This window comes from Burkholderia sp. F1 (genome assembly GCF_050813845.1).
In the GTDB taxonomy this organism is placed as follows: Bacteria; Pseudomonadota; Gammaproteobacteria; order Burkholderiales; family Burkholderiaceae; genus Burkholderia; species Burkholderia ubonensis.
The window spans coordinates 1926016-1983686 of sequence record NZ_CP172422.1; the positions used below are offsets into that span (position 1 = coordinate 1926016).

Sequence of the window (57671 nt, forward strand, 5' to 3'; positions counted from 1 at the left end):
CTCGGGGCCGCCCGCGGCCATGAACGTGTCGTAGATGTCCTTCTTCGCGATCACCGCCCCGAGCGGCTGCGCGCCGTTCGTCACCTGCTTCGCGATGTTCATGATGTCCGGCGTCACGCCGAACGCTTCCGCACCCGTCATCGCGCCGGCACGGCCGAAGCCCGTGATGACTTCGTCGAAGATCAGCAGGATGTCGTGCGCGGTGCAGATGTCGCGCAGGCGCTGCAGGTAGCCCTTCGGCGGCACGACCACGCCCGCCGAGCCCGAGAACGGCTCGACGATCACCGCCGCGATGTTCGACGCGTCGTGCAGCGCGATCAGGTCGAGCAGGCGGTCGGCGAGATCCGCGCCGTGCTCCGGCATCCCGCGCGAGAACCTGTTTTCCGGCAGTTGCGTGTGCGGCAGGAAGTCGGCGTCGAGGCCCTGGCCGAACAGCTTGCGGTTCGGCCCGATGCCGCCGACCGAGATGCCGCCGAAGTTCACGCCGTGGTAGCCCTTCTCGCGGCCGATCAGGCGCGTCTTCGTGCCCTTGCCCTTCGCGCGCCAGTACGCGCGGGCCAGCTTCAGCGACGTGTCGGCCGCCTCCGAGCCCGAGCCGGTGAAGAACACGTAGTCGAGGCCGGCCGGCGTCAGGTCCTTGATCCTGTTCGCAAGCTCGAACGACTTCGGATGGCCGAACTGGAACGCCGGCGCGTAGTCGAGCTGCGCGACCTGGCGGCTCACCGCCTCGGTGATCTCGGTGCGGCCGTGGCCGAGGCCCGTGCACCAGAGGCCCGACAGGCCGTCGAAGATCTTGCGGCCTTCGGCGTCCGTGTAATACGCGCCCTTGCCCGACACGATCATGCGCGGGTCGGACTTGAACTGGCGGTTGGCCGTGAACGGCATCCAGTGTGCGTCGAGCCACGCGGCGTCGGTGCGCAGCGACGTGTCTTCCTGTTGCGTGGCGGTAATGGCGTCGGTCATGTCGGTCGGCGCGGCGCGCCCCTCCTTCTTGGTAGATGTTGCGCATTGTCGGGACGACAATTAGTCTTTTGAATATCGCAATATCAATGTTCACTTGCGCAACTATGCAAGCAAAGAAACCGAAGAGCCGCGCGCTGCTCGGGCAGCTCAGCGACATGGACCTGCGCCTCTTGCGGGTCTTCAAGGGCGTCGTGCAGTGCGGCGGGATGGCGGCCGCCGAGCTGGAGCTGAACATCGGCATCTCGACGATCAGCCGCCACGTGAAGGACCTCGAGACCCGCCTCGGCCTCGTGCTGTGCCGGCGCGGCCGCGCGGGCTTCACGCTGACGCCGGAGGGGCAGACGGTGTACGAGGAGACGCTGCGCCTGCTGGCGTCGATGGAAGCGTTCCGCAGCCGGATCGACGGGATTCACGACCGGATGGGCGGCGAGTTGCACATCGCGGTGTTCGACAAGACGGCGACCAACCCGAACGCGCGCCTCGGCGACGCGATCCGGCAGTTCGCCGACGAGGCGCCGGACGTCGCGCTGAACCTGCATGTCGCGTCGATCAACGAGGTCGAGCGCGGGATCATCGACGGCAGTTACCAGGTCGGGATCATTCCGGCGCACCGCAGTTCCGGCAGCCTCGTCTATTCGGAGCTGTTCGACGAGCGGATGCTGCTCTACTGCGGCCGCCAGCATCCGCTGTTCGATGCGCCGCATGGGAAGCTGACGTGGACGACGATCCGCCATCATGCATTCGCGGGGCTGGGGTTCCATTCGCCGAACATGGAGCTGAGCCACCGCGCGAAGCTCACGCGGAGCGCGACCGCGTCGGACCAGGAATCGATCGCGACGCTGATCCTGTCAGGGCGGTATCTCGGTTTTTTGCCGGATCACTATGCGGAAAGCTTCGAAAGCAAGGGGCTGATGCAGGCGATCGCGCCGCATCGGTTTTATTACACGTGCCGGTTCGTGAGCCTGCTAAGGCGCTCGCCGCGGCCGTCACGGGCGGCGTTGCTGTTTCAGTCTTGTCTGGAGGCGGCGCATGCGCGCGGGCCGGAGGGGGCTGGTGGCGCGTAGGCGTTTTCGACCGGCAGGCAGATCAGCGCCGAATGGCACCCGTGCTTATTCAATAGTCGCGTCGGTTCCGAATGCGATCAACTGGCAGCCGCACGCGCACCAATGACCGTGCAGGGCGACAGGAACACCGTTGTCGAGAATCATGTCCGATCCTTCAACGATCGGGTCTCAATCAACGACTCCGGATGGGGCGGCCTGGAGCTCACCTCTCATCAAGCGTCAAGCCTTTGAGATTCACCAACAGATCGGTCAGTGAATCAGCCGATCTCTCCAAAAATTTTTGGTTCATTACTCCCATTCCCACTTCAAATATCTCTCCGGCGGGATTGATCAGAATTGCTTGGCCGCCGCCGTCATCCCCAATCATGAAATACCCTGGAATGCACTTCTGGACTTCATATTCGACGTTTCGCTCGGGCAAAATTTCTATCTCGTGTAGAGCCAAGCAGCCGGTCGAATTGAGTCCATTTGTGATTAGAAGAAAGTCAACGTATTCTTTGGGAAAAGACAGCCCGGCCTTCGCCTCAGCAACATGAATCTGGCTAAGCGTCGCGGGAATTCTCAGTTCAAAGTGTTGGCTAAGGTTTGCTTTATTTAGCATTGAAGGCTCCCAAACAGTCGAAATATTTGTATTTTTCCGCATCGCTCGCCTCACGACATCTTCTGGAACACCTGCGGCCCTCATCTGCCGAGTGACCTCATTAAACTCTGTTCGCACATCCGTATCGAAGCCGTATTGATTTCGGAATGCCCGCTGCATACCGGAGATTTGGGCATGGACGGAGCCCGAAGTGCTCGGCAGCAAAACCGCCGGCACTGCTCGTGAACTATAGGTCCCGTTAGGGAAAACCTGCTGCTTTGCCCATTCCTGCTGAATCGGATGATGCGATTGCACCAGCCCGTCGGCAACCGTATTCGTGTTACCCGGCGGCCGATTCGCTTGGGGGCTAAGGTTGCCGTGTTGATCTGCATCGTTCACGCGGTAGCCGCCCGGCCGGCGGCATGCCAGGCCAAGCGGGTCAATCCAGCTTATCGGGTTTGGCGCGTATTGATAGACGTTAATTCCACCCGCCAGTCCGATCGGGTCTTTCGAGATGAAGCGTCCACTGGTCGGATCGTAATACCGATACCGGTTATAGTGCAGCCCCGTCTATATGTCACGCTCCCTCAGACCAACATCACGAAGAGCAACGCCCGCGACGCAGAACGTAACCGTCGTCGTAACCGCATCGCGTCTCTGCCTAGTCCGTGGTGCGCCTTTATCAGTAAGGCGTTGCGCAATTCCCATAAGGTCGAAGGGCGCAACCATCGAACCAAGTCGTACTCATGGGGCCAGCCCATCCTCAACGATCCTTTGTGCCGCAGCCTCCATATGTGTCCTTGAAACACTCTCGACGATCACGACGCCTGTCATATAAAAGAATCCGTTGTTACGGACACTATCGGTCGCATCCTGAGCGAACCTAGTCATATCGTAAAAATTCAGTTGTACATCGCCCCCCTCTGATGTGACGAGAACACCTTCTAGAAATCCCTTTTCTTCATGTTCAAATTCTGCGAGCTCGTCGTACCAGTTGGGGTACTTGATTTCGAATTTTTGCATCTTCAATCTCTCACTTTGTCTTGATCTTCCCCAGAGCACCTTTGTAGTCGTCCTCGGCCATGGGACTGGCCGGTGTTATTTCAAAGTGTGCGGGATCCTTACCACGCTGAATTATCTGCAAATTGTCCGGGATAGACTCTGATTCGATCTCATGGGGAACGAAACTTCTGCACGAGCAACTCTCTGGGTTATCGAAAACAGACACGCCATGGGTAGGCTGGACCTTGCCGTCCCGAACCTTGTACTCGCCCGGCCGCGGTTCAAACGATGGCTTATTCCCGACTTTGGCTCCCCGATAGTATTTCGTCAAACCGAATGGATCGACCCACTGCACTGGGTTGGGCGCGTACTGGAACGCGTTCAACCCTCCCGCCAAGCCGATCGGATCTTTCGAGATGAAGCGTCCTGATTGGGGATCGTAGTACCGATACCGGTTATAGTGCAGCCCCGTCTCGTCATCATGGTACTGCCCCTGGAACCGGATCGGGTTCCCCGCTTCATTGCGTTCCGGCTGCGCCTGCCAAATGGTCTTCTCCGCCCCCCACGCGCGAGACCGGCCGAGCCACACCACCTTCCCCGACTCGTCCAGTAGCTCCTGCGGCGTCCCGAGATGATCGTTCTGATAAAACAGCGTCGCATGCCGCGTCTTCGCCGGCACCTGCACGAACCGGCCATCCGTCCCTGTCGCAATGAACGCCGCTTCCACCAGCGTCTCGTCCAGCCGCGCCAGCGGCACGAGCGTGCCGGGTTCATGCAGATAGATCGACGCCCCTTGCCACTGATGCCGCTCGCTGAGCGTATGCATCCGCTGCGCCACCGGCAGCGCGTACGCATCGTCCGGATCCTCGCGCGCGATCTGGACCGGGCGGAAGGTCAACGGCTCACGTTCGCCCGGCTGACGCGGCGGCAGGTGGAAGCGCTCTTCCATCAGCAGCACGTCGCCGTCCCACGTGAACACCGTCCGGTCGATGCGGCCGTCCGGCCGGCCCACCTCCTTCAGCGTGCGCCGCCCGAACGCGTCGTATTCGAAGCTCACCTGCAATGCCGGCCGCACCGTGCCCGGGATGAACGCGGTGCCGTCCTGCGTCCGCTCGATCCGGTCGATCTCGTTCGCCGCCGGCGGTTTCGCGTAGCGATCGGCCCGCTTCAGCCGGTTCGCCGCATCGTATGCGTACAGCCACGTCACGCCGCCCGGCTCGGTTTTGCGGATCAGGTTGCCGTGCGCGTCATGGTCGTAGCGGATACGGTTCAGCGCCTTCAGCACGTTGCCCATGCATTTCGGCAGCGCGCGCTCCCACTCGATCAGCCTCCAGTATTCCGCCGCCTCCTGTTTGCGTCGCTCGAAGTGGGCCCGTGGTTCGTCCTGGCCCGGGTGCGCGCGCCGCCATTCCACATCTCGCGCGGCGGCCCGGCCATGCCGCGCCGTCATCTCGTCCAACGTTTCCTCGGTCGGGCGCGGCGGAAGCTGCTCCGGATCAATCGGATTGCCGGCCGGATCGAACGCAAAGACTTCCTTCAGGTCTGGCGTCACCGCCTTCAGCAGCCGTCCCACCGGATCGTACGTGTAGTCCGTCGCCCCGCGCGTGCGATCCTCGATGCGCGTCAGCTGGCCCGCCGCGTCGTACCGGTACTGTCGCGCGGCGATCCAGTCCGTCGGCAGCGTGTGTGCATCGCGACGCACGATCACCCGCTGCAGCCGCCCCGCCGGGTCGTATTCACGTCTCTGCTCGAAACTGCGGTGACGGCGGGCGATCTCGCGATGCAACTTGTCGCGCTCGAAGTCGACCAGCGGCTGGCCGTCCAGCAGCACGCCGTGCACATGGCCCGAGCCGTAGCGCAGCCAGTCGATCGTGCGCGTATTCGGCAACTGCGTCCGGATCCGGTTGCCGAGCGCGTCGTATTCGTGCCGCGTCACCGCCGTGTAGGCGACACCCGTGTCCGGGCAGTGGGTCTGCTCTTCGGCAATCAGGTTGTCGGCATCGTCGTAATGCAGCCGGACCTTGCTGCCGTGGCTTTGCGCGGTCGTCAGCCGGCCGCGCGCGTCGTAATAGAAGTGCTCGGCAACCCGGCCGCGGCCATCCGGACCTTCGATCTCGCGCCGCGTGAGCCGCCTGAGCGGGTCGTGCGTGTAGACCGTTTCCAACTCGCCTTCGATCGAACCGGCCAACCGTCCCGCTTCATCCCACCGGTAGCGGGTCGTGCTGCCGTCGAAATCCGTCTGTTCGATCAGTTGCCCCAGCGCGTCGTAGCGGAACCGGGTCTGCTCCTGATTCTCGTTGGTCAGTGCGGTCAGCCGCCACTGCCGGTCGTACGCATACGTCAGTTGCCGGCCTGCGGCATCCTTGCGCCAGATCGGCCGCCGGCGGGCGTCGAACGCATATTCCGTCACCTGGCCCGCGCCGTCCCGGTAGGTGCGCAGGTTGCCTTCGCCGTCCCACGTGAAGCGCTCCTCGACGTCGTCCGGATACGTGACGCTGACGACCTGCCCCCGCGCGTCGCGTGGCCCTCGGCATCGGTGACGCGCGACAGGTGGCCGCGCTCGTCATAGCCGTAGCGCGTCGCGTGGCCGGAACAGTCGGTCGACTCGACGAGCCGCCCCGCGTTGTCGTGGCGGAAGCGCTTCACGCCGCCTGTCGGGTCGGTCAGCGACAGCAGGCGGCCGTTGCCGCTCCATGTGTAGCGCGTGGTCCGACCGGCGGCGTCGGTTGCCGATACCGGCCGGCCGAGCGAATCGTATTCGGTCTGCGTGAGACGGCCATCCGGCGCCGTGACCTGGATCGGCAAGCCGTCCGCGTTGTACTCGGTGCGCGTCGTGTTGCCGAGCGCATCCGTTTCGGCGATGAGGCGCCCCTGCGCGTCGTAGTCGAAGCGCTGCGTGTGCCCCAGTGCGTTTTTGGTGCCGACGAGGCGGTGGTGTGCGTCCCACTCGAATGCGTCCGTGGTCCCGTCCGCATATTCGACCAGCACGATCCGGTTGTGATAGTCGTAGCGATGGAGCGTCGCGTGGCCGTCCGCATCGGTGACTTTCGTGTACCAGTGCTCGCGGTGATACTCGAAATGCATCTCGTCCTGAATGTGCTGCCCGTCCTCACCGAGCCAGGTGCGCACGCACTTCGCATCGGCCGGCGCGGGCTCGCCTGCGCGCTTGCCCGGCCAGTCCCATTCCAGATTCGCGGCGTTGCCGTTGAAGTCCGAGTAGCGCGTGAGCAGGTGCTGCTGGTACGCGTACGTGCGCCGGAATCCCAGCATGTCGACGTGGCTGGCCAGGTCGCCTGCCGCGTCGTAGGAGTAGCGGGCGAGCGCTTCCCGGGCGAGACCCGCCACGCTGGTGCGGTAGATCCCCGACACCCGTCCGTTGACGTATTCGAGGCGGATCGTGTTCTCTGCACCGTCGCTGAGCGTGGCGAGTTCGCCGGCTTCGTTGTACGAGAAGGCCAGGCCAAGACCGTCGCGGCCCTGGCGGGTGACGAGGCGATAGCACACATGCATCACCGTGCCATGCCGTTCGTAATCCTCTCGACTGCCGTCGGGATAGGTCAGTTGAATGCGCCGATTATCCGGGCGCGTGATGACGAACTGCTCGGCCGGCACCTCGACCGATTCGCCGATCCCCACCGGCGGCAACGGCACCGCGCGGTTGTCGGGATCGAAGAACGTCAGGAGGCCGTCCCGTTCTTCCAGCGACAGGTGATACGGGCTGCTCCAGCGTGCGCCGAGCGGACTCGCGTCATACGCCGCGAGGCTCGACCGGTAGCGCCGTGTCCACACGATCGGCACGATCCCGTCGAGCATGAAGTCCGTCTGCTCGAGGTTCTCGTCGCCCATTGCGTAGTTGACCGGCTTCGCGCTCGCGGTGGGCGGGCACCCGCAGCCGTCCTTCGCCGGTAGCGGGCTCGGCTCCGCACCCTTCTGCGTCGAATCGCGATGCTCGCCGCGCTTCTTGTGCGGCGCCAGCATCGTGCCCGGTGCGGCCTGCGCGACATGCGACGGCACCTTGCGCGCGCGCCGCGCCTTGATCTCCGCGGTGATCTGCGCGGCCATGAACAGCAGGCTGCCGGCCTGCGCCACGTCGCCGAACGCCGCGTCGAGCATCGGCCCCGTGTTGCGGTCGAATTCGTCGAGCCACGCGACGATCGCGTCGCGCTGGCCGGACAGCTCGAGCAACTGATCGATGCCGTGCAGCGCGATTGCTTCGGTCGACGGCACCCAGGACAGGAATCCGCTGTTTTTTTGGATGCGCCCCATCTGCTCCGCAGCCGAGACCGGATTGATCACGAAGCGCCGCACCGTCCGCGACGCCTCGCGCACGCCCTTGACGATGTCGTCCTTACATTGCTTCAGGTGCGCATCCAGATCGGCCATGAACGCGATCACGTCGCCGCCGGCCGTTGCCCAGAACAGATCGACCAGCACCGCCGCGCCCGCGCCCTTCGCGAACGCGAGCAGCACCTCCTTGACGACCACGCGGGCCGGCCGGGTCGCATTGCCCGCCGCGGGCACGACCCCGATCGCGTCGATCGCGAGGATGCTCCAGCTGAGGACCTTCTTCGCGCCGCCCGGCTCGCTGCAGATCCGGTAGATGTCGACGCCGACGTCGTAGAGCGACATCGCATTGCCGACGACCGGAAGCATGTACAGGCACTGGATGAAAATCTCGAGGCCGTGGTTCGTGACCGATTCGGCGCGGGCTGCGACCACCTTCGGCGATGTCGCGGGAGCGGGAACCGGGCTGACGATCACGCGCCGGGCTTCGGCGTTCTGCTGGATGGCTTGGGGAATCGGGCGCTGCGGGGTGGGAAGGGTCTCGGTGCAGGCCATGAGTTTGTTCTTTGTCTGGAGGAATCGGATGCGGGTGCCAAAGCCAGGGTCAGTTCGACGCAATGGTCTTGGTCAGGCTCCGGGCGAGGACGGGCGTAGAAGTCGTCGCTTGGCTGGTCATTGAGCCTACGGCCCGCGGTTCGAGCACGTTGAGTGCAGCCTGACCGAATGCCGCGACATCGCCCTTGACAACACTTGCTGCAACGCTCGACGCCGTCGCCTTGATCGCAGTTGCCGACTCCACAATCCGCGCAATCGGCGCGGCCATCGCCGGCCCGACAAGACTGGGAACGGCATCCCCAGCGTTGCCTGCAGTCCTGTCCAGTTGCGTCGCGCCATTCGGATCGCGCCACTTGCGCGCCCTGTCCTGCAGATCGTGGTCTTCCTCGAGATACTCGACCGTGCCGCCGCCGCGCGGCACGGTCGCCAGCGTGCCGCGCCCGCTGGCGTCCAGCCGGCCTTCGCGCCACGAGCCGTCCGGGAACGTCACGCGGTATGGCGCGTGCCTCACCGGCTCGCCGTTCGGGTACGCGTGCCAGAGTTGCATGCCGGTCTGTTCCTGCTTCGGCATCAGCGGCAACGCCTGCCGCTGGGTACCGGACGGCTCGATGCGCAATGGCCCCTTCAGCCGGATGTGGCCCGCGCTGCCGATCTCTACCTGACCGCCCGACAGCTTGATGTACGCGCCCCCACACATCAGCGTCAGCGATTTGTTCGCGTTCAGCGTCACCGCGTCCGACGTGCTCGCAATCGTCACGCCCTTCAGGGCCGTAAGTTCCAGCGCATCCCCTTGCGCCTGAACGTCCACCTTGCCTGCCCCCGCGTATAGCTTCATGCCTTGCGCATTCGCATACATTGACACCGCATTGCCGGCCGCGACCGTGTAATTTCCGCCGACTGCCGCATCCGCATTGCCGCCGGTCGCCGTGAACAGATGTCCGCCGGTTGCCAGTTGCATGTGCTCGCCACTCGTAATCGCCACCCCGTGCGGCGCGGAGACGAGCAGCACTGCCGCCTGCAGATCCTTGATCCTCGCTTCCAGCAAGGCCTGTTGGGCTTCACATGCGGCAACGGTCGCTTTGGCTGTCGCGACCGCATCGGCCAGGCTCGTCATTCGCGATCGGGCTGCATCGAGTTGCTCCCGCGCAACCGTCATGTCGAACGCATGACCACCCGCGCTCGACTGAGCGTCGGCTGACACGAACAGCCCCTTGCCTGCGCGCAACACGCCACGCTCGTCGGTGCGGACTTCGAATCCCTCGCCGCGCGTTGCTTTACGGCTGTCGACCAGATGACCGAGATTGACCTGCGTCTTCCCGCCGTAGTCAGTCGACAGCTTGATCCCCTCGCGCCCCTTGAAATCTTCGAAACGAAGCTTGTTGTTCGCCTGCGTGCGTATCACGTTGCGTGAATTGAAACCATCGCGGCTCGTCACAAGGTCGACGGCCTCGCTGTGATGATGCGCATATGCGATATATGGCCGATTCGGATTCCCTCCGACGAATGCAACAGCCACCTCCGTATCGGCCAGCAACGGAAAATGAAACCCGGTCTGATTTCCACCCGCGAACGGCTTGGCGAGCCGCAGCGGCACGCATTCGCCGCCTGCCGGCCAGTCGTCGAAGTCGAAATCGAAGCGCACCGTATACAGGCCGGCGCTTGTCAGATTTGCGTACGGCGAAGCGTCCGGCGTCGTGATTCGCGCCGGCAACGTACCGGCGATCGTCGGGTAGCGACGCTCGTCGAGTTTTAGACGGAACGGCCGTCCTGACGGAATTGCCTCGAAAGTGTTGACATACGACGTATCACGGCCGCCCTCATGCCGGACCGATACGATCACGATCCCGTGTGGCGCGTCGGCCTGTTTCTCGTCGAGTTTGACGACGAGTCCAGGCGCAAAATCCACTACTGAGCTCTTGCCGGAATACACGACCTGCCACGCGACGGCGGCCTCATGGCGCAACTGCGCTTCGCGCTTGGCTTCGTCTCCATCCAGATGGTGCGAGCCGTATATGTAGCGCTGGCCCCATGTCGTCGGATCGTCGCGCGCGACATTGGCTTCAGCCTTGAAGCGATCGTAGGCATTCTCCGGGTTGTAGTCGGCGACCTTGATCGTCTGCGGGATCGTTTCGCTATGCGATTCGAGCGCCAGAACGGCTTGGTGGCAGGTTTCGAGGCCGCTTGCTTCGCGGTATGGAACGGTGACGTTCGGCCGGTACGTATAGGCATCGACGTCGTCGCCGAAATGCAGTTCGTCGCCGTGCTGTCCGGCGCGGAAGAAGCAGTACAAGCCCGTCTGCTCCATCAGCAGGTGAAGGTAATCCCAGTCGGACATCCGGTATTGCATGCGGAATGCGAGACGTGGATAGGCGCGCCGCAGCTTGAACGAAAACTGATGGGACCGGAATTCGTGTCGCCTCAGGATCGATTCGATGATCTCCGGCACGGATTGCTGCTGATAGATACGCGTTGCCTGAGCAAGGCGCAGACGCGCAACGAACGGCTCGACGACGATCCGGTACGACACGAAATCACGCGTCTTGCGTACCTGGCCGAACGCGGTGATGCAGCCCGCGAATTTGCGCGCCGCTTCGGTGGCCCCGCCCGTTCCCGGCGGTTCGATCGTGAAGGTGCCGGGGCGATTGAGGTAGTCGGTGCGCGAGAGCGCAATCGGGCTCGTCAGCATCACCTCGATCCGATAGGGCTCGCCAAGCCATTCGTCGAGCGCGAACGACATGATCGACAGATCTTGCGCCCGCGGGGCGCCCGGCACGTCCAGGAAATACGACTGGCGACCGGTTATCCACTGCGCCAGCGCGCCTTGTGCACCTCGTTCTCGGGCCATCGTGTTCTCTCAGCGTTGTGCTTTTTCTCGGAAGCTGAAGGAATAACGATTAGCCACGCATACGTCCAGCGAATGGAAATGATTTGCAACAATGTTCGCGACAGAACGGCCGTCACAACGCAACGACTCGATCGCAACGTTGGATCCCCCAAAACCATAAAGTCGAACCTTCCCTCTGCGATAATGCCGCCTTCCCTGTCATCTCCCGCCCCATTCCCGCCATGACACCCCCGTCCGTTCCGCTCCCGACCGACCTGCCGCCGATCTCGTGCCTGCCCGGCGACGCGCTGCCGTGGCTGCCGATGAGTCCGGACCTGCCCGGCCTCGCGATCAAGTACCTGCACATCAACGCGGCCGAGGACACGCTGACCGCGCTGCTGAAGATGCCCGCCGGCCGGACGCTGCCGCGCCACCGTCACGACGGGCAGGTGTTCGTCTATACCTTGCAGGGCGCGTGGCGCTACGTCGAATACGACTGGGTCGCGCACGCCGGCTCGACGGTGCTCGAACCGGCCGGCTCGGTCCATACGCCAGAAACGCTTGGCAACGACGGCGAAGACGTGATCACGTTCAACGTGATGCGCGGCGATCTCGTGCTGCTCGACGACGACGGCCGCGAGACCGCGCGGGAAAATTGCCGCGTCGCGCTGCTGCGGCAGCGCAAGCATGCGCGCACGGCGCCGGATGCCGCCGCGCCGTTCGTCACGCGCTGAGTTCGCGTGGCGTCGGATACGATGTGCGACACGGTTATCGAATTTGACCCACGCAAGCGCATCGGACCTTGAAGGCCGTCACATGAAACCAAGAGTCAGCGTACTGACAATCGGCGTCGACGATCTCGAAACGGCCATGCGGTTCTACCGCGACGGCCTGGGTCTGGAAACGGAAGGCATCGTCGGCACGGAGTTCGAACATGGCGCAGTCGCGTTCTTCGATCTCCAGAGCGGTCTGAAGCTGGCGCTCTTTCGCCGCGCCGACATTGCGCACGACGCAGGATTGCGCGTCTCCGGACACAGCGCAACCGAGTTCACGATCGGTCACAACGTCGGTAGCGCGCAGGAGGTCGACCACGTGATGCAGCAGGCGGTCGCCGCGGGGGCGCGGCTCGTGAAGCCGGCAGGCAAGACCTTCTGGGGCGGTTATTCCGGATACTTCCAGGATCCGGACGGCCATCTGTGGGAGGTGGTTTTCAATCCGGCCTTCGTCCCCGGGGATTGAGGATCATCGCGCCGGTTCCGTCGGCCGTAGCGCGCACCTGTACTTGCAGATGCGCGTCGGAGAATCCCCCACTCGCACCCGGCCTCGCCGGGCGCTTGCAGGTCCTGCCGTTGCGTGTCGTCCCCTACGTCAACGGCCTGCCTAGAACTGCGCGGTCACCTGGAATCCGACCGTCGCGCGAGCAGTCTGGAATCCGGATGGCTTGTAGACAGGCGTACCCGCAAACAGGTCATACGCGTATGCACCGAACCGCGTGCCGACGCTTCCCTTTACGCCGATCACCGCACCGGCCAGTTGCGTACCGACGAGCGCGATTGGTTGTGGTCCCCATACGCGACCGTAGTCCAGCCCGGCATAAACCGCCTGTCCGGTCTGTCCAATCGGCATCTGCAATTCGTTGCGCCAGTAAAAGCCGCGCGACGCCGCCAGCATTGTCTCTCCGTCGAACCCGCGCACCGTGTAGCGGCTTCCGATCGTCACGTCGTCGATGTAGTTCAGCATATTCCCGGTGTACTGGCCATGAAACGCTCCGACGTACCGGAACGGTTGTTTGCCGATCGCGAACGGCACCGACAGATTCGCGTCGAGCACGGCCATCTTGTAGCGATAGGTGGGCCCGCCGCCTGCCGCCAGCAAATCGTCCTGCGCGCCGAGCCCGCCGACGCCTTGACGGTATACGAGCGCGCCATCGAACTGCGCGCCGTCGAAGTAATGCCGGTCGGTCAGGCCGATTTCGATGAGCGTGTTGTTGCGGCGCTGCTGAGTGAGTTCGGTATCCTCGATGAAACTCTGGCCGAAACGTCGGGACAACCGGAAATACGCGCCGAACACGTCATTCTGGCTGCGTGCCAGCACACGAGCCAGCTTGAAATCGACCGTCTTCGAATTGCCGCTTGCGATGAACGTCTGGTTCACGCCGGCAATCCGCTGATAGTAGCTGTTCGTGTACGCGGACAGCGTGGCGGTCCAGTAGCCCCATGGGATCGAATAGAAACCGTTCCAGCCGTGCGAGCCCAGACGCTTGTCGCCGAACTCGAGATCCTGGCTCACGCCGACGTTAAAGACATCGTTCAGGCCGAGCGGATTGTCGATGCCGACTGACAGATTGCCTTGCAACTTGCCCGTGGCGCGCGTGCCGGAGTTGTCGATCGATGCGACGACCGTCCACGGCTTACCGCGCTTCACATCGAGCATCACGTCGCTTTCGCCGGGCAGATCGGCCGGGACGATTTGCATCGATACGTCCTGACTCGATACACGCTTCATTTGCTCCAGACCTTGTTCGAGGTCGCGCAGGTTCAGCAGTTCGCCGTCTCCAGTCGGGAATGCGGTCTTCCATGTGCCGCGCAGCTTTTCATCGGCGAAGCGCACATGACGGATCACGCCGGGAATCAGCGAGAGTTTGAGTGTGCCGCTCGACAGATCTTGCTCGGGGACGAGCACGCGCGTGGTGACGTAACCGCGCGCCAAAATCGCCTGAGACAGTCCCTTGACCAGCACGTCCACGCCTTGCTTGCCGACGCATTGCCCGGCGTAGTGGTTCAGCCATTCACGGGCAAACGCGAAGCGATCCATCGGCAGCGCGGATGCGCCTTGAGCCTTCGCTGTGTCGGGCAACGAACTCGGCACCTCGAGCGAGAAGCGGTCGATGCGGAAGCACGGCGTTTCGGTGGGAAGCGCCGGATACGCTTCGACGTGCGGCACTGCCGAGCGTACAGAAGGGGTGCGCACGGTCGCCTCGCGCTGTTGTGCGTCACGTTGCTGCTGTGTTTGCCGATCCTGTTCCGCGTTTGCTCTTGCGGCGGCGGCTTGGTCGGCAGGTGTCGGTGCCTGCTGGGCCTGTACGCCGAGCGATACCAAGGCTGTGATCGGCAGCGCCGCCAGCCGTTTAGTTATTTTCATTTTTATTAACTTCCCTGATTTTTCCTGCGCGTCGAACACCAATACTCCGGAGCACCTTTCGAAAATGTCTCCACGTCACCTACCACGATGACTTTTCGATAAGCCGAGCAACTGAACGTACATCGACACATCCTCATAGAGCAATTTTCGCGTTCTCAGATCGCGCACAATATTTGTGCCCCATACTTCACAACACATATCTGATCAGTCGAAAAATCCCCCCTAAATCCCCTCCTCTTGCTCACCGCACATGCCCCCCAACCTTCATTTCCGGGAACGCCCCCTAATTTTTGAAAAATATCCAACAATGATTCACCTAAAAATATACCCATCAGCCCTGAAAAATCATTATCATCATATACCAGCAAGCCCTAAGATGCCCTCCCCGGCAATTTTTCAAATACTTTACAAATTAATTAAGCCAACAAGCCCCCCAAAAAAACGAAACGAGGCACTCCCTCGCCGCATCATTATCAATTCGCGCCCCTCCCATCAAATTCATTCAGTCTTGCGGTGGGTTTCCCGCATTGCACTCACAATCCCGACAGTTCCATATCCACCATTTTCCCCTTTTCATCAAAGGTAAGCGAATTCCAATAAAAATGAGTTACATTGCTCAACTCTAGATCAACCACCTCGGCTGGATTGATTGATTCCCATGATGCTATCGCTTGACTTCCACACACTGGGCATGGCGGTGACGCTTCAATCGAAAAAATCGATCCACTCTCGTCCCTATCGCACGCCAACTTACCGTAGATTTTATGGAGAATCTTGGCGCGATCCAATGAATCCAGCGCCGACGTCTTTGAATGTAGACAAAGCAAATTGTCAACCTCCTTGAATGTCTGATCCTCAAATGCGTTCAAGTAGACGACTTTCCCATTTTCCGACCACAGCAAAAATTCACCGTAGGCGCCATCACCCAGCGATGGCGCCAAAAAATCATTTCCGCATGCGGAACACTTACACTTCATAAGCTCTAGCTTCATGGTGCCACCGGGGTAACCATAATAGGTTTCAAAATCTGATTAAAATCACCAATAATCGCCAAGTTTGTTCCTCCTACCGCTCGCTCCGAGAAATATCTAATAGTATTATAACCTTGCGCCATCGCATCCACCCCGATCTTCTGTGTCGCCCCGCTTATTGGTCCGCCGCTATACCCCCACTTGGCCGCAATGCCCGGGTTGGTCAGATCGAGGACTTTTACGGCTTCTTGATTTACAGAAAAGCGAATGCCCGTACTTGGATCGACTCCATAGTGCGCCATCTCAGCTAACGAAGTTCCTGGCTGTTCTGCGACGTAGAACGCAGAACCAAAGCGAGTTTTTGGATTTAGAAATGCGGGATCGATTCCTTTTTCCAATATTCCCTTAGCTGCCTCCGGCACTCTCGTAGAATGCCAGACATTGTCCGCTATCGCCGCATCGGTCGCACCTTGCGCCACGCCTCTGTTCAGAATGGCTCCAACCACGCCAGAGACAATCTTGCCGGCCGCCCCGCCCAGCGCTATTTCCTCCAACGGATAGGCAGGGCTGGCAGCGCCGTTCCGCGTCGCGGCCCGCTGGATCAGATCTCTGACAAACCCTGCGATTTGCTGATTCGTCGGCCCATTCGGTGCAATGTAGTAATCGGAATCGATGCCCGCAGACGCTGGCGTCTGGCCAAGTGCCAATCCCGACCTCGTTCCTCCCGGCGTACCAAACAATGCCGAATCGTTGAATTGCGAGCCGGTTGCCTGGAACGTCTTCAGCACGCCGTCATCCGCAACAATCGGGCCGCCGGCGCCAAAGATCGTCAGCCCCGACATCTGATTGATCGCGTTCTGTGCGATTTGCAGATTCGTGTTGAACGTATCCAGTTCCCGAGTGTTTCCTGATGCCTGCGCTGCTTGCGTCAGCTGAGTCTTGTACTGATCGAGTTTTTGGGATGCTTGCGCATCCACCTTCGCATCGGCCGCCAACGTCAACATTTCCGTCCAGTACGAAGTAATCGATTGCTGATCGGCCAACGTCTTGCCAATTGACTCAGCTATCTTTTTCGCGACCTTCGCGATCATCTCGCGTTCTTGCGGATGAAGCTGCTTGTTGTAGAGATCTGCACTCAATGCTCCGCCCGCACCGCTGATCGCGCCCGATGTTCCCCCCAGCGCCCCGCCAACCGCTGCGCCAGCAACACCGGCAGCCACGTTCGTCAGCAATGTGCCGCCCAGCGTGCCATCAGTGAGTTGTCCGACGGCCGAGCCCGCATAATCTCCCGCGATCGTGCCTCCAACTGCACCGACAACTTTGCCACCACCCAGCGCTGCCGCACCACCCGCCACGATAGCGTGTGCTGCCTTTCTGGACGCGCTGTCCTCATTCCACATCGCATACTGCTGATTGGCCGCATCGAGATCGGCCGTCGCCTTCGCGATCGCTGCCGGGTCGCCGGACTTTTCGGCTGCCTTCAACGCGTCATTCGCGTTCTTGGCGTCCTTGGACGCCTTATCCGTCAGGTACTTCCCAACAGCCCCCACGAACTGCATCCCGACCTGCCCCGCCGCCTGCTGCACCGCCAGATCGTTCTGCACCTTCCGCGCATCGAACGTGTTTTCGATCGCACCGTTCGCGATCGACATATCTCGATTCAGGCCCGCCGTGCTGTCGTGGCCAGTGCCTGCGTCGCCGCGAACGGTGAGCGTGCCGGGGCTCACGGTCGCGTAGGTCGTCCCGGTCGCCTCGCTGCTTGTGCCGGCCGCCGAGAAGCCGCTTGGCCCCAAACCGTTCGCCGTCACCGGTCCCGCACCTGCCGGCCCCGCCTGCACGACCGGCGTATTCAGGTTGATGCCCTTCGACGAACTGTTGCCGACACCGCCGCTCGCGCCAAAGCCCAACGAGTCACCCGAGTAGCTCAGCTTGTTCTCGAGATTCGTATGACCGAACGTCCCCGTCGACAGGCTGCTCTTGTCCGCGCCGGACGTGCTGCTCGCGATGGCGCCGCCGTCCAGCTGCGTATGCTTGCCGACCGTGACGTGATAACCTCCGTCGCCCGCAAAAATCCCGCTTTGCTGGTTCACCGACTGGAACGTCGCCGTGATGGTCTGCTGGCTGATGTTGCCGCTGCCGCTCACCATCTGGCCATAGCAGATCGGCGGCACGCAAACGCTCACCTGGAATCCGCCGCTCGTCTGCTTGCTTTCGTACGTCGCCGTATCCTGCTGGCTCTGGATGTTCAGGTCGCGACCAACATCGGCGTTGACCGTCTGGCCCGACGTCTCCGCGCCCCGCAGATTCGCGTCACGGCCGCTCTTCAACGTCAGCGTATCGCTTGCTGAAACCACCGAATCGCGGTTCGTCACGCTCTGGCCGTTCGCATGGCCGCGCGCAATGCTCGCGCCAAGCTCCACCGTGAGGCCGTTTTGTTGTCCGCCCAGCGCCACACCCACGCCAATACTGCCGCCGCTGCTGCTGTTGCGGCTCGACAGTTGAGTCGTGTCCTTTGCACTTTGCAGATTGACATCGCGCGCCGCGTCGAGCGTCACGTTCTTGCCCGAAATCCGCGTTCCCCGCGCATTGATATCACCGTCCGTCGCAAGACCGTCCTGATCCTTGGCCCCGCTGCCGGTCGCGATCAGTTTGGCGTTCTCGCCCGCCGTCAACTTACTGCCCGCGTTCGCGAGTGAACCGCTGTGCGATTCGCTCGAGCTGGTGCTGCCGCCGATACTCACGGTCGCCTTCACGAGCGCCACCTTCGACGGCGCGTCAAATTTGAAATCCTTGGCAACTTGATACGCGCTGTACGTCGTCAGCGCGGCTTGCGCCTTGTCCAGCGCGCCGAGTCGCGCATCGCCGCCACGCGCCGGATTCCGCATGCTCTGGTTCACGGCTGCCACCGCATTGCCAGCCGCCCCGCCGAGCGCCAGGCTCACGCCGAACTGGCTCGAATGCTGGCTCATGCTGGTTTGCGTCGTATCGGTACCCGGATCGAAGTTCAGGTTCTTGCCGGTCAGCGTCAGATCCTTGCCCGCCATGACATCCGAGCCGGTAACCGTCAGATCCTGCTTCGCGTCGAGCGTCACGTTGCCGCCGCTCGCGATCTGGCTGCGCATCCTGCTCTGCGTATCGCTCGCGCTATCCTGGACCGTGTGGCTGTTCGCCACGCCGACGCTGAAGCCCGTCGCCGTGCCGTTGCTGCCGAGACTGCCGATCTGGCGACTGCTCGATTCCTGATGGCTCTTGCTCGTTTCCAGGCCCGCGAGCACGTTGATTGCACCTTGCTTCGCGACCACATCGACGCTTTCCGTACCGCTGATGCCCGAGCCGATCACGTTCACGTCGCCCGTTTCGCTCCGAACCGTAACGGTATTGCCCGAAACTGTCGTCGGGGCCTGTGTCGTCGTCGTCGTCCAGCCGTTCGCGTTACTGCGGCTCGCGTTGTACGGCGACGGACTGTTGCCGCCATGATTTGCCGACCCGCCGATCCAGCGCGCCAGGTCGCCCAGGCTCGGCGACGACAGCAACGCAAGACTCGAACTCGAACTGCTCGACTCGCTGTTCTGCCGATACTGATCCGTCGACGCAGCGAGCGTGACGTTCCGATTCGCGTCGAGCAACGCGGCGCCGCCCGCACTGATCGCCGAGCCGACCACCGTGATATCACCATCCGTGGCGCGACCTTGGGCATCCTTCGTCGCTCCCCCGGTTGCGATCACCGATACGTTGCCGCCACCGCGAACCGTGCTGCCTGCATTCGTCAGGCTCGATGTGTCGAGCAAGCTTTTGCTTTGGCTACGGCCATACGTCACCGAAATCGACGGCATATCGGCCGCGCTGGCCCCGATCTCGTTCGCGACGCTCTGGGCACGCTGAAAGGCGTTGCCGGTCGACGCGTTGTCTTTCACATTGCGGACGGTATCGAACAGCGTACCCGTAGCCGCGACCGTGAAACCGCTCGACTTGAACTCCTGCTGGTCGTGCGTCCGTTCGTCGTCCTGGCCCGGATCGATCGTCACATTCCGGCCGACGATGCCGATGTTGCCTGTTGCGTTCTTCGTGTCGTCGGCGGCCTTGCCGGCCACGACGTCGCTGCCGCCGATGTGAACGTTTTCCCCGACCTTGATCGACACGTTGCCTTGCACGCTGCCTACGGTGCTGCGCGCCTGGCTTTGCAATACCGACTGGCTGTCGGACTTCGCCTTCTGCTCGCTCGAACCGACGGTGAAACCCAGGCCGGCCGAGCTCATCAGCCCCGATTTCTTCTTCCGGTAGTAGTTCGATTCCTGCGAACTGTCGTAATCGGCGGTGATATCGACGTTGCGCTTTGCGGAGAGATCGACGTCGTGCTGGCCGACCACGTTGCTCCCGCCGACGGCCAGATCGCGTCCGGCGCTGGCCGTCACCGAATCGCCCGACACGAGCGAACCGTTCGAGGCCACGCCCGAGTAGGTGCGCGACGTGTCGGTGGACGAACTGGACAGGAAACTGCTCGATTCAGTGTGTCCGGCATACGCGCCACTGCTACGCGTATGCGTTGCGCCGATCGTGATATCGCCGGTTGCGCCGAGATTGATCGCACCGCTGCCTTTGCCGTCGGTGCCCGCCACGACGCTCGAGCCAAGGATCGACAGATTCTTGTCCGGCGTACCCAGGCCCGCGATGACGGTCGCAGCACCACCCGCCGACAACTGGCTGCCGACGTTTGTATCGAGTTGATGATTGTAAGAGGACCAGTTTTTACCGCTGGCTCCCTTCGTGTCGTACGTCGTGCGGTTCGTCGCCCCCTGGATCGTCACGTTGCCGGCGCCGATCAATGCCATACCGCCGCCCGACTTCAGCGTACTGCCCGTCACATCGATATCACCAACGCTCGCCACGCCCAGATGGCGCCCCGCGTCCAGCGTGCTGCCGATCTGAGTCGCGCTTGTCCACCCGGTCGCATTGCCCGCGTCGATTCGCGTGTCGACGTCGGAGCCGGTCGCGACCGTGCCGATGCTGGTTGTCCGTCCCGCCGACGCGCCGAGATCACGGCCGGCGGAAACCTTGCCACCCGCAATCGTCAAATCACGTCCGGCCTGCATGATCAGATCCTGAGACGATTTGATCGTGGCCAGTGAACCGATCGACGTGTGCGTCGACGTTCCCTGAATGAAGTGCGCCGTTTCCGTATTCGTCGACGAACGGTTGACGATGTCGTTGCCCGCCACCATGGCTAGCCGGCCGGTTTCGATCACACCGCCCAGGTTCTGGATATCGTTGCTGGCGACGATGACGGCGTTGTGCTTCGACGCAAGCGTGCCCTCGTCGTTCACGACATCCGTGCCACTGATGCCAAGCGTATCGCCCGCGATCAAAGCGCCGGTCGGCAAAAGATCGACGTTGTTCGATTTCGCCAAATACACCTGCGGCACCAAGACGGTCTGCCGGGTTCCGTCAGCCAGCGTCACCGTCTGGTTGACCATCCATACGACGTCGGTCGTCAGCGCCGCCATTTGCGCGTCAGTCAGCGCCACACCCGGCACCAGACCGAGCGCCTTCCCGAACACCGCACCGTTCGTCATCAACTGACGATACTCGTCTTCGTTACTGGTGTAGCCGGCCAGGAAGCGTTTTCCGGTCAGGTTGGTGACCTGCTCCATCACGAGCCGCGACTCGTAATAGCCATCCCCGAGACGCTTGGCGGCCTTGGCCGGATCGAAGCCCAGCTGACCGAGCATGTAATCGCTCGAGACGAACTTCGTGTAGGACGTGAAACGGGGATCGGTTGCAACCAGATACGGCTGGTCCGGCGCTTTCTGAATCGAGAACAGACCGTTTGTCGGCAGCGTCAGGTTCGGGATCGCAATCCGCACGCCCGAAACCGTCTGCACGACGCCGGGTGCGATCGAAACGGCCCCCGTGACACCCGAAGCACCGGTTGCATTTCCGGTTACGCCGATCGCGCCCGCGCCCGAACCCGTTACCAGATTTGCCGCAGTCAACCCGAGCGACGCCGCGCTTGCGCCCTTCGGGCCGGACGTCGCTTGAACACTCGTGTTGCGGACGACACCGCCGTCGATGCTGACTGCCCTGTTGCTGGTAATCGTTCCGCCCACGACGCTCGTCGGGAGCGTGATCGACGGATTCGTCCACGTAATCCATTCCGCCGGCGTCCCCGGATAGGGATCACGCGGGTGGTTGTAGCCCGACTGGTTGACGAACGAATACGTCGTCGAGAACTGCGTCGCCTTGTTCACGATCGCGGCATTGGTGCCGCCGTTCGGCACATTCTGGCCGTTCACGGTCAGATCGCCGCCCGCCGCGATGGTCCCGTTGTCGTTCAACAACTGGCGGCCGACCGACATCGTCATGGCCCCGCCCGACGTCAGCACGGCCGGCGTACCGCTGTTCGGCACCAGCGCCGTCGTCGTCACGGTTTCCGTTGCGATCCGCTGCGTTTCGAGCGGCAGCCCGCCTTCGCGCCGCTTCTCCGTTCCCTTCAGCATTTGCGCATTCGGATCGGTCAAGTCGGGATACGCTTCGATTCGCACGCAATGTGTCGTGCAGTTCCCGTACTGATTCGAGTACGTCGCGTGACCCAACTGATTGACGACATTCGTCTTGACGTAATTCGGTGCCGTCCACGCCGTCCCGCCCATCTGATCCGGGTTGGGTTGCTCCGTCATGACGTTGTTCGCATACAGCACGACTTGCCCGGCACTCGGTGTCAGGCGCAGGTCCTGTTGATATTGCACCTGCGATCCGCCGTTGGCCTGCGAATAACTCGCCCCGCTCTGCCTCCACTGGAACACCGAAGCGTTCTCCGGCAGATTGACCACCATCTTGGTGACGCCATAGCCGTCCGGCGTGATGAACAGTTCGGACGACACGATATCCGACGGATTCACGTAGTAGGCGTTGGCAAAGCCGACATTGGCGTCCTGGAACGGCGCAAGCCTGCCCGGCGCCCCCGTCTTCCACCATGGCAACGGCCTCAGGGTGTAGGTTGCGCTCGTCGTGGTCGTCTGGGTCGCGACGTTCTCTCGAACGTTATTCAGCTGGTCGGCTGCAATATTCAGTTTCCCGTCAGCCTCAACCGACGACGACAGGTTATTCACCACACTCGTCCGGCTTACAAGGTTACCGCCGGCATTCCGTTGTCCGTCCCTGGCGATATTGACGTCGCCCAGACTGATGATCGACGCGCCGCCGCGGTTCGTCAGCTCGTCGGCGGCATACAGGTTCACGCCCTGCGTGCCCGCCATCACGGCACGGCTGCCGTCGTTCAGGATCGATCGCGCCGAGTTCGTGATCGTGCCGCCGATCATCGCGCCGGTATTCGTCAGACGCTGACTGGCGGTTGCAATCTCGTTTCCTTCAATCCGGCCGTTGTTCGAGATATCGCCGGCGCCCGCGTCGAGCGTCGTTGCGCCTGTCCCCGCCACGCCCGGCGTGCCGGACACGATTTCGCCGTTGTTGACGAGGCCATTCGAGTGCGTCGTCAGATTCCCGACTGCCGATAGCGTCCCGGTATTGGTGAGCTGCCCTGTGGTCGATAGCGTCAGGTTTCGGTTTGCCGTGATCTGGTTGCCGGCTGCGTTCGTATAGTCGCCTTGCAGGGAGACCGTTGCGTCCCGGTCGGCCACAATGCGTCCGCTACCGACCAGCGATGCGGCCTGGATCGAAAGATCCCGCGAACTGGCGATGCTTCCCGACGCGGTCGTCAACCTACCGGTCGTGATCGAGATTTGACCGAGACTCCCGTCCGGATTCGCAATCTGCCCACCTGTGTTGTCGAGGCTCGCCGTGACCAGATTCACGATTGCCGCGCTGATTGCGCCATTGGCATTCGAGACATGCGAGGTGGCTCGATCGACTGTCAGCTTGCCGCCCGCCGTCAATTGCCCCGCGTTGGTCAGCTGATCCGTGTTCGCGAAAGCCAAATTGGCGGTCGCGATGATCTGGCTATTCGGTCCGTTTTGAACATTTGCGCTGTCGATCACGACATCGCCGTTGCCGCCAATCACGCCGACGTTCGGCCGACCCGACGCATTCGCATTGGTAACCGACCCGGCCGCGATGTACGCCTGCCCGGTGCCGGCGTTGGCAACGCGCCCATTCGTGTTGTCCAGGCTTTGCGCGGAAACCCTGAGTGCGCTGGTCCGCCCGAGGCTCTCGAGTTTGCCCCCGTGGTTCGAGACCGCACCGGCAGCGGTGACGGTCAGGTCGCCCTCGCTCTGCACGATGCCCCGGTCGTTCGTCAGCGTCGAGGCCGATGACACCGAAGCCTTGCCGGTCTTCGCGCCGATGATGCCATCCGTGTTGTCGATCGATCCCGCGGCCGCATCAAGCGCTCCCGCCGAACCGATCGAGCCGCCACGGTTCGACAATGCGGCGGCATCCGTGATGGTCAGCGTCCCCGGTCCGGCGTGATAGATCGTTCCGCCGTCGTTCATCAGGCTCCCGACGCGCAAACCCAGATTCGAACCGTTGCTCCGGATCGTGCCCTGCGTATTGTCGATGGCTTGATCGACAGACAGGTTCATATCGGCATTGCCGGTCTGGCGGATAACGCCCCGCCGGTTCGTCAAGTGGCTCGTCGACAGATCAAGCACCGCGGCACTTAGCGTGCCGCTGCTGTTGTCGATGGTCTGCCCCGAAGCCGAGAGCGTCTGCCGCGCCGAAATGCGACCGCTGTTGACCAGGGTCTGCGTCGTCACGGTCGCGTCACCGTTGCCGCCGATGACTCCGCCTTCGTCGCCCGCGGCTGTCGTGCCTGCGGCGTTGCTAAGCTGTCCTGTCGTCGTGACATTCAGGCCACCATCATTCAGGGACACGATGCGCCCGGCGGTATTGTCGAGCGTGCTGGCGTCGACCTTCAGCAACCCACCGCTCTGCACCGAGCCCCGCTGATTTTCGAACGTCCCGGATTTCAGCGTGGCCGCCCCCAGCGATTCGATCCAGCCCCCCTGGTTCGACAACGCGCCGGACACCGTCAGATCGACCGTTTGCCCCGTCAGCGAACCGTGGTCGTTGTTGACGGTGTCGCCGGTCACCTTCAATGCAGCCTTCGCAGAGATGTCGCCGCTATCCACGAGCGAACCGGTTTTCAGCGTCACATCGCCGTTGCCGCCAATCACGCCGCCTTGCTCGCCGGCAGCCGTCGTGCCCGTGGCGTTGGCAAGCTGCCCGGTGGTCGTGACGTTCAAGCCCGCGTCGTTCAGCGACACGATGCGCCCGGCGGTATTGTCGAGCGTGCTGGCGTCGACCTTGAGCAACCCGCCTCCCTTCACCGTGCCCCGCTGATTTTCAAACGTCCCGGACTTCAGCGTGGCCGCCCCCAGCGACTCGATCCGGCCCCCCCGGTTCGACAACGCGCCGGACGTCGTCACATCGACCGTTGTCCCCGTCAGCGAACCGTGGTCATTATTGGCGGTGTCGCTGGTCACCTTCAACGCAGCCTTGGCAGAGATGCTCCCGCTATCCACGAGCGAACCGGTTTTCAGCGTCACATCGCCGTTGCCGCCGATCACGCCGCCTTCCTCGCCGGCAGCCGTCGTGCCCGCGGCGTTCGTCAGTTGGCCGCTCGCGGTGACCGTCAAGCCGTCTCCGTTCAGCGAAGCAATACGTCCCGCCGAATTGTCAATCGCGCCCCCGTCGACTTTCCCATGTCCGGCGCTATGGATCGTGCCTTGGTTGTTCGCGATGGTGCCGCCGCGCAGCGCCATCGTGCTTTTCGACACTAAGGAGCCGGACTGGTTGGCGAGTTGTCCGGTGGTCGTCACCGACAGCAGCCCTTGCGACGATACCGAGCCACTCTGGTTCGATACGCTGCCGGCTGTTACTGTCGTGCTGCCCTGGCTCGACAGTTTGCCGTGATCGTTGATAACCGCGCCCGCCGCGTTCGCCGTGAATGCACCTTGGGCACTGGTCGTCGCATTCGTGAGGTTCACGTCGCCGGCCGTGGCGGTCAGCGACAGGTTGCCGTTCGCGGCCGTCTCGCTGCCGACGAGATTCACCCCGTCGCCCTTCAGCGTCGCGTTGCCACCCGCGACGTTCTTGCCGGTTGCCCTGAACTGGCCCGTCGTCGTGACTTGCAGGTCACCGCCTTGTCCGGCAACGGTTTCGCTGTTCACGCCCGCGCCGAGTGTTCCCGTTGAATTCAGCGATCCGGCATTGACGACCACGTTCCGCTGCGCGGCGAGCGTGCCAGTGTTCACCACATCCGCGCCCGTATTCAGCGACACCGACTGCTGACTGTAGGTCGTGCCGCTGTTCTCGATCCCGTCTGCCGCCGACAGGGCGATGTTGCCGCGCGCCGTCGCCTTGTTCGACTGTACCAACCGACCTTGCGCCGTCAGCGTCAAGCCCATCGAACCCGCCTCGATCGCGCCGGCGTTGCGAACGCCGACACCACCTTCCGTTCCGACCAGGAAGATGCGATTTGCGTACATCCCGCCAAGCTGGCTGACGTCAATCGCGACGGCCGGTGCGGCACCTTCACCCTGAATCGGTGTTGCCTGGAGTGTGTCGTGATTGACCTGATTCGCGCCTGTGACGACGTTCAGGTTGTTTGCGTAAATCGCGGCATTCGTTTGTACGGCTCTGGCAATGAGGTCGACCTGGTCGACATTCGTTGCATTCAGGCCCGCGCCTTGTACCGTAATGAGGCCGCGTGTCGTATTGAATCCCGCCAGCGCCCCGTCCGCACTCAAGGTCGGCGTCCCGGTCGTCAGGATTGCGTGCGAGGTATTAATAAATCCGCCGCCATCAACGACCAATCCGGACGGATTCGAAATGATCACCTCGGCGCGTTGGCCCGCCACCTCGACGTAGCCTCTCAGTTGCGACGGGTTATTGCTGTTGACCTGGTTGACAATGATGCGCGCCGCATCATTCGGGCCGAAATTCGGGTTGCCGTTGATATAGCCCGCTTGCTGCGTGTTCGTGATAACTGGCGAGTTGTTCAAGATCACGCCAGGTTTCTGCACGTCGAACTGGGAATACGTATTCAACGAAACACCAGCCCCGCTGGGTTTGTTGATGTTCACTTGCGGCAAGCCACTCTGCGTCTGAACGACAGCCGGCGCATGCGGACCCGCGCCCACCACCTGCGCACCGGCCCACATCGGCACTACGCCTGCCATCGCCAGCGCGGCAAACGCCACGCGACGCAGCGCGCCCTGCGGCATCACGCTTTGCAAGGCACCCGCCACCTTGCGCACGGCTTCGCCGCTGCCCGCTTTCCCCGACGAGCTGACAGTCTCTTCGACTGCGATTAACATGCCGCGCACGCGACTGAACACGAGGCGATATTGATTTTTATTCACGACTGCAGCGAATCTTAAACTTGGAATGCGAATCAAATGGGGGTAACGACCAACCCCACGATCAAACCCATCGATTCGAAAATCCCTGGCCGAATTGTTTTAATAAGGTTGAAATTGCGTTCGACGCAAAATCGTGATACTTCTTGTAATTTTTTGTAATGGTATCACACGCTTTGAAAAAGCGGACAATGGCCATCGCCGTCGCACGAAGCAAGGCATCGTGCCGCGCGCATCGCATTTAAATACCAACATCACGCTCATATTGCTCGCCCAGTTGCCGCATTGTGTCGATTACCATGCGGCGATCTTGATCGCTCATATCGCGCCGAGCCGCGTAGCGAGCGATTTGCAATATCCTGGTCGCCGGTTCGCTTGACCCCAACCCTCCGACGCAGCTACTCGTTCAACTTCGAGCGGCGGCATACAAGGAGAACGGCCTTGATTCCGCGCGAAATCAAGGCGCCGAACCCATGAACTGAAATTGCCGATACGGCTGCCTCGGCCGATTCAGGGCTCGGCGAAACAACGGCTTTTACGAGGCGATGGGAACGATCCTTTCGATCGGCGGCGACCGTTCCGGTGACGTGCGGCTCGATGGCTTCACCATCGTGATGGTGTTTCAGCGGCCGGCGCCGATCCGCGAAGGCAGGGGTAAGGACACGCGCCGTGTCGCCATTGACGAACGAACCCGTCATTCACCACGAGCCTTGCCATCATGCGGGCCAAGCGGCCGCACTGGCCAATCCGTCCATCGATCGGCTCTCGTCAACTCGTACGTTTCGTTCAGCGGATAGCGAATGCGATTCTCGGGTTTCGGCGTCTCGCCGATCACGATCAGTCGCACTTCCTGACTGGTGTTGTTAAGAAAGCTGTGGCAAATACCGGTGCCTGCGGGAAATGCGACGGAGTCCCCCGGCTTCAGCTTGTGCAGGTTGCCGTCGATCCACACATCCGGCGTTCCCTCAAGCACATACACAAACTCTTCCTCTGCGCTTTCCGCGTGAGGGTATGAAGTCCGGCGCCCCGGCGACAGCCGAATGTGATGAATTCCAATCCGCTTGAGCCCGAGCTTGCGAGCCAATGGCGCACCGATGCCCATGAGCTCCGCGTCACCCGGGTAGTGTTCGTTGTCCGGATCCTCAAGTGCGGTCCAGTGCTCGATGAAGCTGGGACGTTGCATCACGGTCTACCTCCCGAAAGCCAGTAGGTTATGACAAAACGCAGGAATTCAGGTGCCCGATGACGAGAGCCTGCGAGCGCCCCCGGCCGGCGACGTGCTCACCGCCCGCTCCACGAACGCACATCCATTTCAACACCGCGCCACGCCCTCCTCTGCGCCCAATCGCTCCACCCGCGTCCCCACCAGCATCGCCGCCGCGCACGCCGCGAGCAACCCGGCGATCATCAGCATCGCCGGGTCCATGCTGCCCGTGCGGGTGCGAATCATCCCGACGATCCAGGGCGTGATCATCCCGCTCGACACGCCGATGCTGCTGATCAGCGCGATCCCGCCCGCGGCGCCCGCGCCCGAGAAGTACGCGGACGGCACCGCCCAGAACACCGGATGCGCGGCGAAGATCAGCATCGCCGCCAGCGACAGCAGCGCCATCATCGCGACAATGTTCGGCAGATGCAGCGTCAGCAGCGCAAGCGCCAATGCCCCGCCGAGCGCGCAGGCGGCAAAATGCCGGCGCCGCTCGCGCCTCCGGTCCGAGCGCCGCGCGATCGCGATCAGCCCCGCCGCGCCGATCGCGTTCGGCACGATCGACAGCAGGCTGATGTGCACGACGTCGCGGATGCCGAACTCGCGGATCATCAGCGGCATCCAGAACAGCAGCATCAGCAACGCGGTCGTCAGCGAGAAATAGATGAACGCGAACAGGTACGTGCGCGGCGCCGCAAGCGCCTCGCGCAGCGACGCCGCCGTGCGGGCAGGCGCCCGGGCGCGGTCCGCCGCGAGATCGTCGGCAAGCCGCCGCCTGTCATCCGGCGTCAGCCACGCGGCCTGTTCGGGACCGTCGCACAGCCAGAACCACGCGATCACGCCGAGCGCGATCGCAGGCGCCCCCTCGAGCGCGAACATCCACTGCCAGCCGTGCAGCCCGAGCACGCCCGACATGCCGCGCATGATCCAGCCGGACAGCAGCCCGCCGACCATCCCCGCGACCGCGACGCCCGCGTAGAAGATCGACAGCACCGATGCGCGCCGCCGCGCCGGATACCAGCAGGTCAGGTAGAACACCAGGCCCGGGAAGAAGCCGGCCTCGAACACGCCGAGCAGGAAGCGCAGCGCGTAGAACTGCCGCACGCTGTCGACGGTGATCATCGCGACCGACACCGCGCCCCACAGCACCAGGATCCGCGCAAACGTGCGGCGCGCGCCGATCCGGCGCAGCAGCGCATTGCTCGGCACCTCGAACAGCACGTAGCCGACGAAGAACAGCACCGCGCCGAGGCTGTACATCGCGTCCGTCAGGCCGAGATCCTGCCGCATCTGCAATTGCGCGAAGCCGATGTTGCTGCGGTCGAGGATCGACACGATGTAGCAGACGAACAGGAACGGCACGATTCGCGCGCCGATGCGGCGGTACAGCGCGGCGGCGTCGGGCGCATCATCGTCCGTGCCGGCGCTGGAGGCGACGCCGCGCGCCGCCTCCGCTTGAAGAGGAGCAGACATCGGTTGTCTCCTTGATGGCATTCGATCGGTTGCGCCGGGACGACATCTGACGTGGCGCGGCCGTCAACGGTCAGCGGACGGCCCCGGCGTGGCGCTCAGCTCAAGCCCAAACCCGCCGCTGCTGCTCGCCCTTCACACCGAGCAACAGCGCAACCCCGCTCGCAACCAGCAGCGCGGCCAGCAGATACACGGCGAGATCCATGCTGCCGGTGCGCGTGCGGATCAGGCCAATCACCCACGGGCTGACGATGCCGCTGGTGATGCCGATGCTGCTGATCAGCGCGATTCCGCCGGCGGCGGCCTTGCCGGACAGGTAGCCGGTCGGCACCGCCCAGAAGATCGGCAGCGCGGCGAAGATCAGCGTCGCGGCGATCGACAGGCATGCGAGCATCGCCGCGAAACTGTGCAGATGCAGCGTCAGCGCGGCGAGCGCGATCCCGCCGCCGATCGTGCAGCACGCAAAATGTCCGCGGCGCTCGCCGGTGCGATCCGAGCGGCGCGCGATCACGATCAGGCCGATCGCACCGATCGCGTTCGGCACGACCGTGTAGAGGCTCACGGCCACGACGTCGGTCACGCCGAAATCGCGGATCATCAGCGGCATCCAGAAGTTGAGCGTCAGCGACGCGCAGGTCAGCGAGAAATAGATGAACGCGAACAGGTAGACGCGCGGATTCAGCAGCGCGGCGGCGAAGCTGCGCGAACCGTGCGCGCCGTGTACTCCATCGCGGCCCTGCCCGTGCGCGCAGAGCGCCGCGACGCGCGCCTTCTCGTCCGGCGTGAGCCACGCCGCGTCTTGCGGGCGGTCGACGAGATACGCGAGCGCGACGAACGCGAGCACGATCGAGGGCGCGCCCTCGATCGCGAACATCCATTGCCAGCCATGGAGGCCGAGCACGCCGGCCATGTCTCGCATGATCCAGCCGGACATCAGCCCGCCGAGCACGCCCGCGACCGCCACGCCGGCGAAGAACACCGAGATCGCCGCCGCGCGCCGGTTCGCCGGGAACCACCAGGTCAGGTACAGCACGATGCCGGGAAAGAAGCCGGCCTCGAACACGCCGAGCAGGAAGCGCAGCACGTAGAAATGCGACGGCTTCGACACGAACATCATCCCGACCGACGCGATGCCCCACAGCAGCATGATCCGCGTGAACGTGCGGCGCGCGCCGAAGCGCGCGAGCAGCAGGTTGCTGGGCACTTCGCAGAATACGTAACCGACGTAGAACACGGCCGCGCCGAGGCCGTACATCGCATCGCTGAAACCGAGGTCGTGCTTCATCTGCAACTGCGCGAAGCCGATGTTGATGCGGTCGAGGAACGACACGACGTAGCAGAGGAACAGGAACGGGATGATTCGCCACGCGATCTTGCGAAACAGCAGCGAGTCGTCGGAAGCCGACGCGGACGCGGACGCGACCGCCGCTTCGGCGGGAAGGGATTGGGGCATGTCTCTCTCCAAACGCGCTGCGCGATTCGAGCGCGCAGCAGTCTCCGAGGGCGTGCGTGCGCCCTGCTTTCTTGTGAGATCGAGGAAACGCGGCGGAATCTGCGGGCGCCGCGCAAAGGCGGGACGTCCGCCCGGACGCCCCGCCGTCATGGGCCGCTCAGTCCTGCAGCGCGGCCCACATGTCCTTGTCGCGCTCGGCGGTCCAGATGCGCGGATGCGTGATGCCGCTCGCCTCGTCGAACGCGCGCGACACGTCGAACGGCAAACAGTGCTCGTAGATGAACACCTGGCCGAACTTCGGATCCATCGCTTCGCGCGTCAGCGCCATCGCGGCCTTGAGGTCGAGCTTCCGCTCGACGGCCTTGCGGCCTTGCGCGAGCAACGTCGACACGAAGTCCTTCGTGTAGTCGAGGCCCTGGTTCACTTCGGCCGGGTTCAGCAGCGCCGGGCCGCGGCCGGGCACGAGCTTCTCGGCGCCGAGCGCGCGCAGCGCCTCGAGCGTCGCCGGCCACTGTTCGAGCTGCGCGTCGCCGCAGTAGCACGCGGCGTCGTATTCGACGAGGTCGCCCGAGAACAGCACCTTCTGCGACGGCAGCCACACGATCGTGTCGCCCTTCGTGTGGCCCGAGCCGACATGCATGATCTTCACTTCGAGCTTGCCGAGGAACAGCGTGATCTCGCGCTCGAACACGAGCGTCGGCCAGGTCAGGCCCGGCACCGTCTCGACGCCCGCGAACAGGCGCGGGAAGCGCTCGATCTCCGACTTCATGTCGGCCTCGCCGCGCTCGACGATCATCTCGTAGGTGCCGCGGCTCGCGATCACGTGCTGCGCGCCTTCGGCGAAATACGCGGACGCGCCGAGCACGCGCACCGCGTGGTAGTGCGACAGCACGACGTGCTTGATCGGCTTGTCGGTGACGCCGCGGATCTTCGCGATCAGGTCCTGCGCCATCGCGGGCGTCGCCGTGGTGTCGACGATCAGCACGCTGTCGTCGCCGATGATCACGCCCGAGTTCGGGTCGCCTTCGGCGGTGTACGCGTACGCGTTTTCGGAGAGCCGGGTCCAGGTGATCTTCTTCTCTTCCAGGTCGGCTTGAGAGGCAAATGCTTTGGCCATGTGGGGTTCCGTGGCTGCGAGCCATGTGTTGAGGGGTTGAGCGGATCATCATCCCGCATCGATTATTTGTCAATGGCAAATCTGCTTGCTATTGTTTAATGCGGGTAAACGTGTGGACGGGCGCGGGAAATGGCGTCGGATACCATGCGGGATGTTTCGATTTCAGGTGAATGCAGTGCAGAACGATGAAGATCGCGCGGACGATGCGCCGCAGAAGGCGCAGCGCGGCATCCAGAGCGTCGAGGTGGGCGGCCGGCTGCTCGACGCGCTCGCGCGGCGGCGCAAGCCGCTCGGGCTGTCCGAGCTGGCGGCGGCCGCGGAGCTGTCGACCGCGCAGGCGCATACCTATCTGGTGAGCCTGACGCGCCTTGCGCTCGTGAAGCGCGACGCGATCACCGGCAATTACGAGCCGGGGCCGCTGTCGCTGCGGCTCGGCCTGATGTCGATCGAGCGGCAGCCGGCCTATCGCGCGGCCTTGCCGCACGCGGCGCGGCTCGCGGAAGACGTCGGGCTGAGCGTCGCGCTGTCGGTGCCGGGCGCGCTCGGGCCGACGATCGTGCGCATCGAGCACGGTGGCTATCCGCTGCATGTGAACCTGCACGTGGGATCGGTGATGTCGCTCGACACGACGGCGACCGGCCGCGTATTCCGCGCGTTCGGCGACCCCGCGCAGCTCGATGCGATGGCGGCCAGCCAGGCCGGCGCGGGCAACACGCTCGCGGGCGCCGAAAGCGCGCAGCCGGCGCCGGACGCCGACGCGCGGCGGGCCCAACTCGACGCGATCCGCCGGCGCGGCATCGAACGCAGCGTCGACCTGCCGAGCCCCGGCGTCAGCGCGCTGTGCGTGCCGGTGCTCGACGCGGACGGCCGCCTGCAGCTCGCGCTGACGGTGATCGGTTCGACGGGGTCGATCGACGTCGCGTGGGACGGCCCGATCGCGGCGGCGTTGCGCGATGCGGCGCGGCAGGCGACCGCGTCGCTCGGCGCGGAAGATGCGGTTGCGCCGCCCCCGGCAGCGCCGCGCGTGCCGCCCGCGCTGGCCGACGACGCGAAGGCGCAGCGCGGGATCAACGCGCTCGACAGCACCGGCGATCTGCTGCTCGCGCTCGTGTCGGCGGGCCGCGCGCTGCCGCTGCGCGACCTCGCGGCGGCGGCAGGCATGCCGGCCGCGAAGGCGTTTCCGCATCTGGTGAGCCTGCTGAAGATCGGCCTGCTGAGCCGCGACGCGGCCGGCTGCTTCGACGCCGGGCCGCTCAGCCAGGCGCTCGGCCTGATCGCGATGCAGCGCGTGTCGCCGGCGCGCGATGCGGAAGCCGAGATCGTCGCGCTCGCCGAAGCGACCGACATGAGCGTCGCAGCCGCGACGCTCGGGCCGCTCGGTCCGACCGTGATCCGCTTCGAGGAGTCGGCGCGGCCGCAGCACGTGAGCCTGCAGGTCGGCACCGTGATGTCGCTCGTCAATACGGCGATCGGCCGCAGCTTCGCGGCCGGCATGACCGACGACGTGCTGGCCGGCCTGCTCGCCGGCGAACCCGTGCGCCTCGCGGGACGGGCGGCGCCGGCCGACGATGCGCTCCGCGCGCACCTCGCGCAGATCCGCGCGGAAGGCGTCGACTTCGCGTTCGACGCGCCGGTGCCCGGCATCGCGACGGTCGCCGCGCCCGTGTTCGATCACACCGGCAGCATCCGGCTCGTGATCGCGATCATCGGCGCGTCGCGCGGCTTCCCGCGCGGGCCCGACAGCGACCTCGCGCAGGCGCTGCTCGCCGCGACGCGGCGGCTGTCGTGGCGGTTCGGGTGGATCGGCGGGCAGTGACGATCGCGACGATTCATGTTGCGCCGCAGCAACAGAATCCCCAAAGAATTACCATATTACAAAATCGCATTTCACAACACGGTGAGCCTCATCTATGATTAGGGTTATCCCTAACTCGCCACCTACATGGGGCATCGTCATGCAAACGTCTAACGTCTCCGACCGTTCCAACCAATCCGCTGGCTGGCTCTCGCGTGTTGGCTTGCTGCTTGCAGAAGCATGGGCACTGCACCTCGAGAACTGCGAAGTCATCGCTGAAGCCCACGCGCGCCTGCCGCGCTGAACGGAACGACCAGACGCCGGCCGGCGGCCCGATCGCCGGCCTTGTCCCTTTTCCACTCGCCCGCCTCCGCTGCGCAATCGCGCGGCTGCCCATCTCCCCGCGCACTCACACCTGTATCGACGGCACGTCCTTCATGCAGCGCAGCGCGAACATCGACCGGCTGTGACGAATGCTCGAGATCTTGTACAGCTTCTCGCGCAAAAACCGCTCGTAGCCGGCCGTGCCGTCCACGGCGACCTTGATCCAGTAATCGTAATCACCCGACACGAGGTAGGCCTCGAGGACCTCGGGCAGCGCCGCGAGTTCCGCGCCGAAGCGGGCCAGCGCGTCGTCCTCGTGGCGATCGAGCGTCACTTCGAGGATCACGATGTCCGCGTAGCCGAGCATGCGCTGATTGACGAGCGCGACATAGCCGTCGATGTAGCCGTCGAGTTCGAGTTGCCGCGTGCGGTTCCAGCACGCGGTCGTCGACATCCCGATCTGTTCGGCCAGTTCGGCATTCGACAGGCGCGCGTTCTTCTGCAATGCGCCGAGGATCTTGCGGTCCTGATTGTCGAGCGTTTTAGGCGTGCGTTCGCGTGTAGCCATGACAGGAAGAATCTTCTACTGAAAATCCGCATTCTATCTGAACAGGATTCCGGATTTCGACCCGTTTCACTGGAAAACAGGAAGCCTTTTAACCTGGCCCCCTGATACATTTTCCCTATGCCTGCTGCCCGGCACGCTCCCCGCGACAACCCCCTCGCAACGGGACGCACGGCCGCAATCACGAGTTGCGGAGCCGGGCACCCAGGCATTCGAAACCGCCGCCCGCGCACCCCAACCGACCGTGCGCGGCGCTGGCGCCCGCCTCCCTGTTCTTGCGCTTCCCGTCATGTCGTTCCGGCTTTACCTCTCGTTCCTTGCCGCTTCGTTCGTTCTCATCTACGCGCCCGGCCCCGTCAACCTGCTCACGATGAACCAGGCGCTGCGCGCCGGCTGGCGGCGCGCGCTGCCTTGCGTATGGGGCGGCACGCTCGCCGTGCTGCTGCAACTCGCGCTGACCGCGCTCTGCCTGAATTCGCTGGTGCATATCGACGATCGCGCGCTGACCGTGCTGCGCTGGACGGGCGCCGCGTACCTGGTCTGGCTCGGGTGCAAGCAATGGCTCAGCCGCACGCCGGCCCATGCGCCGGCCGCATCGGCCGAGGTCGCCCGGCCGGCAGCCGATACGGGACGTGAACTGTTCTGGCGCGGCGTCGCGACGTCGGGCCTGAATCCGAAGACGTTGCTGTTCTTTCCGTCGTTCTTTCCGCAATTCATCAGCGCGAACGCCGAATGGAGCCTGAACCTTCAGTTCCTGCTGCTCGCAGCGACGTTCGCGCTGCTGTTCGCGGGCGGCGTCGCGTCGATGGCGCTGTTCTCGCACCGGCTCGGCAGCGCGCTGCAGCGGCCGGCGCGGATGCGCGCGATGAACCGCGTGACGGGCGGCCTGCTCGTCGGGATGGGCGCGGTCATGGTCGGCTGGAACTGAGTGGCGGCGCACGCGACCTTCCTCCTGAATCCCCTTCGCTCGATCCGCCGAAACCGTCCGCGCTAAAGAATCCGCGCGCGCTGCCGTAATTCCTGTGACGAAATTGCGGTGACGCGTGCGTTCCGCCTCCTCTCCGTCCCCACGCAGGAAGCTTTATGAGATTTATCTCCCTGGGCCGGGTGAGCGTTGGCGCTCGTCTGGCCGCTTTGTCGTGCGCAACCGTCGCACTGCTGTTTGCCGCCTTCGCCTGGACCCTCGCGCACCTGGCCGGCGAACAGATCGCCGACCAGGCGCACGCGCGCATCGCCGAGAAGGAGCGCTCGATCGCCGCGATGATCGACCTGTTCGACAAGGCGCTGTCGGAAGAAGCGCATCGCTCGATGACGCTGCTCGCGAGCTTCCTGCCGGCCGATTTCGCGCTGGACCCGGCGCGCACCCATGACCTCGGCGGCGGCGTGATGGCGCCGACGCTGTCCGCGGGCGGCAGGCCGCTCGATCTCGACTACACGATCCCCGACCAGTTCCTGCAGAAGAGCGGCGCGATCGCGACGATCTTCGCGCGCGACGGCGACGACTTCGTGCGCATCACCACGTCGCTGAAGAAGCAGGACGGCGCCCGCGCGGTCGGCACGCGCCTCGACCGCAACAGCCCGGCCTACGCGCCGCTCGTCGCGGGCCGCAGCTACACGGGGCTCGCGAAGCTGTTCGGCAAGCCGTTCATCACCGAGTACAAGCCGGTCGTCGACGCCGGCGGACGCGTGATCGGCGCGCTGTTCGTCGGCATCGACGTCGCGGACGAAATCCACCTCGTCGAAGCCGGCATTCGCGAGCTGAAGATCGGCGAGCACGGCTATTACTTCGTGATCGACGCATCATCCGGCCCGTCGCGCGGCACCTTCGTCGTCCACCCCGACGCGGCCGGCAAGCCGGCCCGCGACGGCGCCGCGCCCTACGCGCAGATGCTCGCGGCCGGCCGCGGGCAGCTCGCGTACGCGTCGACCGACCCGGCCGCGCAGGACCGCGGCCCGACCGCGAAATTCGCGTCGTTCTCGACGATTCCGCAATGGCAGTGGCTGGTCGGCGGCGTCGCGATCGACGACGAGCTGCTCGCCGACATGCGGACGACCCGCAACCGCTTCCTGCTGATCGCCGCGGCGCTCGTGCTCGCGTTCGCGGCGATGTTCGTCGTCGTGGTCCGGCGCGTCGTGAGCCGGCCGCTGGACGCGGCCGCGCGCGCGTCGGAACGCTTCGCCGCCGGCGACCTGAGCGTGCGCATCCGCGACGACGGCGTCGCGCCGCGCGGCGCGGACGAGATCGGCCGCCTCGTGCAGGCGGTCGACGGCATCGGCGACGGCCTCGCGCGCATCGTCGCGCAGGTGCGCCGCGGCTCCGCCGACATGGCGCGCGGCACGGTCGACATCGCGGCCGGCAGCGGCGACATCGCCGCCCGCATCGCGACGCAGGCGAGCAGCGTCGAGCAGACGGCGGCGAGCATGGAGGAAATCACGGCCGCCGTGCAGCAGAACGCCGAGCATGCGGCGCAGGCGAACACGCTGGTCGCGGGCGCCTCCGACGCGGCGACGGGCGGCGGCGACGCAGTGCAGCGCGTGGTCGCGACGATGGGCGAGATCGAGCGCGCGACGCGCCGGATCGCGGAGATCACGAGCGTGATCGAGGGCATCGCGTTCCAGACCAATATCCTCGCGCTGAACGCGGCCGTCGAGGCCGCACGCGCGGGCGAGCACGGCAAGGGCTTCGCGGTGGTCGCGGCCGAAGTGCGCGCGCTCGCGCAGCGCAGCGCGGCGGCGGTCAAGGAGATCGAGGAGCTGAGCGCCGAATCGGCCGCAACCGTCGAGCAAGGCTACCGGATCGCCGAGGCCGCGCACGGCACGATGCGCGACATCGTCGCGCGGGTCGACCAGGTGCGCACCATCATCGCCGAGATCAGCTCGGCGTCGCGGGAGCAGTCGGCCGGCATCGAGCAGGTGAACCTCGCCGTCACGCAGATCGGCGAGGCGACGCAGCAGAACGCGACGCTGATCGCGCAGGCCGAGCGCGCGGCCGTGGCGCTGCGCGACCAGGCCGCGGAACTGTCGGAAGCGGTCAGCGTGTTCAAGCTCGGCCACGCCGAATAGCGATCGCGGGCCGCGCTCGCGCGGCCGGTACAATCGCGCGATGTCCGAATTGCTCACCGAATTTGTCACCTACGGCGGCCTGTTCGCCGTGTCGCTGGTCGCCGCAACCCTGCTCCCGCTCCAGTCCGAAGCCGTGCTCGCCGGCCTGCTGGTTGCCGGCCGCGAGCCGGCCTGGGCGCTGGTGCTCGTCGCGAGCGTCGGCAACGTCGCCGGCTCGACGATCAACTGGGCGCTCGGCCGCGGGATCGAGCGGTTCCGCGACCGGCGCTGGTTCCCGGTGAAGCCGGCGGCGCTCGCGCGGGCCGAGGGCTGGTACGCGCGCTGCGGCCACTGGTCGTTGCTGCTGAGCTGGGCCCCGGTGATCGGCGACCCGCTGACCGTGATCGCCGGCGTGCTGCGCGAGCCGTTGCCGCGCTTCCTCGCGATCGTCACGCTCGCGAAGGTCGGCCGCTATCTGGCGATCGCGTGGCTCGTGCCGCATTGATCCTGCATTGACGACGCCACGCGGCGCGCGCGCCGCCGCCGGCCCCTCACTTCTTGCCGTCGCCCGCCAGGTCGATCGCCTTGTCCGAGCCGACCGCGGTGCGCAGCTGGAACTTCTGGATCTTGCCGGTGGACGTCTTCGGCAGCTCGCCGAAGCGCACGGCCTTCGGCACCTTGAAGCCCGCGAGCAGTTGCCGGCAATGCGCGACGATCTCCTCCTCGGTCGCGCTCATTCCTTCGCGCAGCTCGACGAACGCGCACGGCACCTCGCCCCACTTCGGGTCGGGCATCGCGACCACCGCCGCGACCGCGACCGCCGGATGCCGGTACAGCGCGTCCTCGACCTCGATGCTCGAGATGTTCTCGCCGCCCGAGATGATGATGTCCTTCTTCCGGTCCTTGATGCGGATGTAGCCGTCCGGCGACAGCACCGCGAGATCGCCGGTATGGAACCAGCCGCCGTGGAACGCCTCGTCGGTCGCGTGCGGGTTCTTCAGGTAGCCCTTCATGCAGATGTTGCCGCGGAACATGATCTCGCCGAGCGTCTCGCCGTCGGCCGGCACCGGCGCCATCGTGTCCGGATCGAGCACCGTCGCGCCCGCCTCCAGGTGATAGCGCACGCCCTGCCGCGCATTGAGCCGCGCGCACTCGTCGTCGGAGCGCTCGCTCCAGTGCGACTGCTTCGCGCACACCGTCGCCGGGCCGTAGACCTCGGTCAGCCCGTACACGTGCAGCAGGTCGAAGCCGATCTCCTTCATCTTCGCGATCACGGCCGGCGCCGGCGCCGCGCCCGCGACCATCGCGTGCACGGTGTGGTCGATCCCTTCGCGCCATTCGGCCGGCGCGTTCGCGATCGCGCTCTGCACGATCGGCGCGCCGCAGTAGTGCGTGACACGCTCCCGGCGGATCAGGTCGAACACGGTCTTCGCGTCGAACCTGCGCAGGCACACGTTCACGCCCGCGCGCGCGGCGACCGCCCACGGGAAGCACCAGCCGTTGCAGTGGAACAGCGGCAGCGTCCACAGGTAGACCGCGTGCTTCGGCATGTCCCATTCGAGGATGTTGCTGAGCGCCGCCAGGTAGGCGCCGCGATGGTGGTAGACGACGCCCTTCGGGTCGCCGGTCGTGCCGGACGTGTAGTTCAGCGCGAGCGCGTCCCACTCGTCGGCGGGCAGCGTCCATGCATGGTCCGCGTCGCCGCCGGCGACGAACGCCTCGTAGTCGGTCGCGCCGGCGAAGCGCGCGGGGTCGGCCGGCATCGCGTCGGCGACGCTGACGATCTTCAATCCCGGAATTTCCAGCGCCGCGCGGTGCGCAAGCTCCGCGTACTCGGTGTCGACGATCAGCACCTTCGCTTCGCCGTGGCGCAGCATGAACAGCACCGACGGAATGTCGAGCCGCGTGTTGATCGTGTTCAGCACGGCGCCCGCCATCGGCACGCCGAAGTGCGCCTCGACCATCGCCGGGATGTTCGGCAGCAGCGCCGCGACGGTGTCGCCGCGGCCGACGCCGGCCTGCGCGAGCGCGCTCGCGAGCTGCTTCGCGCGCGCATAGGTTTCGCCCCAGGTGCGGCGCACGTCGCCGTGCACGATCGCCAGGCGCTCGCCGTACACCTCGGCCGAGCGCACCAGGAAATCGATCGGCGTGAGCGGCACGTAGTTGGCGTCGCGGCGCTCGAGGCCGGCTTCGAACATCTGCGTCATGATCGTGTCTCCAGTCTGCCGAAGCGGCTTCGACGTCGACCGGGGCCCGCGCTTGCGCGCCGCTTCCGGTCCCATGCCTCGCACTCCGGTCTCATTCAAAGTTAAGGCGCACGCGCCCCGGTTCGTTTTGATGTGGTTCAATCCGAGCTAGCCTAACGGGCGATATTGTGGAGCGTCTGTCATCGAAACGACAGAGTCCCCCGCGCGCCCCGCGTGTTATCCCTATCCTCGCAAACCCGCAGCCATGCACGACGACGTTCTCGCCCCCCTCGACGCGCCCGCGCCGCCCGAACCCGGCACGCTATCCGCGCTGTTCGGCCAGTGCGCGTGGTTCCGCACGCTCGCGCCCGAACACCAGGCGCTCGTGCTCGCGCAATCGCGCGTCGAATGCCGCGAAGCGGGCGACGTGATCGCGCAGCGGCTCGCGCCGTCCGAGTACTGGATCGGCGTGCACCGCGGGCTGCTGAAGCTCGCGATCTTCAACGCGTCGGGGCGCGGCTGCACGTTTTCCGGCGTGCCGTCGGGCGGCTGGTTCGGCGAAGGCAGCGTGATCAAGCGCGAGCCGCGCAAGTACGAGGTGGTCGCGATCCAGCGCTCGACCGTGCTGTTCGTGCCGGTCGACACGTTCCACGCACTGCTCGACAGCAGCCTGCCGTTCACGCGCTTCGTGATCCACCAGCTGAACAACCGGATGGGCGAGTTCATCGCGTCGATCCAGAACAGCCGGCTGCTCGACGTCGACGCGCGCGTCGCGCAGGCGCTCGCGCAGCTGTTCAATCCGGACCTGTACCCGGATACCGGGCCGGCGCTGGCGATTTCGCAGGAGGAACTGGGGATGCTGGTCGGCGTGTCGCGGCAGCGGATCAACCAGGCGTTGCAGCAGCTCGAGAAGCGCGGCGTGCTGCGGCTCGCGTACAACCAGATCGAGGTCGTCGATCTGGCGGGGCTCGCGCGCGTGGGAATGGAGCAGATCTGAAGAACGCGGCGGCGGCGCCCGCGCGCTTCAGGTCTGACGAATCCGGCGCGGCACGCGGGCAGGTGCGTCTTCGACGCGCGGGCGCGCCAACCTGACAATTCCGCCAGTTTCGCGTCAGTGACCCGTGCCGGGCGCCCGCCTATCATTCGAGTGCCCTTCATCAACGCCCGACCGCCGCCTGCCCCGCTGCCCCCATGTGGATCGTCAACCTCGCGCTCAGGCGCCCGTACACGTTCATCGTGATGGCCATCATGATCGTGCTGGCCACCCCGCTCGCGCTGATGCGCACGCCCGTCGACGTGCTGCCGTCGATCGACATTCCGGTCATCAGCGTGATCTGGAATTACAACGGGCTGTCGGCGAAGGAGATGACGAACCGCATCACCGCGGTGCACGAGCGGGTGCTGACGACGACCGTCAACAACATCCAGCACGTCGAATCGACGACGCTGCCCGGCACGGCCGTCGTCAAGGTGTTCCTGCAACCGGGCGCGAACGTGCAGACGGCGATCGCGCAGACCGTGTCGTCCGCGCAGGCGATCGTCCGGCAGATGCCGCAGGGCGCGACGCCGCCGCTCGTGATTACCTATTCCGCGTCGAGCATCCCGGTGATCCAGCTCGGGCTGTCGAGCAAGACGCTGAGCGAGCAGTCGCTCGCCGACATCGCGCTGAACTTCCTGCGCCCGCAGTTGATCACGATCCCCGGCGCGCAGGTGCCGTTCCCGTACGGCGGCCGAACGCGCGTCGTCGCGGTCGACATCGATTCGAAGGCGCTGATGTCGAAGGGCCTGACGCCCGCCGACGTCGTCAACGCGGTCAACGCGCAGAACCTCGTGCTGCCGACCGGCACCGCGAAGATGGGCCAGACCGAGTACCGGATCGACACCAACGCGTCGGCCGACACGATCGCCGACATCAGCCACATCCCGCTGCAGACGGTGAACGGCGCGACCACCTATCTCGGCGAGGTCGCGGCCGTGCGTGACGGCTTCTCGCCGCAGACCAACGTGGTGCGGCAGAACGGCCAGCGCGGCGTGCTGGTGTCGATCCTGAAGAGCGGCGACGCGTCGACGCTGAAGGTCGTGTCGGACCTGAAAGCGCTGCTGCCGAAGGTCGAGCCGACGCTGCCCGAGGGGCTCACGATCACGCCGCTGTTCGACCAGTCGGTATTCGTCGACGCCGCCGTGCAGGGCGTGATCCACGAGGCGCTGATCGCCGCCGTGCTGACCGCGATGATGATCCTGCTGTTCCTCGGCAACTGGCGCAGCACGCTGATCATCGCGATCTCGATCCCGCTGTCGATCTTCACGTCGCTGATCGCGCTCGCCGCGCTCGGCGAGACCATCAACATCATGACGCTCGGCGGGCTCGCGCTCGCGGTCGGCATTCTCGTCGACGACGCGACCGTGACGATCGAGAACATCGAGCGCCACCTGCATCTCGGCACCGGCCTGCACGACGCGATCCTCGAAGGCGCGGGCGAGATCGCGGTGCCGGCGTTCGTGTCGACGCTGTGCATCTGCATCGTGTTCGTGCCGATGTTCTTCCTGACGGGCGTCGCGCGCTTCCTGTTCGTGCCGCTCGCCGAGGCCGTGGTGTTCGCGATGCTCGCGTCGTACGTGCTGTCGCGCACGCTCGTGCCGACGATGGCGATGCTGCTGTTCCGCCCGCAGCAGGCAAGCGTCGGGCCCGACCGTTCGACGTCGCGCTTCGCGCGCATCCATCACCGCTTCAATCACGCGTTCGAGCGGCTGCGCGCGTCGTACATCGTGCTCCTCAGCCTGCTGCTCGTGCGCCGCCGCTTCTACGCGATGTGCTTCCTCGGCTTCTGCGTGCTGTCGACGGGGCTCGTGTTCACGCTCGGCCGCGACTTCTTCCCGAACGCCGATTCCGGCAACATCCGGCTGCACATGCGCGCGCCGACCGGCTACCGGATCGAGGAGACCGCACGCCTCGCGGACCAGGTCGAACGCGTGGTACGCGAGGTCGTGCCGCCGGACGAGCTCGGCGCGATCGTCGACAACCTCGGACAGCCGATCAGCGGCATCAACCTGTCGTACAGCAACGCAGGCACGATCGGCTCGCTCGACGGCGAGATCCTGATCGCGCTGAAGCCCGGCCACGCGCCGACCCAGCATTACGTCGAGACGCTGCGCGCGCGGCTGCCCGAGCGCTTCCCTGGCGCGGAGTTCTTCTTCCAGCCGTCGGACATCATCACGCAGATCCTCAACTTCGGGCAGCCGGCCGCGATCGACGTGCAGGTGCTCGGCAACGATCTCGCGAGTAACATGGCAATCGCGAGCCGCCTGATGAAAAACGTCAGGCAAATCCCCGGCGCGGTCGACGCGCACGTGCTGCAGCGCAACGACCAGCCGACCCTGGTAGCCGACATGGACCGTACGCGCATGCAGCAGCTCAACCTCTCCGCGCAGAACGTCGCGCAGAACATGCTGATCTCGCTGTCGGGCAGTGCGCAGACGACGCCGTCGTTCTGGGTCAACCCGAAGACCGGCGTGCAGTACCCGCTCGCGATCCAGGCCCCGCAATACGACATCGGCTCGGTCGGCGACCTGCTCGGCACGCCCGTGTCGGCCGGACGCACCGGCGAGCCGCTGCAACTGCTCGGCAACCTCGTGCAGGTGCGCACCGCGAGCGAGCCGGCCGTGATCACGCACTTCAACATCCGCCCGGCGATCGACCTGTACGTGAGCGTCGAAGGCCGCGACCTCGGCTCGGTCGCGAACGAGATCGACCGCCTCGTGTCGGACGCGCGCGCGACGCTGCCGCGCGGCACCGCGCTGACGATGCGCGGCCAGATCGAGACGATGCGCACGTCGTATCTCGGGCTCGGCGCGGGCGTCGCGATGGCGATCGTGCTCGTCTACCTGCTGATCGTCGTGAATTTCCAGTCGTGGCTCGACCCGCTGATCATCATCAGCGCGATGCCGGCCGCGCTCGCCGGCATCGCGTGGATGCTGTTCATCACCGGCACGCACCTGAGCGTGCCCGCGCTGACGGGCGCGGTGATGACAGTCGGCGTCGCGACCGCGAACAGCATTCTCGTCGTGTCGTTCGCGCGCCAGCGCCTCGCGGCCGGCGCGCCGCCGCTGACCGCCGCGCTCGAGGCCGGCGCGACCCGCATCCGCCCGGTGCTGATGACCGCGCTCGCGATGATCATCGGCATGGTGCCGATGGCGCTCGGCCTCGGCGAAGGCGCCGAGCAGAACGCGCCGCTCGGCCGCGCGGTGATCGGCGGGCTGCTGTTCGCGACTGTCTCGACGCTGCTGTTCGTCCCGCTCGTGTTCGCCGGCGTGCATGCTCGGCTCGCGCGGCGGCGTGCGCGCTAGGGTCTGTTCACGCTTCGCATATTGAGACCGGTTGATTTCATGGAAGAGAAACATCACAGCTCCGTCGGCATCCAGGTGGACGAACACGGGCTCGACCTGCCCGCGCGGGCCGGCGTGCGGCGGCGCGCGCGGATCGTGCTGATCGTCGTCGGCGCGCTGCTCGCGGCCGGCGCGGCGCGCACGATCGTCACCAACGTCATGAACCGCAACCGGCTCGATGCGCTGACCGAGCAGAACGCGCGCCAGTACGTGAGCGTCGTGCATCCCGTCGACGCCGCGTCGGGCGGCCGGCTGACGCTGCCCGGCACGCTGCGCGGCTTCGTCGAGGCGCCGATCTTCGCGCGCGCGAACGGCTACGTGCTGCGCTGGCAGGCCGACATCGGCGCGCACGTGAAGCAGGGGCAACTGCTCGCGGAGCTCGACACGCCCGAGCTGAACCAGGAACTCGCGCAGGCAACCGCGCAACGCCAGCAGGCGCAGGCCGCGCTCGCGCTCGCGAAGACGTCGTTCGAGCGCGCGCAGCAATTGCGCCAGCGCGACGCGGTTTCACAGCAGGAGCTCGACGACCGGCAAGGCGCGTACAACCAGGGCGCGGCGAACCTCGCCGCGGCCGATGCGAACGTGCGCCGCCTGACGGAGCTGAAGGGCTTCCAGCGCATCGTCGCGCCGATCGACGGGATCGTCACGCAGCGCAACGTCGACGTCGGCGACCTCGTCAGCTCGGGCAACGCGGGCCGGTCCCTCTTCACCGTCGTGCAGGCCGACCGGCTGCGCCTGTACGTGCAGGTGCCGCAGGCGTACGCGCAGCAGGTGAAGACCGGCCAGCGCGTAACGGTCGCGCAGGCCGAGCTGCCGGGCCAGACTTTCGACGGCACGATCACGCGCACGTCGGAGGCGATCGATGTCGCCACGCGTTCGCTGCAGATCGAGATCACGCTGCCGAACCCCGACGGCCGGCTGCTGCCCGGCGCCTACGTGCAGGCGACGCTGCCGACGACGCCGGTCGGCCGCCTGTCGGTGCCGGCCAACACGCTGCTGTTCCGCGCGGAAGGGCCGACGGTCGCGAGCGTCGACGCGCATGGCCAGGTCCGGCTGAAGCCGGTGACCGTCGTGCGCACGATCGGCCAGACGCTCGAGATCGACGGCGGCGTCACGCCCGACGATCGCCTCGTCGTGAACCCGAGCGATTCGCTCGCGAACGGCGACCAGGTCGTCGTCGTGAAGCCGGCGCCGAAGCCCGCGTCCGGCGCCGCGGCGGGAGCGAAGGCGTGACGCGCGCCCGCCTCGCGCTGCGGCCGGCCGCCGGCGCTGTCGCCATCGCCGCTGCACTCGCCTCACTCGCCGCCCTCGCCGGCTGCACGGTCGGCCCCGACTACCGGCGCCCCGACGTCGACACCCCCGCCGCGTGGCGGCTCGCCCCGGCCGACGCATACTGGCATCCGGCCGCGCCCGCGCATGCGCCGCTCGCTCCGGCGTGGTGGCGCGCGTTCGGCGATGCGCAGCTCGACGCACTCGAAGCCGACGCGCTGCGCAACAACCAGAGCCTGAAGGTCGTCGCCGCGCGCTACGACCAGGCGAAGGCGACGCTCGCGTCGGTCGCGTCCGCGCAGTATCCGGCGGTGAACCTGAACGCGAGCGGCCAGCGCTTCAGGATTTCCGCGGACCGACCGCAAACCAACTACGCGACCAAAAGCACGTCGACCGTGCAGAACGAGATCCAGGTCGGCGCGAGCGTCAGCTACGAGCTCGACCTGTTCGGCCGCGTGCGGCGCAGCGTCGAATCGGCGCAGGCGAGCACCAATCAGGCGCGCGACGATTTCGCGAACGCGCGCCTCGTGCTCACCGCCGATCTCGCGTCGAGCTACTTCGCGCTACGCGCGCTCGACGCGGAGATCGACGTCGTCGACCGCTCGATCGGCCTGCAGCAAAAGGCGCTCGACTACGTGTCCGCGCGTCACGACCTCGGCGCGGTGTCGGGCCTCGACCTGCTGCAGCAGCGTGCGCAGCTCGACGCGACCCGCACGCAGGCGCAGCTGCTGCTCCAGCAGCGCGCGCAGGTCGAGACCGCGATCGCGACGCTGGTCGGCACGCCCGCGCCGGCATTCTCGCTGCCGCCGCGCGTCGTGCCGATCAACGCGCCCGCACTGCCGACCGGCGTGCCGAGCGACCTGCTGCAGCGCCGCCCCGACGTCGCGTCGGCCGAGCGCGCGATGGCCGCCGCGAACGCGCAGATCGGCGTCGCGCGCGCCGCGTACTTCCCGCGCCTCACGCTGTCGCCCGACATCGGCTGGGACGCGACGCGCTTCTCCGGGCTGTTCACGGTGCCGGCGCTGCTGTGGTCGGTCGGCGCGTCGCTGAGCCAGCCGCTGTTCGAGGGCGGCCGGCTGAAGGCGGGGGTCGATTTCGCGCAGGCCGGCTACGTCGCCGCGCAGGCGAATTACCGGCAGACCGTGCTGACCGCGTTCCAGGAGGTGCAAAATGCGGTCACCGGCCTGTCGGTGCTCGACGAGGCGGCGCGGCAGGCCGCCGCGGCCGTCGACGACGCGCGCAAGCTCGTGTCGCTCGCGCAGGACCGCTATGCGGGCGGCCTGACGCCGTTCATCGACGTGCTGAGCGCCGAGCAGCAGCTGCTGACGAGCGAACGGCAGGCGGTGCAGATCCAGGGCCAGCGCGCGGCGCTCGTCGTGTTCCTCGCGAAGGCGCTCGGCGGCGGCTGGGACGGCGGCGCGGCGGCCACGGTCGAGGCCGCGGCCCCGGCGGCGGACTCCCACTAACCAGACAACGGACCCGACATGAAAGTCCTGATCGTCGAAGACGAACTCAAGGTCGTCGAATACCTGAAGAGCGGCCTGACCGAGGAAGGCTGGGTCGTCGACACCGCGCTCGACGGCGAGGACGGCGCATGGAAAGCCGTCGAATTCGACTACGACGTGGTGGTGCTCGACGTGATGCTGCCGAAGCTCGACGGCTTCGGCGTGTTGCGCGCGCTGCGCGCGCAGAAGCAGACGCCGGTGATCATGCTGACCGCGCGCGACCGCGTGGACGACCGCGTGCGCGGCCTGCGCGGCGGCGCCGACGACTACCTGACCAAGCCGTTCTCGTTCCTCGAGCTGATCGAGCGGCTGCGCGCGCTGACGCGCCGCGCGCGCGTGCAGGAATCGACGCTGATCTCGATCGGCGACCTGCGGGTCGACCTGATCGGCCGCCGCGCGACGCGTGACGGCACGCGCCTCGACCTGACCGCGCAGGAGTTCCAGCTGCTCGGCGTGCTCGCGCGCCGCAGCGGCGAGGTGCTGTCGAAGACGACCATCGCCGAGCTGGTGTGGGACGTGAACTTCGACAGCAACGCGAACGTCGTCGAGACCGCGATCAAGCGCCTGCGCGCGAAGCTCGACGGCCCGTTCGCCGACAAGCTGCTGCATACGATCCGCGGGATGGGTTACGTGCTCGAGGCGCGCGAGGACTGTGACGGCGAGAGGCGAGCATGAAACGCTCGATCGCGCTGCGCCTGTCCGCGATGTTCGGCATCGTGTCGTTCCTCGTGTTCACGCTGGTCGGGTGCGGCCTGTTCGTGATGATGGAGCGGCAGCTGTTTGCCGAGCTGCGCGCGACGCTCGACACGCGCGCCAAGGTGGTCGAGATGATCGTCTCGCATGCGACCACGCCGGCGCGCTGGCACATCACGCAGGAGAAGCTCGCCGATCTCGAGCCGCCGGACGGCTCGACGCACTACCGGGTCGACAGCGCGAATCCGGCGTTCCGCTTCGGGCGCGCGGTGGACGGCACGCCGCACGGCGCGCCGTTCGGCGCGTTCCAGCGCTACCGGCTCAACGACAGCAGCTACGACGTGATGACGAAAACGGTCACGGTGGCCGGCAGCGGCGAGCGCCCCGACCTGACGCTGATCGTCGCGACGTCGTGCGAGCGCACGCAGCGGATGCTGCGCCGCTACGGCTGGACGCTGGCCGCGCTGATCGCGTTCGCGACCGGCGTCACGCTGCTGCTGGGCCGCGCGGTCGCGCGCTTCGGGCTCGCGCCGCTCGAGCGCATGTCGCAGGAAGCGGCGGCCATCGGCTCCGCGAACCGGCACCAGCGGCTGCAGACCGACGCGCTGCCGGCCGAGCTGCGCGACCTCGCCGCGTCGTTCAACGGCGCGCTCGAACGCATCCAGCACGCGTACGAGCGGCTCGAGGCGTTCAACGCGGACGTCGCGCACGAGCTGCGCACGCCGGTCAGCATCCTGATCGGCCAGACCCAGGTCGCGCTGACGAGCCGCGACCGCTCGGTCGACCGGATGCGCCAGACGCTGCAGTCGAACCTCGAGGAATTCGAGCGGCTGCGCGTGATCGTCAATGACATGCTGTTCCTGTCGCGCAGCGATCGCGGCGAACGCGCGACCGACCTGAAGGACGTGTCGCTCGCCGACGAAGTGCGGCGCATGCTCGACTTCCTCGAGATTCCGCTCGACGAAGCGCAACTGCGCGCCGAGCTGCACGGCGACGCGCGCGCGAGCGTCGATCCGTCGCTGTTCCGCCGTGCGATGACGAACCTGCTGATCAACGCGATCCAGCATTCGGCGCCGGGCGCGCTGCTGCGCGTGACGATCGCGCGGCGCGACACGGTCGTCGAGGTGTCGGTCGCGAACCCGGGCGAGCCGATCGACGTCGGCCAGCGCGCGCACATGTTCGAGCGCTTCTACCGGCTCGAGGAAGCGCGCGCGAACAGCACGGAAAACCACGGGCTCGGACTGTCGATCGTCAAGGCCGTCGCGGAGATGCACGGCGGCAGCGTGTTCGTCGCCTGCGCGGGCGGCGTCAATACGTTCGGCTTTTCCGTCGCGGCGCAGCCGTGCGCGGCCGGCGAATCACTCGCCGCGGAGCAGGCCCGCACGACCGGCATGCCTGCGCCGCACGCGCCGCGCGCACTGCACTGACGGCCGTTCGGAAGTTCGCGCCGTTTGCCGAGGGCAGTTTTCTTCAATACCTGCCCGCCCCGCTCCTTTAGCCTCGATGCGACTTTCGATCCGCATGGAGGCATTGCATGAGCATTCTGGTTTCAATGGCGGCGTTCGCGCTCGCGTCGTCGATCACCCCCGGCCCCGTCAACATCGTCGCGCTGAGTGCCGGCGCGCGCTACGGCCTCGGCGCGAGCCTCAGGTACGCGGCGGGCGCGACGCTCGGCTTCGTCGCGCTGTTCCTGCTGATCGGCCTCGGCCTGCACGCGGCGCTCGTGCGCTGGCCGGTGCTGACGACGGCGACGCAATGGTCCGGCATCGCATTCCTGCTGTACATGGCGCTGCGCCTCGCGCTCGACGACGGCCGGCTGGCGCCGGACGCGCAGGTCGCCGGCCCGTCCGCGGCCGCGGGCGCGGCGATGCAATGGCTGAATCCGAAGGCGTGGCTCGCATGCGTCGCCGCGATGGGCGCGTACGCGGCCGACGGCGACCGCGCGCTGGTCTGGCAGTTCGCCGCGCTGTATCTGGTGATCTGTTTCGCGTCGATCGCGTGCTGGTCGTATGCGGGGGCGTCGCTGCGGCACCGGCTCGCGAATGCGCGCCGGATGCGCGTGTTCAACCGGCTGATGGCGCTGCTGCTCGCGGGCAGCGCGCTTGTTCTGCTCGACGCCTAGCGGGCCGCACCTAGCCGGCCGCGCCTGTGGCCGGCCGCGCCTGGCTGACTGCTCGCGAAACGCCGGCCGCGCCGCGATACTGCCCCGGCGTCGCCGCCGCGATCCGCCGGAACGCGCGCTGGAAATGCGCCTGATCGGCGAACCCCGCGTCGAGCGCGACATCCGCGATCGGCCGCCCGCGGCGCAGCTCGGCGCGGCCGTACTGCACGCGGCGGTCGATCAGGAACGCGTGCGGCGTCATCCCGTAGCGCGCGTTGAACGCGCGGATCAGGTACGACGGCGACAGCTCGGCCGCCGCGCAGATCGCGTCGAGCGTCACCGCGTCGCGGCAGTGCGCGGCGATGTAGTCGGCGGCGCGTGCGAGCTTCGCATTGTCGGCGGCGCACGGCGCGCGCGGCGCGGCCGGGTCGAGCGCGTCGTGCAGCCGCGTGAAGAACTCGACGGCTGCGCTTTCCTTGCCGAGCGGCTCACCGCCGGGCGCGACGAGCGTCCGGTAGAAGCGGCCGAATTGCGCGAACAGGTCGCGCCGCACGCTCAACGTCTGCGAAAAGCCATGAAAATCCGTGTTCGGATCGCGGCCGAGCGCGTGCTGCAGCCGCGCGAGCCACGGCACGTCGACGTACACCATCCGGTAGGCCCACGCGTCGCGCCCGTACGGATTGCATGCATGCACCTGCTCGGGATCGATGATCACGAGCGCGCCCGACCCGATGCGCTGCTGCGTCGCGCCGTTCACGTAGGTGCTCGTGCCGCCGACCACCGCGCCGAGCGAGAACGTGTCGTGCGTGTGCTTCGCGTAGCAGATCGTGCGTCCGTCGTCGACGGTGCGCGCCTCGATGAACGGCAGCGCGGCGTCGCGCCAGAACGGCGACGGCACGGCGGGTTTGACGGAACGGCTCACGCGGACGGGCTCCCGGATCGGACGGCGAACGCATACGGTACAGGACCGTCCCGCACGAGGCAATCGCGTCCAGGGTCTGTTCACGCTAATAACGGGCTTGCGAACGTGCCTTGCCGGTCGTAGTGCAAGGCGCAAGGAGCGCCGTTTGGCCGAGCCAAACAAGCGACGCGCGACGCCGCAATACGGCCGGCAAGGCACGTTCCCGTAACTAAAAAATTCTTGCTTGGGGCTGGCCCGTTATTAGCGTGAACAGACCCTAGCGAATCGCGCGGTTTCGCCTAAGCTTGGAATTCCGGCCGCCGCGGCAGGCCCGGCGGCTTCCTTCCCCCCATCGCACTTCACACGTATGCACATCGATCTGAGTGGCAAGACCGCGGTCGTCACCGCTTCCACCGCGGGCATCGGACTGGCGATTGCCGAAGGGCTCGCGCGCGCCGGCGCGCGCATCGTCGTCAACGGACGCAGCGACGCGTCGGTGCAGTCCGCGCTCGCGCGCCTGCGCAGCGCCGCGCCAGGCGCGACCGTCGAAGGCGTCGCCGCCGACCTGTCCGACGCGGACGGCGCCGCCCGCGTGACACGCGCGGCGCCGCAGGCCGACATCCTCGTCAACAATGCGGGCGTCTACGGCCTGAAGCCGTTCTTCGACATCGACGACGCCGAATGGTCGCATTACTTCCAGATGAACGTGATGTCCGGCGTGCGGCTCGCGCGGCACTACATGAAGGGGATGCTCGAACGCGACTGGGGGCGCGTCGTGTTCATCTCGTCGGAATCGGGGCTGAACATTCCGGTCGACATGATCCACTACGGCTTCACGAAAACCGCGCAGCTGTCGATCGCGCGCGGGCTCGCGAAGCTCGCGGCCGGCAGCCGGGTCACCGTCAATTCGGTGCTGCCGGGGCCGACGCTGTCGGAAGGCGTGCGCACGCTGCTGAAGGAAACCGCCGACGAAACCGGCCGCAGCGTCGACGAGGTCGCGATCGAGTTCGTGCGCACGCATCGCGCGAGCTCGATCATCCAGCGGCCGGCAACGCCGGAGGAAGTCGCGAACCTGGTGGTGTACGTGTGCTCGCCGCAGTCGTCGGCAACGACGGGCGCCGCGCTGCGGGTCGACGGGGGCGTGGTCGATACGATCGCGTGACGGCCGCCGGGCGCGCTACCGCGCGCCGACCTTCTTCGTCTGCAGCAGCCCCTTGCGATCGGCGTCCATGCAGGTGTCGAAGCCGTGGCGCGTAACCGCGCCCGCCTCGTCGAACACGACGAAATACGGCCGATACTGGTCGCCGTGGTCGAGCCGGTAGTTGTAGCAGACGCCGCTGCCGTTGCGGACCATCCACACGCTGCGCGGGTTGCCGCCCGCGCGAATGACGTCGGCGCGCGTCGCGCCGCGCGCGGACGCGGCCCTCGGCACCGGCAGGCGCGAATACGAAAACGGCAGCAGCGCTTCAAACCACGCGCAGCCGCTGATCATCAGGCAGCCCGCCGCCAGCGAGAGCGCCGCCGCGGGCCGGGACATCGGGATCGATCGCATGCTCGGAAGATCTGCTGCGCCAGGCCGGCGCGGTCGAAAGCCCCCATGCTACTCGACCTACGGGGCCAGATCGAAAAACTTTTGTGAAGATACGTGCGCGAGCCCGCTACGCCGCGGCTCGCCACGCGCTCAATTCGTGAAGCAATGTTGCGGCACCATTGCGGCGGCCCGACGCGCGGCCGGGCCCGTCGTTCATCAGGCAACCCACTCGGCCCACAGCATCGTCAGCACGGTCATCAGCGCGGGGCCGATGAACAGGCCGAGCAGGCCGAACGTCTCGGCGCCGCCGAGAATGCCGAACAGCACGAGCAGGAACGGCAGCCGTGCGGAGCTGCCGATCAGCACCGGCCGCACGAAGTGCTCGGCGACGAACACGACGACGAAGCCGATCGCGGCCACCGCCACCGCCCATGCGGTCGCGCCCTGCACGAACAGCCACAGCGCCGCGCCGCAGAACACGATCGGCGCGCAGAACGGCAGCATCGCGGCGATCGCCGTGACGAGCCCGAGCAGCGCCGCATGCGGCACGCCCGCGAGCACGTAGGCGAGCCCGAGCAGCGCGCCTTCGCCGAGCCCGACCACGACGAGGCCCGTCACGGTGCCGTGCACGGCCGCCGCCATCCGCTCGATCAGCTGCGCGCCGTTGCCGCCGAACGCGCGCTGCACGCCCTGCAGCAGCGCGCCCGACAGCTTGTGGCCCGCACGCAGGATCACGAACAGCGTGACCAGCATGAAGCCGAATTCGAGCACCGCGTGCGCGAGCTTCGAGCCGAAGTGCCGGCCGAACGCGATGAACGTCTCGCTGTTGACGCCCTTCATCGCGGCCTCCGCATGCAGCGGATGCCCGAGATGGGCCTGCCACCACGCGGCGACCTGCGGCGCGCCGAACGGCAGCCGGGCCACCACGTCGGGCACCGGAATGCCGTTGTCCTGGGCCGTGCGCAGCCATTCGCGCAGGTCGTGCGCCTGCCCGATCGCCTGGATCAGCGCGATCGCCACCGGCAGCACGACGAGCAGCGACACCGCGGCCGTGATGACGGTCGCGACGACGGTCGGCCGCTCGCGGAACAGCCGGTGCGTCTCGAAGCGCTTGAGCAGCGGCCACAATGCGATCGCGATCACGCACGCCCACGCGATCGCCGGGATGAACGCGCGGATCACCCACAGCGCGAGCGCCAGCAGCCCCGCGTACAGGACCACCCGCGCGATCTGTTGCGCGCCCGGACGCGCGGCGGAATCGGAAGACGGCGGTACGTTTGCGCCCATGAACCCTCTGTCGAAAGAAAAACGGCGGTTCGCGCGGGCGACGTGCGTCGCGCGAACCGCCATTCTATCGGCGTCGGTGCCGGATCAGCCATCGCGCGCGCGGCGCACCCCTGCCTGCCCGCGCGATGGCGCCCCCGCTCAGGCCGCCTTGCCCGCGATCTTGTAGCGCTCGAGCCAGTGCGCGTACGGCGCGGGGAGCGTCCACGACGCCCGCTCGACGCCGAGCTGCTTCGCCGCGTAGTACGGCCAGTGCGGATCGGCCAGGTGCGCGCGGCCGACCATCACGAGATCGAGCTGCTGGTCCGCGACCACGCGTTCGGCGAGCTGCGGCGTGTCGATCCCCCATGCGGACGCGACCGGCAGCCCGGCCTCGCGGCGCACCCGCTCGGCGATCGGCGCGAGGAACGCCGGGCCCCACGGAATCTGCGCGTCGGGCGTCGAGAAGCCGACCGACACGCTCAGCAGATCGAGCCCTTCCGCCTTCAGGCGCTGCGTGAGCGCGATCGATTCGGCGAGCGTCTCTTCATCGCGGCCGTCGTATTCGATCACGCCGAACCGCGCGGTCAGCGGCAGATGCTCCGGCCATACCTTGCGGACGGCCGCGAGCGTCTCGACGAGGAAGCGGCCGCGATTCTCGGCCGAGCCGCCGTACGCGTCGTCGCGATGGTTCGCATGCACGGAGAAGAAGCTCTGGCCCAGATAGCCGTGCGCGAAATGCAGCTCGAGCCATTCGAAGCCGATGTCGCGCGCGCGCCTGGCCGCCGCGACGAAATCCGCCTGCACGCGGGCGATGTCGTCGCGCGTCATCTCGCGCGGCACCTTCGGCAGGTGGGCGCCGAACGGCACCGCCGACGGCGCGATGGTCGGCCAGCCGTGCGGATCGCCGTCGGCGATGTGATCGTCGCCTTCCCACGGACGGTTCGCGCTCGCCTTGCGGCCCGCGTGCGCGAGCTGGATGCCCGGCACCGCGCCGGCCGCCTTGATCGCCGCGACCGACGGCGCGAACGCTTCCGCCTGCGCGTCGGTCCACAGCCCCGCGCAGCCCGGCGTGATGCGGCCTTCCGGCGCCACCGCGGTCGCCTCGGCGATCACGAGGCCCGCGCCGCCGCGCGCGATGCCGGCGAGGTGCACGTGATGCCAGTCGTTGACGACGCCGTCTTCGGCGACGTACTGGCACATCGGCGGCACCGCGATCCGGTTGCGCAGCGTGACATCCTTGAGTTTGAACGGTTCGAACAGGGCAGACATCCACGACTCCTTTGATTGGTTCCGCAAAACAACAGCACGGGTACGGCCCGCCGCGCACGGCGCGGCGGAACGATCCGGGATGCCCGCCGGCGCGGGCCGGCGGGCGACGAAAACGGGCGGCGCCGCAACGTTCGGCGCCGCGCGGGGGCTACGCCCGCTTGAGCTGCGCAAGCAGCGCGTCGGCCGCCGGCGCCGACGACGCCGGGTTCTGGCCGGTGATCAACAGCCCGTCGACCACGACGTGCGGCGCCCAGTCGGGGCCGCGCTCGTAGCGCGCGCCGTTGGTCTCGAGCATGTCCTGCACGAGGAACGGCACGACTTCGGTCAGCTCGACGGCGGCTTCCTCGCTGTTCGTGAAGCCGGTCACGCGCTTGCCGCGCACGACCGATTCGGCCGTCTTCGGATCCTTCACGTGGCGCAGCACGCCCGGCGCATGGCACACGAGCGCGACCGGCTTGCCGGCGCCGAGCGTGCGCTCGATCAGCGAGATCGAATGCAGGTCCTCGGCGAGATCCCACAGCGGGCCGTGGCCGCCCGGATAGAACACCGCGTCGTAGTCGTCAGGCAATACGTCGGCAAGCTTGCGCGTGGCGGCCAGCTCGGCTTTCGCGGCCGCGTCCGCTTCGAAGCGGCGGGTCGCGTCGGTCTGCGCGGACGGATCGCTGCTCTTCGGATCGAGCGGCGGCTGCCCGCCCAGCGGCGACACGAGCGTCAGTTCCGCGCCCGCGTCCTTGAACGCGTAGTACGGCGCCGCCAGTTCCTCGAGCCAGAAGCCGGTCTTCTTCCCGGTATCGCCCAGGGTGTCGTGCGACGTCAGTACAACCAGAATCTTCATGATCGGGCACTCCTTCGAAAGGGGTAAAACAGGGCCGCGCATCGCGCGCGGCGGCGTGCCGGCGGCGCGCCTGCCGGCTAGTCAAATATTGCACCTCGACGTGCGGTACGCATGATCGAAGTCACACATGACGACTTTGTATTAGACCAGTCGTCTCGGCAACAGCGTCAACACGGCACGATGACATCGCGCAAACCCGCGAGCGCCCCCGTTGCGTTACCTCGGCAGCCGCGCCGGGCGGGCGCCGCTGCATTCATCAGGCTGGATGATAGCCGCCAATTAGACCAGTCGTCTAGGGAAATGGGGATTCGACCTTATGGTCGTCATGGATTTCCGCACGGAGGCCCGTCCGTGTCCCCTGCTTCGATGACCGGCATCTCGAGCCGCTGCCCGCGGCCGCCTCCGTCGATCATCCCGAGCATCAGTTCCGCGAGCGAGCGCCCGGTCGCGTGCCCGGTCGGCTGCATGATCGCGGTCACGCGATGCGGATGCGCGACGTCGTCGGGCACCCCGTCGTAGACGATCAGCGACAGGTCGTCGCCCAGCCGCCGTCCGCTGTCGACGATCGCGCGAAACGCGCCGCCGCCCGCGATGTTGTTGTCGACGAGCACCGCGGTCGGCGGCTCGGCGAGCGCGAGCAGCGCGCGCGCCGCCTGCAGGCCGCCGTCGCGCGTGAACGGGCACTCGACCCGCAGCGCCGGATCCGGCGCGATGCCGGCCTCGCGCAGCGCGGCGTCGAAGCCCGCGCGCCGCTGGGCCGCGAAATTCAGCGTCAGCGGCGCGCTGATCATCGCGATGCGCCGATGCCCGAACCCGATCAGCCGCTCGACGGCCGCCTTCGCGCCGGCCGCGTTGTCGAAGTCGAACCACGCGTACGGTTCCGTGCGCTCGGTGCGGCCATACGCGACATACGGAAACCCGCGCGACGCCAGGAACGCGATGCGCGGATCGTCGACGAGCGTGCGCGCGACGATCAGCCCGTCGACGAGCTTGCCGTCGACGAGCCGCCGGTAGGTGTCCAGCTCCGCATTCGGCCGCGCGGACACGATGAAGAAATCCAGGTTGCGCTCGGCGAGCCGCTCGGTAATCCCCGCGACGACTTCGCCGAAGCGCGGATCGCCGAGATCGCCCGCGCCGAACGGATAGACGATCCCGATCGCGTCCGCGCGCCCGGTCGCGAGGCGGCGCGCGGTCGGGTCCGCGACGTAGCCCATGTCGCGCGCGGCCTTCATCACCCGTTCGCGGGTCGCCTCGCTCACGTCGTCATAGCCGTTCAGCGCCCGGCTGACCGTCGTGCGCGACAGCCCGAGCGCATCCGAGAGCGCCTTCAGATTCACCTTCACCGTCGTTCCTCGCATTCCACGTTCGGCCCGGCCGACTCCATTCCGGGCAATTGTTTCCGCCTGGCAAGCATTACCGTCAAATAAATATCTTTTGACGCCCAAACCGGTTTGAAATAGCATCCAAACCGGTTTGGACATCGATGCCACACTCAGACGTTCCCTTTCACCGTCAATCGAAACAACGCCGAGATGACATACTTTCCGTTTTTCCGCTCGCCCCAGGGCAAACGTTTGCCGCTCGCTTGCGGCGCACTGGCCGCCTTCGCGGCCTTCGCTGTCGTTGCGCATGCGCAGACCGCCGGCGCCCCGCAGCCCACGCCGCACACGCAGCAGGCGTACGACCCCGAAGGCAGCTTCACGATGCGCTGGACCCGCGCCGACATCCGTCAGATCGTCGCCCAGTCGCACACCGCCGGCGCCGACCGGAACTCGCTGCCGCAAGCCCTGACGATGCCGGACATCCCGCAGGATTTCCCGCTGATCAACTCGAACGTTTGGGTCTGGGACACGTGGCCGCTCGCCGACCTGCGCGCGAACCAGCTCAGCTACAAGGGCTGGGAGGTGATCTTCTCGCTCACCGCCGACCCGCATGCCGGCTACACGTTCGACGACCGCCACGTGCACGCGCGGATCGGCTTCTTCTACCGCCGCGCGGGCATCCCCGCGTCGCAGCGGCCGGCGAACGGCGGCTGGACCTGGGGCGGCCACCTGTTCCCG

39 protein-coding genes and 2 pseudogenes (2 of these 41 only partly in view) are annotated in these 57671 nt (G+C 66.0%); 18 read left to right on the top strand and 23 right to left on the bottom strand.

Annotated elements, in window-relative coordinates:
* Positions 1 to 963, bottom strand: partial view of an aspartate aminotransferase family protein gene (locus tag ACFIMZ_RS27625; protein WP_431822653.1) — the 5' portion only. It extends 396 nt beyond the left edge of the window; 963 of the gene's 1359 nt are visible here — the first part of the coding sequence; the start codon lies at positions 961 to 963; the stop codon falls past the left edge of the window.
* Between the two features lie 104 nt (positions 964 to 1067).
* On the opposite strand from ACFIMZ_RS27625, the gene ACFIMZ_RS27630 reads away from it, so the two are divergent.
* A complete protein-coding gene (locus ACFIMZ_RS27630; RefSeq protein WP_431822654.1) occupies positions 1068 to 2027 on the top strand; it encodes a LysR family transcriptional regulator in 960 nt (319 codons plus the stop codon).
* 45 nt (positions 2028 to 2072) lie between these two features.
* Here ACFIMZ_RS27630 and ACFIMZ_RS27635 read toward each other — a convergent pair whose 3' ends face one another.
* The 7 genes and pseudogenes from ACFIMZ_RS27635 to ACFIMZ_RS27665 all read right to left on the bottom strand — a co-directional run bounded on the left by ACFIMZ_RS27635 (position 2073) and on the right by ACFIMZ_RS27665 (position 11293).
* A complete protein-coding gene (locus ACFIMZ_RS27635) occupies positions 2073 to 2171 on the bottom strand; it encodes a PAAR domain-containing protein (RefSeq protein ID WP_431822655.1) in 99 nt (32 codons plus the stop codon).
* A 58-nt stretch (positions 2172 to 2229) separates the two neighbouring features.
* Positions 2230 to 2712: an SMI1/KNR4 family protein gene (locus tag ACFIMZ_RS27640; RefSeq protein WP_431825378.1), complete on the bottom strand. Its 483-nt coding sequence runs from the start codon at positions 2710 to 2712 to the stop codon at positions 2230 to 2232.
* A gap of 9 nt (positions 2713 to 2721) precedes the next feature.
* Positions 2722 to 3177 (bottom strand): annotated as a pseudogene (locus ACFIMZ_RS27645) (RHS repeat-associated core domain-containing protein); the annotation flags it as partial.
* Between the two features lie 174 nt (positions 3178 to 3351).
* Entirely contained in the window at positions 3352 to 3630 is a 279-nt protein-coding gene (locus ACFIMZ_RS27650) for a hypothetical protein (protein ID WP_431822656.1), read from the bottom strand.
* Positions 3631 to 3640: 10 nt separating this feature from the next.
* Positions 3641 to 6019, bottom strand: coding sequence for an RHS repeat-associated core domain-containing protein (locus ACFIMZ_RS27655; protein WP_431822657.1), 2379 nt, complete (start codon positions 6017 to 6019; stop codon positions 3641 to 3643).
* Positions 6016 to 8448: a DUF6531 domain-containing protein gene (locus tag ACFIMZ_RS27660; RefSeq protein WP_431822658.1), complete on the bottom strand. Its 2433-nt coding sequence runs from the start codon at positions 8446 to 8448 to the stop codon at positions 6016 to 6018. Before ACFIMZ_RS27660 ends, ACFIMZ_RS27655 begins: the two co-directional genes overlap by 4 nt.
* Before the next feature lie 49 nt (positions 8449 to 8497).
* Positions 8498 to 11293 (bottom strand): type VI secretion system Vgr family protein, encoded by a 2796-nt coding sequence (locus tag ACFIMZ_RS27665; protein ID WP_431822659.1) that lies wholly within the window; start codon positions 11291 to 11293, stop codon positions 8498 to 8500.
* A gap of 221 nt (positions 11294 to 11514) precedes the next feature.
* Here ACFIMZ_RS27665 and ACFIMZ_RS27670 point away from each other — a divergent pair, with 221 nt between their 5' ends.
* Both ACFIMZ_RS27670 and ACFIMZ_RS27675 read left to right on the top strand, forming a co-directional pair.
* Positions 11515 to 12006 carry a 2,4'-dihydroxyacetophenone dioxygenase family protein gene (locus ACFIMZ_RS27670; RefSeq protein ID WP_431822660.1) on the top strand — a complete coding sequence of 164 codons (492 nt, stop codon included), beginning with the start codon at positions 11515 to 11517 and terminating at the stop codon, positions 12004 to 12006.
* 82 nt (positions 12007 to 12088) lie between these two features.
* The gene (locus ACFIMZ_RS27675; protein ID WP_431825379.1) at positions 12089 to 12511 is read left to right on the top strand and encodes a VOC family protein; all 423 of its coding nucleotides are present in this window, start codon (positions 12089 to 12091) and stop codon (positions 12509 to 12511) included.
* A 141-nt stretch (positions 12512 to 12652) separates the two neighbouring features.
* Here the strand turns inward: ACFIMZ_RS27675 and ACFIMZ_RS27680 are convergent, their stop codons facing one another.
* From ACFIMZ_RS27680 to ACFIMZ_RS27690, 3 genes are all read right to left on the bottom strand, one after another.
* On the bottom strand, positions 12653 to 14413 hold the full coding sequence (locus ACFIMZ_RS27680) for a ShlB/FhaC/HecB family hemolysin secretion/activation protein (RefSeq protein ID WP_431825380.1): 1761 nt from the start codon (positions 14411 to 14413) through the stop codon (positions 12653 to 12655).
* A gap of 533 nt (positions 14414 to 14946) precedes the next feature.
* The gene (locus tag ACFIMZ_RS27685; protein WP_431822661.1) at positions 14947 to 15405 is read right to left on the bottom strand and encodes a hypothetical protein; all 459 of its coding nucleotides are present in this window, start codon (positions 15403 to 15405) and stop codon (positions 14947 to 14949) included.
* Positions 15402 to 26702, bottom strand: coding sequence for a hemagglutinin repeat-containing protein (locus tag ACFIMZ_RS27690; RefSeq protein ID WP_431822662.1), 11301 nt, complete (start codon positions 26700 to 26702; stop codon positions 15402 to 15404). The genes ACFIMZ_RS27685 and ACFIMZ_RS27690 overlap by 4 nt, the downstream gene beginning before the upstream one ends.
* 133 nt (positions 26703 to 26835) lie before the next feature.
* On the opposite strand from ACFIMZ_RS27690, the gene ACFIMZ_RS27695 reads away from it, so the two are divergent.
* Both ACFIMZ_RS27695 and ACFIMZ_RS27700 read left to right on the top strand, forming a co-directional pair.
* A complete protein-coding gene (locus ACFIMZ_RS27695) occupies positions 26836 to 27078 on the top strand; it encodes a hypothetical protein (protein WP_431822663.1) in 243 nt (80 codons plus the stop codon).
* 163 nt (positions 27079 to 27241) lie between these two features.
* Positions 27242 to 27496: pseudogene (locus ACFIMZ_RS27700) on the top strand (hypothetical protein); the annotation flags it as partial.
* Here ACFIMZ_RS27700 and ACFIMZ_RS27705 read toward each other — a convergent pair.
* The 4 genes from ACFIMZ_RS27705 to ACFIMZ_RS27720 all read right to left on the bottom strand — a co-directional run bounded on the left by ACFIMZ_RS27705 (position 27394) and on the right by ACFIMZ_RS27720 (position 31946).
* Entirely contained in the window at positions 27394 to 27882 is a 489-nt protein-coding gene (locus ACFIMZ_RS27705) for a cupin domain-containing protein (RefSeq protein WP_431822664.1), read from the bottom strand. The pseudogene ACFIMZ_RS27700 and the gene ACFIMZ_RS27705 sit on opposite strands and share 103 nt — an antisense overlap.
* A 129-nt stretch (positions 27883 to 28011) precedes the next feature.
* Entirely contained in the window at positions 28012 to 29379 is a 1368-nt protein-coding gene (locus tag ACFIMZ_RS27710; protein WP_431822665.1) for an MFS transporter, read from the bottom strand.
* A 100-nt stretch (positions 29380 to 29479) separates the two neighbouring features.
* Positions 29480 to 30829: an MFS transporter gene (locus ACFIMZ_RS27715; protein WP_431822666.1), complete on the bottom strand. Its 1350-nt coding sequence runs from the start codon at positions 30827 to 30829 to the stop codon at positions 29480 to 29482.
* A 157-nt stretch (positions 30830 to 30986) separates the two neighbouring features.
* Complete coding sequence (locus ACFIMZ_RS27720) at positions 30987 to 31946, bottom strand: MBL fold metallo-hydrolase (protein ID WP_431822667.1); 960 nt, start codon at positions 31944 to 31946, stop codon at positions 30987 to 30989.
* Positions 31947 to 32121: 175 nt separating this feature from the next.
* Here ACFIMZ_RS27720 and ACFIMZ_RS27725 point away from each other — a divergent pair, with 175 nt between their 5' ends.
* On the top strand, positions 32122 to 33762 hold the full coding sequence (locus ACFIMZ_RS27725) for an IclR family transcriptional regulator (RefSeq protein ID WP_431822668.1): 1641 nt from the start codon (positions 32122 to 32124) through the stop codon (positions 33760 to 33762).
* Between the two features lie 388 nt (positions 33763 to 34150).
* Here the strand turns inward: ACFIMZ_RS27725 and ACFIMZ_RS27730 are convergent, their stop codons facing one another.
* Positions 34151 to 34633, bottom strand: a complete 483-nt coding sequence (locus ACFIMZ_RS27730) for an Lrp/AsnC family transcriptional regulator (RefSeq protein WP_431822669.1) — start codon at positions 34631 to 34633, stop codon at positions 34151 to 34153.
* 286 nt (positions 34634 to 34919) lie between these two features.
* Between ACFIMZ_RS27730 and ACFIMZ_RS27735 the strand changes: the two genes are divergently transcribed.
* The 3 genes from ACFIMZ_RS27735 (at position 34920) to ACFIMZ_RS27745 (ending at position 38177) form a co-directional block, all read left to right on the top strand.
* Positions 34920 to 35558, top strand: a complete 639-nt coding sequence (locus tag ACFIMZ_RS27735; RefSeq protein ID WP_431822670.1) for a LysE family translocator — start codon at positions 34920 to 34922, stop codon at positions 35556 to 35558.
* 155 nt (positions 35559 to 35713) lie between these two features.
* Entirely contained in the window at positions 35714 to 37693 is a 1980-nt protein-coding gene (locus ACFIMZ_RS27740; RefSeq protein WP_431822671.1) for a methyl-accepting chemotaxis protein, read from the top strand.
* A gap of 40 nt (positions 37694 to 37733) precedes the next feature.
* The gene (locus ACFIMZ_RS27745) at positions 37734 to 38177 is read left to right on the top strand and encodes a YqaA family protein (RefSeq protein WP_431822672.1); all 444 of its coding nucleotides are present in this window, start codon (positions 37734 to 37736) and stop codon (positions 38175 to 38177) included.
* A gap of 46 nt (positions 38178 to 38223) precedes the next feature.
* On the opposite strand, the gene ACFIMZ_RS27750 is transcribed toward ACFIMZ_RS27745, so the two are convergent.
* Complete coding sequence (locus ACFIMZ_RS27750) at positions 38224 to 39879, bottom strand: acyl-CoA synthetase (protein ID WP_431822673.1); 1656 nt, start codon at positions 39877 to 39879, stop codon at positions 38224 to 38226.
* 244 nt (positions 39880 to 40123) lie between these two features.
* Between ACFIMZ_RS27750 and ACFIMZ_RS27755 the strand changes: the two genes are divergently transcribed.
* The 7 genes from ACFIMZ_RS27755 (at position 40124) to ACFIMZ_RS27785 (ending at position 49830) form a co-directional block, all read left to right on the top strand.
* A complete protein-coding gene (locus tag ACFIMZ_RS27755; protein ID WP_431822674.1) occupies positions 40124 to 40855 on the top strand; it encodes a Crp/Fnr family transcriptional regulator in 732 nt (243 codons plus the stop codon).
* A 194-nt stretch (positions 40856 to 41049) separates the two neighbouring features.
* Positions 41050 to 44202: an efflux RND transporter permease subunit gene (locus ACFIMZ_RS27760; protein WP_431822675.1), complete on the top strand. Its 3153-nt coding sequence runs from the start codon at positions 41050 to 41052 to the stop codon at positions 44200 to 44202.
* Between the two features lie 39 nt (positions 44203 to 44241).
* On the top strand, positions 44242 to 45474 hold the full coding sequence (locus ACFIMZ_RS27765) for an efflux RND transporter periplasmic adaptor subunit (protein WP_431822676.1): 1233 nt from the start codon (positions 44242 to 44244) through the stop codon (positions 45472 to 45474).
* The gene (locus ACFIMZ_RS27770; RefSeq protein ID WP_431822677.1) at positions 45471 to 46976 is read left to right on the top strand and encodes an efflux transporter outer membrane subunit; all 1506 of its coding nucleotides are present in this window, start codon (positions 45471 to 45473) and stop codon (positions 46974 to 46976) included. The genes ACFIMZ_RS27765 and ACFIMZ_RS27770 overlap by 4 nt, the downstream gene beginning before the upstream one ends.
* Before the next feature lie 18 nt (positions 46977 to 46994).
* Positions 46995 to 47690 carry a heavy metal response regulator transcription factor gene (locus ACFIMZ_RS27775; protein WP_431822678.1) on the top strand — a complete coding sequence of 232 codons (696 nt, stop codon included), beginning with the start codon at positions 46995 to 46997 and terminating at the stop codon, positions 47688 to 47690.
* On the top strand, positions 47687 to 49135 hold the full coding sequence (locus ACFIMZ_RS27780) for a heavy metal sensor histidine kinase (protein ID WP_431822679.1): 1449 nt from the start codon (positions 47687 to 47689) through the stop codon (positions 49133 to 49135). Before ACFIMZ_RS27775 ends, ACFIMZ_RS27780 begins: the two co-directional genes overlap by 4 nt.
* 107 nt (positions 49136 to 49242) lie before the next feature.
* Positions 49243 to 49830 (top strand): LysE family translocator, encoded by a 588-nt coding sequence (locus ACFIMZ_RS27785; protein WP_431822680.1) that lies wholly within the window; start codon positions 49243 to 49245, stop codon positions 49828 to 49830.
* A 10-nt stretch (positions 49831 to 49840) separates the two neighbouring features.
* Here ACFIMZ_RS27785 and ACFIMZ_RS27790 read toward each other — a convergent pair whose 3' ends face one another.
* Positions 49841 to 50731, bottom strand: coding sequence for an AraC family transcriptional regulator (locus tag ACFIMZ_RS27790; protein WP_431822681.1), 891 nt, complete (start codon positions 50729 to 50731; stop codon positions 49841 to 49843).
* Positions 50732 to 51077: 346 nt separating this feature from the next.
* On the opposite strand from ACFIMZ_RS27790, the gene ACFIMZ_RS27795 reads away from it, so the two are divergent.
* Positions 51078 to 51872 carry an SDR family NAD(P)-dependent oxidoreductase gene (locus ACFIMZ_RS27795; protein ID WP_431822682.1) on the top strand — a complete coding sequence of 265 codons (795 nt, stop codon included), beginning with the start codon at positions 51078 to 51080 and terminating at the stop codon, positions 51870 to 51872.
* A gap of 15 nt (positions 51873 to 51887) precedes the next feature.
* Here the strand turns inward: ACFIMZ_RS27795 and ACFIMZ_RS27800 are convergent, their stop codons facing one another.
* The 5 genes from ACFIMZ_RS27800 to ACFIMZ_RS27820 all read right to left on the bottom strand — a co-directional run bounded on the left by ACFIMZ_RS27800 (position 51888) and on the right by ACFIMZ_RS27820 (position 56969).
* Positions 51888 to 52262, bottom strand: coding sequence for a hypothetical protein (locus tag ACFIMZ_RS27800; RefSeq protein WP_431822683.1), 375 nt, complete (start codon positions 52260 to 52262; stop codon positions 51888 to 51890).
* Positions 52263 to 52457: 195 nt separating this feature from the next.
* Positions 52458 to 53528 carry an AI-2E family transporter gene (locus ACFIMZ_RS27805; RefSeq protein WP_431822684.1) on the bottom strand — a complete coding sequence of 357 codons (1071 nt, stop codon included), beginning with the start codon at positions 53526 to 53528 and terminating at the stop codon, positions 52458 to 52460.
* Between the two features lie 138 nt (positions 53529 to 53666).
* On the bottom strand, positions 53667 to 54776 hold the full coding sequence (locus ACFIMZ_RS27810; protein WP_431822685.1) for an NADH:flavin oxidoreductase/NADH oxidase: 1110 nt from the start codon (positions 54774 to 54776) through the stop codon (positions 53667 to 53669).
* Between the two features lie 148 nt (positions 54777 to 54924).
* Entirely contained in the window at positions 54925 to 55611 is a 687-nt protein-coding gene (locus ACFIMZ_RS27815) for a type 1 glutamine amidotransferase domain-containing protein (RefSeq protein WP_059940131.1), read from the bottom strand.
* 323 nt (positions 55612 to 55934) lie between these two features.
* Positions 55935 to 56969 (bottom strand): substrate-binding domain-containing protein, encoded by a 1035-nt coding sequence (locus tag ACFIMZ_RS27820; RefSeq protein WP_431822686.1) that lies wholly within the window; start codon positions 56967 to 56969, stop codon positions 55935 to 55937.
* Positions 56970 to 57143: 174 nt separating this feature from the next.
* Here ACFIMZ_RS27820 and ACFIMZ_RS27825 point away from each other — a divergent pair, with 174 nt between their 5' ends.
* Positions 57144 to 57671, top strand: the 5' portion of a protein-coding gene (locus ACFIMZ_RS27825; protein ID WP_431822687.1) for a glycoside hydrolase family 68 protein. 1053 nt of this gene lie beyond the right edge of the window; the window shows 528 of its 1581 coding nt (coding positions 1-528); the start codon lies at positions 57144 to 57146; the stop codon falls past the right edge of the window.

What these genes read in the sequence shown, in the direction of transcription:
- ACFIMZ_RS27630 (WP_431822654.1), top strand. Translation starts at nt 1,068, where the DNA reads ATGCAAGCAAAGAAACCGAAGAGCCGCGCGCTGCTCGGGCAGCTCAGC.
- ACFIMZ_RS27635 (WP_431822655.1), bottom strand. Translation starts at nt 2,171, where the DNA reads ATGATTCTCGACAACGGTGTTCCTGTCGCCCTGCACGGTCATTGGTGC.
- ACFIMZ_RS27640 (WP_431825378.1), bottom strand. Translation starts at nt 2,712, where the DNA reads ATGAGGGCCGCAGGTGTTCCAGAAGATGTCGTGAGGCGAGCGATGCGG.
- ACFIMZ_RS27650 (WP_431822656.1), bottom strand. Translation starts at nt 3,630, where the DNA reads ATGCAAAAATTCGAAATCAAGTACCCCAACTGGTACGACGAGCTCGCA.
- ACFIMZ_RS27660 (WP_431822658.1), bottom strand. Translation starts at nt 8,448, where the DNA reads ATGGCCTGCACCGAGACCCTTCCCACCCCGCAGCGCCCGATTCCCCAA.
- ACFIMZ_RS27665 (WP_431822659.1), bottom strand. Translation starts at nt 11,293, where the DNA reads ATGGCCCGAGAACGAGGTGCACAAGGCGCGCTGGCGCAGTGGATAACC.
- ACFIMZ_RS27670 (WP_431822660.1), top strand. Translation starts at nt 11,515, where the DNA reads ATGACACCCCCGTCCGTTCCGCTCCCGACCGACCTGCCGCCGATCTCG.
- ACFIMZ_RS27675 (WP_431825379.1), top strand. Translation starts at nt 12,089, where the DNA reads ATGAAACCAAGAGTCAGCGTACTGACAATCGGCGTCGACGATCTCGAA.
- ACFIMZ_RS27680 (WP_431825380.1), bottom strand. Translation starts at nt 14,413, where the DNA reads ATGAAAATAACTAAACGGCTGGCGGCGCTGCCGATCACAGCCTTGGTA.
- ACFIMZ_RS27685 (WP_431822661.1), bottom strand. Translation starts at nt 15,405, where the DNA reads ATGAAGCTAGAGCTTATGAAGTGTAAGTGTTCCGCATGCGGAAATGAT.
- ACFIMZ_RS27705 (WP_431822664.1), bottom strand. Translation starts at nt 27,882, where the DNA reads ATGCAACGTCCCAGCTTCATCGAGCACTGGACCGCACTTGAGGATCCG.
- ACFIMZ_RS27710 (WP_431822665.1), bottom strand. Translation starts at nt 29,379, where the DNA reads ATGTCTGCTCCTCTTCAAGCGGAGGCGGCGCGCGGCGTCGCCTCCAGC.
- ACFIMZ_RS27715 (WP_431822666.1), bottom strand. Translation starts at nt 30,829, where the DNA reads ATGCCCCAATCCCTTCCCGCCGAAGCGGCGGTCGCGTCCGCGTCCGCG.
- ACFIMZ_RS27720 (WP_431822667.1), bottom strand. Translation starts at nt 31,946, where the DNA reads ATGGCCAAAGCATTTGCCTCTCAAGCCGACCTGGAAGAGAAGAAGATC.
- ACFIMZ_RS27730 (WP_431822669.1), bottom strand. Translation starts at nt 34,633, where the DNA reads ATGGCTACACGCGAACGCACGCCTAAAACGCTCGACAATCAGGACCGC.
- ACFIMZ_RS27735 (WP_431822670.1), top strand. Translation starts at nt 34,920, where the DNA reads ATGTCGTTCCGGCTTTACCTCTCGTTCCTTGCCGCTTCGTTCGTTCTC.
- ACFIMZ_RS27740 (WP_431822671.1), top strand. Translation starts at nt 35,714, where the DNA reads ATGAGATTTATCTCCCTGGGCCGGGTGAGCGTTGGCGCTCGTCTGGCC.
- ACFIMZ_RS27745 (WP_431822672.1), top strand. Translation starts at nt 37,734, where the DNA reads ATGTCCGAATTGCTCACCGAATTTGTCACCTACGGCGGCCTGTTCGCC.
- ACFIMZ_RS27750 (WP_431822673.1), bottom strand. Translation starts at nt 39,879, where the DNA reads ATGACGCAGATGTTCGAAGCCGGCCTCGAGCGCCGCGACGCCAACTAC.
- ACFIMZ_RS27755 (WP_431822674.1), top strand. Translation starts at nt 40,124, where the DNA reads ATGCACGACGACGTTCTCGCCCCCCTCGACGCGCCCGCGCCGCCCGAA.
- ACFIMZ_RS27760 (WP_431822675.1), top strand. Translation starts at nt 41,050, where the DNA reads ATGTGGATCGTCAACCTCGCGCTCAGGCGCCCGTACACGTTCATCGTG.
- ACFIMZ_RS27765 (WP_431822676.1), top strand. Translation starts at nt 44,242, where the DNA reads ATGGAAGAGAAACATCACAGCTCCGTCGGCATCCAGGTGGACGAACAC.
- ACFIMZ_RS27775 (WP_431822678.1), top strand. Translation starts at nt 46,995, where the DNA reads ATGAAAGTCCTGATCGTCGAAGACGAACTCAAGGTCGTCGAATACCTG.
- ACFIMZ_RS27780 (WP_431822679.1), top strand. Translation starts at nt 47,687, where the DNA reads ATGAAACGCTCGATCGCGCTGCGCCTGTCCGCGATGTTCGGCATCGTG.
- ACFIMZ_RS27785 (WP_431822680.1), top strand. Translation starts at nt 49,243, where the DNA reads ATGAGCATTCTGGTTTCAATGGCGGCGTTCGCGCTCGCGTCGTCGATC.
- ACFIMZ_RS27795 (WP_431822682.1), top strand. Translation starts at nt 51,078, where the DNA reads ATGCACATCGATCTGAGTGGCAAGACCGCGGTCGTCACCGCTTCCACC.
- ACFIMZ_RS27800 (WP_431822683.1), bottom strand. Translation starts at nt 52,262, where the DNA reads ATGCGATCGATCCCGATGTCCCGGCCCGCGGCGGCGCTCTCGCTGGCG.
- ACFIMZ_RS27805 (WP_431822684.1), bottom strand. Translation starts at nt 53,528, where the DNA reads ATGGGCGCAAACGTACCGCCGTCTTCCGATTCCGCCGCGCGTCCGGGC.
- ACFIMZ_RS27810 (WP_431822685.1), bottom strand. Translation starts at nt 54,776, where the DNA reads ATGTCTGCCCTGTTCGAACCGTTCAAACTCAAGGATGTCACGCTGCGC.
- ACFIMZ_RS27815 (WP_059940131.1), bottom strand. Translation starts at nt 55,611, where the DNA reads ATGAAGATTCTGGTTGTACTGACGTCGCACGACACCCTGGGCGATACC.
- ACFIMZ_RS27820 (WP_431822686.1), bottom strand. Translation starts at nt 56,969, where the DNA reads ATGCGAGGAACGACGGTGAAGGTGAATCTGAAGGCGCTCTCGGATGCG.